General features: G+C 41.6%; 33 protein-coding genes. 18 read left to right on the forward strand and 15 right to left on the reverse strand.

The features are described from left to right. Nucleotides 1–170: 170 nt before the first annotated feature. The 3 genes from recG to asnC are packed head-to-tail and all read right to left on the reverse strand — an operon-like array spanning nt 171 to nt 3,490. Nucleotides 171–2,258, reverse strand: a complete 2,088-nt coding sequence (gene recG / locus CWB72_RS06175) for an ATP-dependent DNA helicase RecG (RefSeq protein WP_138629985.1) — start codon at nt 2,256–2,258, stop codon at nt 171–173. 26 nt (nt 2,259–2,284) lie between these two features. Continuing rightward, nucleotides 2,285–2,980, reverse strand: coding sequence for a tRNA (guanosine(18)-2'-O)-methyltransferase TrmH (gene trmH, locus CWB72_RS06180; protein ID WP_138629987.1), 696 nt, complete (start codon nt 2,978–2,980; stop codon nt 2,285–2,287). 51 nt (nt 2,981–3,031) lie between these two features. Further along, nucleotides 3,032–3,490, reverse strand: a complete 459-nt coding sequence (asnC, locus tag CWB72_RS06185) for a transcriptional regulator AsnC (protein WP_058031017.1) — start codon at nt 3,488–3,490, stop codon at nt 3,032–3,034. Nucleotides 3,491–3,847: 357 nt separating this feature from the next. On the opposite strand from asnC, the gene asnA reads away from it, so the two are divergent. Continuing rightward, entirely contained in the window at nt 3,848–4,843 is a 996-nt protein-coding gene (gene asnA, locus CWB72_RS06190) for an aspartate--ammonia ligase (protein WP_138567819.1), read from the forward strand. 70 nt (nt 4,844–4,913) lie between these two features. On the opposite strand, the gene CWB72_RS06195 is transcribed toward asnA, so the two are convergent. Then, nucleotides 4,914–6,521: a DUF342 domain-containing protein gene (locus CWB72_RS06195; protein ID WP_138629989.1), complete on the reverse strand. Its 1,608-nt coding sequence runs from the start codon at nt 6,519–6,521 to the stop codon at nt 4,914–4,916. Nucleotides 6,522–6,793: 272 nt separating this feature from the next. Then, nucleotides 6,794–7,984 (reverse strand): conjugal transfer protein TraF, encoded by a 1,191-nt coding sequence (gene traF / locus CWB72_RS06200; RefSeq protein ID WP_138567821.1) that lies wholly within the window; start codon nt 7,982–7,984, stop codon nt 6,794–6,796. A 244-nt stretch (nt 7,985–8,228) separates the two neighbouring features. Here traF and CWB72_RS06205 point away from each other — a divergent pair, with 244 nt between their 5' ends. The 3 genes from CWB72_RS06205 to CWB72_RS06215 all read left to right on the forward strand — a co-directional run bounded on the left by CWB72_RS06205 (nt 8,229) and on the right by CWB72_RS06215 (nt 17,016). Then, nucleotides 8,229–12,122 carry a PKD domain-containing protein gene (locus CWB72_RS06205; RefSeq protein ID WP_138629991.1) on the forward strand — a complete coding sequence of 1,298 codons (3,894 nt, stop codon included), beginning with the start codon at nt 8,229–8,231 and terminating at the stop codon, nt 12,120–12,122. An 85-nt stretch (nt 12,123–12,207) separates the two neighbouring features. Continuing rightward, complete coding sequence (locus CWB72_RS06210; protein ID WP_138629993.1) at nt 12,208–15,828, forward strand: hypothetical protein; 3,621 nt, start codon at nt 12,208–12,210, stop codon at nt 15,826–15,828. A gap of 111 nt (nt 15,829–15,939) precedes the next feature. Next, entirely contained in the window at nt 15,940–17,016 is a 1,077-nt protein-coding gene (locus CWB72_RS06215; protein ID WP_138629995.1) for a hypothetical protein, read from the forward strand. 904 nt (nt 17,017–17,920) lie between these two features. Here the strand turns inward: CWB72_RS06215 and gorA are convergent. Further along, nucleotides 17,921–19,279 (reverse strand): glutathione-disulfide reductase, encoded by a 1,359-nt coding sequence (gene gorA / locus CWB72_RS06220; RefSeq protein WP_138629997.1) that lies wholly within the window; start codon nt 19,277–19,279, stop codon nt 17,921–17,923. Between the two features lie 177 nt (nt 19,280–19,456). On the opposite strand from gorA, the gene prlC reads away from it, so the two are divergent. From prlC to CWB72_RS06240, 4 genes are all read left to right on the forward strand, one after another. Further along, nucleotides 19,457–21,493, forward strand: a complete 2,037-nt coding sequence (prlC, locus tag CWB72_RS06225; protein ID WP_138629999.1) for an oligopeptidase A — start codon at nt 19,457–19,459, stop codon at nt 21,491–21,493. 128 nt (nt 21,494–21,621) lie between these two features. Beyond that, on the forward strand, nt 21,622–22,782 hold the full coding sequence (locus CWB72_RS06230; protein ID WP_138567827.1) for a response regulator: 1,161 nt from the start codon (nt 21,622–21,624) through the stop codon (nt 22,780–22,782). 92 nt (nt 22,783–22,874) lie between these two features. After that, nucleotides 22,875–23,654: a class I SAM-dependent methyltransferase gene (locus tag CWB72_RS06235; RefSeq protein WP_138567828.1), complete on the forward strand. Its 780-nt coding sequence runs from the start codon at nt 22,875–22,877 to the stop codon at nt 23,652–23,654. A 131-nt stretch (nt 23,655–23,785) separates the two neighbouring features. Continuing rightward, complete coding sequence (locus tag CWB72_RS06240) at nt 23,786–25,711, forward strand: methyl-accepting chemotaxis protein (protein ID WP_138630001.1); 1,926 nt, start codon at nt 23,786–23,788, stop codon at nt 25,709–25,711. 385 nt (nt 25,712–26,096) lie between these two features. Here the strand turns inward: CWB72_RS06240 and CWB72_RS06245 are convergent, their stop codons facing one another. The 6 genes from CWB72_RS06245 to CWB72_RS06270 form a co-directional block, all read right to left on the reverse strand. Then, on the reverse strand, nt 26,097–27,113 hold the full coding sequence (locus tag CWB72_RS06245) for a hypothetical protein (RefSeq protein ID WP_138630003.1): 1,017 nt from the start codon (nt 27,111–27,113) through the stop codon (nt 26,097–26,099). A gap of 5 nt (nt 27,114–27,118) precedes the next feature. Continuing rightward, a complete protein-coding gene (locus CWB72_RS06250; protein WP_138630005.1) occupies nt 27,119–28,045 on the reverse strand; it encodes a hypothetical protein in 927 nt (308 codons plus the stop codon). Nucleotides 28,046–28,099: 54 nt separating this feature from the next. Further along, a complete protein-coding gene (locus CWB72_RS06255; protein ID WP_138630007.1) occupies nt 28,100–29,794 on the reverse strand; it encodes a thiamine pyrophosphate-binding protein in 1,695 nt (564 codons plus the stop codon). A gap of 57 nt (nt 29,795–29,851) precedes the next feature. Further along, nucleotides 29,852–31,345 (reverse strand): flavin monoamine oxidase family protein, encoded by a 1,494-nt coding sequence (locus tag CWB72_RS06260; protein WP_138630009.1) that lies wholly within the window; start codon nt 31,343–31,345, stop codon nt 29,852–29,854. Nucleotides 31,346–31,385: 40 nt separating this feature from the next. After that, nucleotides 31,386–32,222, reverse strand: coding sequence for an alpha/beta hydrolase (locus tag CWB72_RS06265; RefSeq protein WP_130255456.1), 837 nt, complete (start codon nt 32,220–32,222; stop codon nt 31,386–31,388). A gap of 489 nt (nt 32,223–32,711) precedes the next feature. Then, entirely contained in the window at nt 32,712–33,365 is a 654-nt protein-coding gene (locus tag CWB72_RS06270) for a hypothetical protein (RefSeq protein ID WP_130255457.1), read from the reverse strand. A 127-nt stretch (nt 33,366–33,492) separates the two neighbouring features. Between CWB72_RS06270 and CWB72_RS06275 the strand changes: the two genes are divergently transcribed. Beyond that, on the forward strand, nt 33,493–33,891 hold the full coding sequence (locus CWB72_RS06275; RefSeq protein WP_138567835.1) for a hypothetical protein: 399 nt from the start codon (nt 33,493–33,495) through the stop codon (nt 33,889–33,891). Between the two features lie 43 nt (nt 33,892–33,934). Here CWB72_RS06275 and CWB72_RS21105 read toward each other — a convergent pair whose 3' ends face one another. Continuing rightward, on the reverse strand, nt 33,935–34,108 hold the full coding sequence (locus tag CWB72_RS21105) for a helix-turn-helix domain-containing protein (protein WP_138630011.1): 174 nt from the start codon (nt 34,106–34,108) through the stop codon (nt 33,935–33,937). After that, nucleotides 34,105–35,172: a hypothetical protein gene (locus CWB72_RS06285; RefSeq protein WP_138630013.1), complete on the reverse strand. Its 1,068-nt coding sequence runs from the start codon at nt 35,170–35,172 to the stop codon at nt 34,105–34,107. The genes CWB72_RS21105 and CWB72_RS06285 overlap by 4 nt, the downstream gene beginning before the upstream one ends. Nucleotides 35,173–35,349: 177 nt before the next feature. Between CWB72_RS06285 and CWB72_RS06290 the strand changes: the two genes are divergently transcribed. Together CWB72_RS06290 and CWB72_RS06295 are read left to right on the forward strand one after the other, a co-directional pair. Beyond that, nucleotides 35,350–36,129 carry a DUF2306 domain-containing protein gene (locus CWB72_RS06290; protein ID WP_138630015.1) on the forward strand — a complete coding sequence of 260 codons (780 nt, stop codon included), beginning with the start codon at nt 35,350–35,352 and terminating at the stop codon, nt 36,127–36,129. Between the two features lie 106 nt (nt 36,130–36,235). Next, nucleotides 36,236–36,553: a hypothetical protein gene (locus CWB72_RS06295; protein WP_058031004.1), complete on the forward strand. Its 318-nt coding sequence runs from the start codon at nt 36,236–36,238 to the stop codon at nt 36,551–36,553. A 127-nt stretch (nt 36,554–36,680) separates the two neighbouring features. Here the strand turns inward: CWB72_RS06295 and CWB72_RS06300 are convergent, their stop codons facing one another. Next, on the reverse strand, nt 36,681–37,556 hold the full coding sequence (locus tag CWB72_RS06300; RefSeq protein ID WP_138630017.1) for a YicC/YloC family endoribonuclease: 876 nt from the start codon (nt 37,554–37,556) through the stop codon (nt 36,681–36,683). A 202-nt stretch (nt 37,557–37,758) separates the two neighbouring features. Between CWB72_RS06300 and rph the strand changes: the two genes are divergently transcribed. The 7 genes from rph to trmB all read left to right on the forward strand — a co-directional run bounded on the left by rph (nt 37,759) and on the right by trmB (nt 43,878). Further along, on the forward strand, nt 37,759–38,472 hold the full coding sequence (gene rph / locus CWB72_RS06305; RefSeq protein ID WP_058031002.1) for a ribonuclease PH: 714 nt from the start codon (nt 37,759–37,761) through the stop codon (nt 38,470–38,472). A gap of 21 nt (nt 38,473–38,493) precedes the next feature. Beyond that, nucleotides 38,494–39,135, forward strand: coding sequence for an orotate phosphoribosyltransferase (pyrE, locus tag CWB72_RS06310; RefSeq protein ID WP_138477972.1), 642 nt, complete (start codon nt 38,494–38,496; stop codon nt 39,133–39,135). A 361-nt stretch (nt 39,136–39,496) separates the two neighbouring features. Continuing rightward, nucleotides 39,497–40,864, forward strand: coding sequence for a UDP-N-acetylmuramate:L-alanyl-gamma-D-glutamyl-meso-diaminopimelate ligase (gene mpl, locus CWB72_RS06315; protein ID WP_138630019.1), 1,368 nt, complete (start codon nt 39,497–39,499; stop codon nt 40,862–40,864). A 30-nt stretch (nt 40,865–40,894) separates the two neighbouring features. Then, nucleotides 40,895–41,518, forward strand: coding sequence for a flavin prenyltransferase UbiX (locus CWB72_RS06320; protein ID WP_138630020.1), 624 nt, complete (start codon nt 40,895–40,897; stop codon nt 41,516–41,518). A 1-nt stretch (nt 41,519) separates the two neighbouring features. Beyond that, the gene (locus CWB72_RS06325; RefSeq protein WP_138630022.1) at nt 41,520–42,440 is read left to right on the forward strand and encodes an ABC transporter ATP-binding protein; all 921 of its coding nucleotides are present in this window, start codon (nt 41,520–41,522) and stop codon (nt 42,438–42,440) included. Beyond that, a complete protein-coding gene (locus tag CWB72_RS06330; protein ID WP_138477977.1) occupies nt 42,437–43,210 on the forward strand; it encodes an ABC transporter permease in 774 nt (257 codons plus the stop codon). The genes CWB72_RS06325 and CWB72_RS06330 overlap by 4 nt, the downstream gene beginning before the upstream one ends. Continuing rightward, nucleotides 43,210–43,878, forward strand: a complete 669-nt coding sequence (gene trmB, locus CWB72_RS06335; protein WP_130255470.1) for a tRNA (guanine(46)-N(7))-methyltransferase TrmB — start codon at nt 43,210–43,212, stop codon at nt 43,876–43,878. The genes CWB72_RS06330 and trmB overlap by 1 nt, the downstream gene beginning before the upstream one ends. The last annotated feature ends 92 nt before the right edge of the window (nt 43,879–43,970 follow it).

A 43,970-nucleotide genomic window follows, 5' to 3' on the forward strand; every position in this document is an offset into this window, starting at 1 on the left:
AGTCGGAATGACGTAGTTGAGATTTGTGTTTTGACAGTTACTCTGAACTTGTTTCAGGGTAAAAAAACTAAGAAATAGATTCCGAAACAAGTTCGGAATGACGAGGTGGAGTCGGAATGACGTAGTTGAGATTGGTGTTTTATCAGTCACCCTGAACTTGTTTCAGGGTCTTAAGCCATAGCTAACTCTGATTTACCACCTAGCCAGCGGGCTACAAGCGGCTTCACCGTCTCAGGCTGTTGCTGCATCAAGGTAAAAGCCAGTGCGCGAACTTGTGGTAATAAGTGCTTATCACGAGTTAGGTCTGCCACCTTAAACTCGGCTAAGCCGGTTTGTTTAGTGCCAAGCACTTCACCTGGGCCGCGAATTTCTAAATCCCGCTCTGCAATTACAAAACCGTCATTGCTGTCTCTCAGTACGCCTAAGCGCTTTTGCGCAGTGACAGACAGTGGCGCATGATAAAGTAGTAGGCAATGCGATGCTATGGCACCACGGCCAACACGGCCTCTTAGCTGGTGGAGTTGGGCTAATCCTAAGCGTTCAGGGTTTTCGATAATGATTAAACTGGCATTGGGGACATCCACCCCAACTTCAATCACCGTTGTCGCAACTAACACATGGTATTCACCAGCTTTAAAAGCCGCCATGATCTCTTGCTTTTCTTGCGGCTTCATTCGGCCATGCACTAAGGCTATTTTTAATTCTGGCAGTAATTCTTTTAGTTGCGTAGCAGTGTCTTCTGCGGCTTGGCATTGTAAAACTTCAGATTCATCGATAAGCGTACACACCCAATAAACTTGGCGCTGATCTTCTATACAGGCACTTTTTACCCTTTGTATCACTTGCTCACGACGGGTATCTGGCACCGCAACTGTGGTGATTGGCGTGCGCCCTGGAGGGAGTTCATCAATGACCGACGTTTCTAAGTCTGCATAGGCGGTCATGGCTAATGTACGCGGAATAGGTGTGGCAGTCATTACTAACTGATGCGGATAGCAGTTATTAAATTTCCCCTTTTCTCTGAGCGCTAAACGTTGATGCACACCAAAACGATGCTGTTCATCTATGATGATCAATGCCAGGTTATGAAATTCGACTTGTTCTTGGAAAAGTGCGTGGGTGCCGATCACCATTTGGGCTTTGCCCGAAGCGATATTTTCGAGTACTTGAGTACGCTCTTTCCCTTTGGTTTTGCCACCTAACCAAGCAGTTTCTACACCTAAGCTATTAAACCAGTTCTTAAAACTAATACCATGCTGTTCAGATAAAATCTCAGTTGGGGCCATTAATGCAACCTGATAACCCTTGGCAATTGCAGTCAACGCACTGAGCGCAGCAACCAAGGTTTTACCAGAGCCTACATCACCTTGGACTAAACGCATCATGGGGTAGGGCTGTTGCAAGTCTTGTTTAATTTCTGCCACGACGCGACTTTGCGCATTGGTTGGACTAAACGGTAGCTGAGCTAAAAATTCGGGTTCGAGTTTATTTGTCGGTGGTAAAGACACCGCTTGCACCGCCTGACCTTTCTGGCGAAGTTGCAATAAACTGAGGTTTTGCGCTAACAGTTCTTCAAATGCTAAACGCTGCTGCGCGGGATGCTCCCCCAATTCGAGTAAACTCAAGTCGGTATCTTGAGGTGGTCGATGAAGTTGCAATACAGCATCTTTTAAACTCAGTTGATTAGGGCGATATTGCTGCGGCAAATGTTCTTCTAAATCATATTTATCGAGTAAATCGAGTGCTTTGTTGGCAATACTACGAATGCTCAGCTGCTTTAAGCCTTCGGTTGTTGGGTAAACCGCGGTTAAGGTTGCGAGGTTCGGATCTTGCGGCTCAGTTGGACAACTGCGAATGTTGTATTCTGGGTGTGCCATTTCAAGCCCTGCACGACCTCGTCTTATCTCCCCGAAACAACGGATAATTTTACCGGGTGACATGGCATTCTTTTGTGCAGCATTAAAATTAAAGAAGCGCAGCGTAAGCCTACCCGTTCCATCATTTACGTGGCAAACCAACATGCGACGTTTACCGAAGGTAATATCACTGTGCTCAATTTCAGCTTCAATACTGACATGAGTATGCGGTATTAATTCATTAATCGTATAAGTGCGTGCGCGGTCTTCGTAGCGAAGCGGTAAATGAAATAGCATGTCTTGCACAGAGGCAATGCCTAATTTAGCTAAACGTTCGGCAACTTTAGGCCCAACACCTTTGAGCTCAGTGATCGGGTAGTTGGCTAAATTAGGACTCGACATACTATTCCTTAATGACTTTTATTAGACTACTTTTGTTTAAACTTAAGCGTGTTCCAAAACGCTTTATCTGCGACAATTTCACCTGCATCATCGAGTGCAGGGTAAGGTAAGCCTTTCTCCACACAGCGATTCGCAATAATAGGATGGCAGCCTTCAAACAAGAGTTTGTGTTTAACCTCAGCATCTAACATATCGTTGCGATCGTAAAGGCCTGCTTCTTCACGCTGTCTTTGTGCTTCATATAAAATCAGTGCAGCAGCCACCGATACATTGAGTGATTGCACCATACCAGCCATTGGAATAACAATATGCTTATCGGCATGGGCAAGTGCTTTGTCTGAAATACCTAGACGTTCTTGACCCACGATCACAGCCGTCGGCTTGGTATAATCAATTTCGCGAAAATCAACGGCTTCATCACTGAGGTTGGTTGCTAACAGTTGAATGCCAGGGTTTTGTTCGCGGATCGCAGCAACTGCCTGATCGATATCATCATGCATGTGGGTCTCAACCCAGTTTTTACTGCCGCCAGAGGTGTTGTTCGTTAAGCGACGCTGATCTTGTGGCCACACAGCATGTACATGGTGGCAGCCTACAGCGTCAGCTGTGCGCACAATGGCAGATAAATTATGATGTTTATGCACTTCATCTAAACATACCGTTAGGTCGGTTTGGCGTCTGTCTAAAACCTGCTTTACGCGATGAAAACGTTTATTGTCCACGGTTACTACTCTAATTCTCAAAATTGTGCCGATTATACGCGTTTATCGTGCTTAGGGCATTACTTCACGGCAAATTGGGTTTTGCAGTGAAATCAGTGTTTCTGTTGATTGAATGGCTTCTATGGTTTGTATTTTGTTGATCAGTACATCTTGTAGATGATCGATTGAACGTGCCATAACTTTAATAAAAATACTGTAGTTGCCTGTGGTGTAATAGGCTTCTACAACTTCATTAAAGCCTCTTAGCTGTTCAATGGTGCTCGGGTAGTCACCCGCATGTTTTAGGTTAACCCCAATAAAACAGCACACGTCATAACCCAGTTGCTTTGGATCTATGGTGACTTGCGTACCAAGTATGATCCCAGCTTGCTTCATCTTCTCAACTCGAACGTGAATAGTTCCCGAACTCACGGCAAATCGTTTTGCTAATTCGGCATAAGGTGTACGCGCATTATCCATTAATGCGTGCAAAATCGATTTATCAAGATTATCGATCTGATAATTTTCCATGCTTTTAAAGGCTCATAATTTATGAATCATTAAAATTTACCTGAAATTTTTAATGAAAAATATAGCGTAAAGGTATTTTTGTTGTTGGATCTTGTTTTTATGTTCGAATTTGTTGACGATGGATTTAACAGCACAGAGCGAGCTGGGTTGAGTATACCGGTTCGCTTAACTAAAAAACTCTTTTTTGAGGCGAGAAAAACTAGGTGATAACAAGGCATAAACTTCGTTGTTTAGTGATTCTAAAGTAGAAGTTTATAACGCAGTTTGCGCCAGTTTAGCTCCTTCAAAAAGATTGAGTGTTATTGCGAAGCGGTATACCCGTCTGTGTCATCGAATATTGGGAATGAGGAACCAAATATGAAAACAAGTTATCTAGAAACACAAAAACAGATCAGTGCCGTGAAACGCTTTTTCTCGGAGCAACTAGAAAGCCAGCTTGGCTTGTTAGAAGTTCAAGCGCCTATTTTGGCTAAAGTAGGCGACGGCATTCAAGATAACTTGAGCGGCACAGAAAAAGCGGTTTCGGTGAAAGTTAAAACATTACCTGAAGCGAGCTTTGAAGTGGTGCATTCACTGGCTAAATGGAAACGCAAAACCCTCGGCGATCATGGCTTTGCTGTTGGTGAGGGGCTATATACACACATGAAAGCGCTGCGTCCTGATGAGGATAAACTATCGCCGATTCACTCTGTCTTTGTCGACCAGTGGGACTGGGAGAAAATCATCTGCGCTGACAGTGAGCGCTCTCTAACAAAGCTTAAATCTACCGTTGAAACATTATTTTCAGCGATTAAAGCAACTGAGCAAATGGTGGCGAGCGAGTTTGGTTTAACGCCATTTTTACCAGAAAAAATTACTTTTGTGCACAGTGAAGAATTACGCCAAATGTATCCTGACTTTACTGCTAAGCAACGTGAAAAAGCCATTGCTCAAGAATATGGTGCGGTATTCTTAATTGGCATTGGCGGTGCATTAGGTGACGGAGAAATTCATGATGTGCGTGCACCTGACTATGATGACTGGTCTACAGCCACTTGTGATAAGTATCAGGGTTTAAACGGCGATATCTTGGTTTGGAACCCAGTACTTGAAGATGCATTTGAAATTTCGTCTATGGGTATTCGTGTTTGCCCTGAGTCGTTAAAGCGCCAATTAGCCATCACTTCAGATGATGCGCGTTTAGAGCAAGATTGGCACCAACAGTTGATGGCGGGTGACATGCCGCAAACCATAGGCGGTGGCATTGGGCAATCACGTTTGGTGATGTTGATGTTGCAAAAACAGCATATTGCACAAGTTCAAGTGGGTGTCTGGGACGATGCGTTAAAGCAGCAAATTAGCAATGTGCTTTAAGGTTTAAAGTATTTTAATGGGAGTATAAAGCCAGTGTGATACTGGCTTTATTTTTTATTTGAATTTAGCGCTAGTTGAAGTCAATTTTTAATTGATTATCTTCGAGCTTTGCAACGCATCGAGGATAAGTTCTCTGCGTTTTATACACCCTGTCAAAAATACGAATCTCAACACCACTATTAAGCGTTTTATTTGCTATCAACTGAGCACTATCCACTATATCATGCAAGTGATGATCAAGATCGCTCAATTGCTTTTCTATATCTTTTGCTTGTTGCCTGTAATGCTTTTGTGTCGCTGATATTTTTTGCATTAGCACTTTTTTCTTTTCTTGATCTCTTAATTGCTGGGCTTTTTCTACAGCTTGTTGCAGTGTGGTAATTTGTTCATCGACTTGAGCAAGATTTTTGACACATTCATCAGTCTGTTTTGTTATAGCTATGCCATTTTGAGCTAAGAAGATATTCATCTTTGCACCTGAAGGAGTACCAATTTCACCAGCAATAACTTGTTGAGCGTCTAAGATTTCTCCACCAATTAATTTTCCGTTCGGTTTATCTCCAATACCAATCGTAATTTTGTCAAAAGCTTTCAGATCACAGTGATTGCTTTGTTTATTAAAAGTGATGTTATGACCTTCCAAATAAGCGTACTGACCATAAGCGACTTCTATATCGCCTTTGGCGATAAGCTTACAAGTTAAGCTGTGTTCAGTGGTTTTATGATCTAAATGACCTATTGCAGCTTGCTTTATCTCAATATAGCCATCGGCATGTATCTCTGCTGATTCAACACTTCCTAATACAGTTACATCACCCTTAGAAATAATTTTCATTCCAGGCTCTACATTCTTACTGACTACAACACTGCCATCAAATTCAATATGGCCGCTTTTAACACTGACTTCCTCAATAACAAAAACATCATCAACTCGCATACCGTTATTAATTTCACTAGGGCAGCCAGATGTTGTAGCAACAAGCTGCATGGGATCGTTCTGAGAAATTTCAGTACCATCACCAGCTGTTAACTCAAATGTATCACCATGCTTTGCTGGTAGGGTATCTCCCAATACATTAAAACCCTCCTGACCAGCAGTAGCAGGCATTTTAGTGGCAAGCACTGTGCCTGCTGCAACACTGGAGAGTTTGCCAAAGTCTCGCATGTCCACACTGCCATCCTCGAGTAACTTGGGCTGTTTTAGCCTTTGCTTTAAGGTGCAAACATGTAGCTTTAAAGTGGCAGGATCGCCATTGATTGGGAGCATTCCAATTGCCAAAGGCTCTGATATTTTCTCACCGGGTTGAGCTAAATGTTGCTTTTTGAGCAGTGTTTCAAGGTAAACCTTTTTATAGCCACGTGTAACCCCCGCATCAATGAGCATTTTTTTTGCAGACTCAAACGAGATTGCAGTACCACCCTGTGCCACAGTTATGCTACCAACGGCTTGCATCTTATCTTCGCAAACACTGACTTCGAAGGTCGCATCACGCTTAATGGCTACAGCCAGAATTTTTTCGGTTTTATCGCCTTTGAAAAAAGCTTTGATACTGTCATGATCAATTTCGCATTGCGAAAATGCAGATTGTTTTAATGCATTAAGAATAAAGCCTTCACTCTCTGGCGAAGCCTCTGTAATATCCATTAAAATTTTGCCATTATGTGCAAGTTTAAACAAGTGACCTACCTTACAAGAGCAATTTACTAGTACTTTAGCGTGTCGAAAAGCAATTTACTAGTGCTTTAGAGTGTTGAAAAGCATTGCAGACTAACCCCAGATTGCTTAAAAGTGAGCGCTTAGTCAAGTGTGTAAGATCATAGGTTTGCAGAAGTTATCGTATTTGCGCATTGCTATGAGTGTGATGGCTGAAGCCTAATGAAAGATATAACTGGGTGTTTAAAAAATAAAAAGCCACTTGCAGTAGAGCAAGCGGCTTAGTTTTAAAACGCTTAAAGTGTAAAGCTTAACTGCAAGCCTGCACCTACATCGTTATCACCTGATGTTTGTGCCATTAGGTCTAAGCGTACAACACCAAATGGGCTAAAGCCCAAACCTAGGCTGTAGCTGTCTTCTTGAGGGCCACTAAAGTCATGACGATAACCCGCTCGAATTTGTACCCAATCAAATGCATTAAGCTCTAAACCTAAGCGCGCATATTGACTTTCTTTGACTAAGTTTGAGTGTTGTGGTGCTGTTAAATCAATATCAGCCGCTAGGGTAACAATCTCACCATTGTAAGAAATACCCGCAATAAATTCAGGGCCAACTTTATAAGACGGCTTAATACCTTGGCTAACAACTGAGTCATAATCGTTTTCGATTAAGTTTTTAGCGATTAAGCCCACAGTGACTTTGTCATTCACTTCTGTTGCTAAACCAAAATCAATATTAAAGTTGCTTTCAGTCTTAGTGTAATCATTCGCATCAAAATCATCTTCATCAAAGTCATCGATAGACGTGACATAGTTGATTGAATCAACTTGCTGATACTTAGGCGTTACACTCCAAAATACTTGCTTGTTAGATAACGTAAATTGATTCGCATAGGCAAAGCCAATCTCACTAATAGCCGCACCCACAGCCTGTATGCGAGAATTTAGCGCTTCTAGTTCATCTACAGTTTCTGCATTCGCGATCACGTTTACATCGTCTTCTGAGATAAAAATATTAGCGTTTAAATCAATGTCAGTATTGGCATAAAGCGCAAAGCCACCAATGCGACTTGGTGAAGCCAGTGCTGCAGCAAAGTTAGCCTCAACATTAATGCCGCCATCTAGCATTGCTAAGTCACTTGAAAGTTGCTTACGAGCACGATCAAGCTCATCAGGTGACACATTACCGCCAGACTCTAGCTGCTCTAATAAATCTGATAATTCATCAAAGCTGTCTTGGAAAGTATCGATATGATCTAAAAGTTCTTGCTCATCGCGAACAAACACATTGGCAGAAGGAAAAATAATACCAAAGTCATCGCTATCGTCAGAGTGACGATTAATCAGTGCAGGGTTAATCAACACAGAAGACAGGTAATCGGCAGAAGCAACGCCGACATTTCCCATACTTTGTGAGCGAGTATCAGCTGCAGAAACAGCCATTGAAGAGGCACTGGCAAATAGTGCTAAAGCAATACGTTTTTTCATCTATGAAAACCTTTTTGTATTGAGGGCAGAAAATTGCGTTTAGTTTATCACTTAGGCGCAGTTGTTATAGAAAATTTAGATGAAAAAAACGTGAACATTAAGCTAAATCAAAATTTATCAAAGATAAACAAGGGTGTTACAAACTTAAGTATTTGCAACATTGAATAAACATTCGAAATTGCTTAACATTGCAGCGATTTTTAATAAAAACAACACACTTTGACAAAATGGTATGGAGAAAACCATGACACCCACATCAGTATTTAGGAAGGCAATACTAGCCAGCGTGATCAGCTCAACCCTAGCCCTCACAGGGTGCGGCGGATCGGATGATGATTCAAGTTCAGAAAATGCACCTCAAACCCCCACTTCAAATAAAGCCCCAACGGTCAGCATTGGTGGTGAAGATCAAGCAAAAGAACAAACTGAATTTAAGCTATCAGCAGAAGCTGCTGACAGTGATGGTTCAATTGCAAGCTATGAGTGGACGTATCAATCAGATATTGATCTAACAGTTTCAGGTGCAGATTCTGCAGAGCTAACTGTTACTTCAGCTAATATTTCTGAAGATAAAGCGGTGACATTCACATTGACTGTGACAGATGACGACGGCGCAACCGCGAGTGTTGATAAAGCCATTGTGATCAAGCGTAAAGTATCAAGTGTGACCATCACAGGTATCGTAACAGATAAGCCTATTGTAAATGCTAACTTAACCATTTTTGCGGGCAGTGCCTCGGTTAATGCATTTGCAGATGAAACTGGTCGTTATACAGCTACTTTCTCAGTGGATGAGTCAGAAGCTGATTCACTGGTTCAAATCCGTGCTACGGGTTTAGGCGACCAAGACAATGTTGAATTTGTTTCGCAGCTTAACTCAATGAATAAGCTAGTTGAGCAAGCGGGTGAAGATGGTGAACTAATCAGTGACGAAAACTTTGGTGTAAATATCACGAACGTTTCAACCGCTGAATATGCACTGTTAACACGTGAAGGCGAAGCGTTCTCAACGGATGAAGAGCTACAACAGGCACTTTTAAATGTCGATGCAGAAGAAAAAATCAAACTGGCAGCACTGATAAAAATCGTAGTTGATAACGACGACTACGAATTGCCTGAAGGCGTAGAGTCAACATTAGACCTAGTTGATGATGCTGCCACTGCTGCTCAGTTTGAAACTGAGGTAAATGCACGTGACCCTGAAATCATCAAAAAGACAGAAGAAGAAATTAAAAACGATGATGATTTAGTTTCAGGAAATACAGGCTCGTTAGTGGGCGATTACATTATCCATAACCCGCAGTATGTCTCTACGGCAGCTTATCACTTAAAGCTATCGGAAGACGGTAAAGGAACCGTTGCAGCTGTTAACCAAGTTGATATCTCAAGTTGGACTAACACTGATGGTAATGTGGAATTAGTGTTAGCTGCACCATTGATCATTAGCCAAAGTGAAGTCGCTGTTAGAGATGAGTTCGGTAATATAGTGACGGATGATCAAAACAATATTGTTTTTGACACAGTGGTATATAAAACCTCAAAGTTAAATCTCAAGGTTATTTCTGCAAATGAGGTTTTCCGCAGTATTGATTTTGTGACTAACGCACAGCGTTATGTAAATGGCACATTAGATGAAACAAGCGAAGCAAATACTTCAATCTATTCAAGTAACCTATTAGATAAGTCTAAGACATTAGCGGTAGAAAAATCAGATCTGGTTGCAACTTGGTATTTGGACATTCGTGAAAGCAATTACATTGGTGATGACGCATTAAGAGTTCAAAAACTGGTTTTCAATGAAGATGGCACAATCACGGGTGCAGGTGAAAATGAAACCGTCACTTGGTCTGTTGAAAACAATGTTCTAACCATTAATTACACTGACGCTGACTACAAAGGCTCTTCACATTTCTGGATCACTAAGTCACTGGCTGCTGGTTACCAGTTTGTTGTGTTAGATAATGGTCGTATTAAAGAAGATGGCAGTGTCGATATTAATGATGTACACGCTAAATCTGAGTGGGGCTGGTTATTCAAACAAGACGCTAGCCTAGCGATGGAAGAAAAAGACGTCATTGGTCGCTGGACAGGTTTCATAGGTTTTGATCAAGACCTGTATGACATGAATGTCGATGAAGACCTCAATGTTAGCATTGGTTTAAACCCATCATCTTGGGCTGGCCGTTTTGAAGATGGTGTATTCTATCGAGAGCGGTATGAGCAAGACGGTAACTATGTGTCATTCTGTGATATCAGCTTAGATAATTGCGAGCGAGGTCTCATGACGCATGAATTTGTTGCTGTCGCAGATGATAAATATTTCATTCGTCGCACCTATGAGTGGAATGGGGCTGTTCAGGGAGACATTTTAGCCATTTATGAATACTCACCTGAAACAGAATATACCGAGTTCACCGCAGGTCTATTACAAAGTGGTACCACCTTCTTTACTTATGATACAGAAGGCAATCTTGTTGAAGGGTCATTTACTTATTCAACCGACTATGCGGGTGACGAAGAACGATTTGTCAGTGAACTAAGTATTGGTGAGCAAACATTTACCTTTAGCTTGGTCGATGGCAAATTGGTGTATAACACCGCAAATGGTAACTATGTTGTTGAGTTAATCGAATTAACAGACACTGGTATTGCAGTGTGTACTTACCCAGAAGGTGAAAGCTGCACCGACGCAAACAAATCAACTTGGTCATTCGAACTACCGCACTTAGGCGAGTTCTTTATTAATAATCCAGATTTCTTTTCAAGCACGGTTTATCAAATCAACCTAGAGCCTGAAATTGGCACAATTAAAACAAGAGATAGCTCAGATGAAATCCAGTTCGATTGGTCATTTCAAGACGGAAAAATATTCTTAAATATCAATCATGCTCTTTGGGTTGCTTATACAGGTGATTCCCCTCAAGCTCGAGTAGAGAGATATCTAGAGTCAATTACTTTAGATATATCGAAAGATGGGCATGTTGCCGTTTTTGAGTCACAGCGACAGGAAACTGAAAATGCGCCAACAGAGTACTTTAACTTTGAGTATGAATCTAAGAAGTTAGTTGATAGTGATTTTATTGAACTTTCAGCAGAAGACATCGTTGGTAGTTGGATCATTGGAGCTGGTGCATCATTTCGAGCGGCTGAAGGAAGGTATACATTCAACGAAAATGGTACTGGTAGCGCTGTGTTAAATCCTTTTGATGGCATGGAACGCACCACTAACTTCAATTGGCAAGTACTTGGTAGTGAACTTATTTTAAATCATGAGGATGGTACAACAGAAGATGTATTGAAAATCACCAAAGACTTACGTGTTGATGGTCACCAATTTATCTTACAAAGAGAGAGTGAGTCGATAGACCAAGATAATATGGTGTTTTTAAGTTCTCGTGTTGTATCTGGGATCATGCTTAAAAATGAAGCAGATATTCAATACACAGCTGAGGATATTAAAGGTCGTTGGTTGTATCGTTCAGGTGAAGATATCACTGATGCTTGGGCCTCAATGGAAGTGTATGACGATTTAACAGTACACTTTGGCCTAAATACGAGCCCTATGCAAGGCAGCTTCGAAAATAACAAATTTAAGAGGAAGCGTTATTATAATCCGCAAACTTCTGAGATGGTTGCACCTTGTGAAGTTGAAAATGACACGTGTGCATTGCTCACTGAATTTGAGTACAACTTAATCGCACAAGATGATAATCGCAGTTACTTCCAAAGAGTGGCCAATAGTTATCTTGACTCTACTTTGTCTAGTTCATCATTTAATTTATTAGTAAAAGATAAACAAGACAGTATCGCTATTGATCATTTAGAAGAGTTTAACCTTAGCTACTTAGTGCTTGAAGATAGGAGTGATGAATCTAATCCTATTTTATGGCGCGTAGAGGAGCTTAATACAGATTCTGGTGAGTGGGTATCGGCACTTAAGGTGGGTGATGCAGAACCGCTTCCTTACACGTTTGCAGATGGCAAGATGACAATGAGAAAGCTGGATGGTCAAGTTTACAATATCGAACTTGTACCAGGCAGTAACGACAAAGACAGTGTCACAGTGTGTGAGTATTTGAATACGCAAACTTGTGAGACGGGCACGCAAATCAAGCTGCACTACCCAACACTATATTAATAACAAGGTGGGAGCCTTTGGGCTTCCTCGTTTTTGGCATGAAAAAGTAATAATTTGCCAATTTAACTCATGAAGAGATAAAAACATGGAATTTAAAAAATCAGTATTAGCCCTAGGTGTTTTAACCGTACTTAGTGGCTGTGGCTCATCAGACGATGATAAAAAAACGACTCCACCGGCCGATGAGGTTGTCGCTGTAACCAGTGACATTAAAGGGGTTGCATCTAAAGGTACTTTTATTAATGCACCTGTGCACTTCTACAAATACGTAGATGGCGCGCCGGTTAAACTAACATCAGAAGAGCTAGGTGCAGCAAGCACCATGACCGATGAGAATGGTCAATACAGTGGACAAGTTAAAGTAGACGGCTTAGTTAAAGTTGAAATTGGTGTAAGTCAAGACATCAGCAGCCCAACGTTTATGATTTGTGATGCGCCTTCAGGCTGTGGTCAAAATGCCAAAGGCGTTGCGATCTCATTTGGTGAACGCGTTAACATGACGGTTAAAGATCCGACATTCAAGCTTAGCTCTTTGATCAGTGCAGCTAAAAACGAAGGAGAAGTTGAAAACACTGCCAATATTACGCCGCTTACACACTTTGCGACTGCGCTGGCTGAGCAACGTGGCGACGTAAGTGCTGAATCTATCAGCAAAGCACAATCTGAAATTGCAGACACTTTCGGTTTAATTGGTACATTGAACGAGCTGATCCCGGCAAAAGTAGAAGATCACGCATCTTTAGTCGATGAAGATGAATCAGATAACTTACGTTACGCGCTGATCAACGCAGGTATTGCACAAGCACTATTTGTGGGTAGCGAAGGTAACGTGGGCGACATGAGCGCACGCTTAGACTCTGCCATTGCTGATTTAGTTGCTGCAGACGGTGCTTTCTTAGTGAGTAGTGAGCACGATGACGATGCCGCATTTGAATTGACGCTTGAAGATATCTTAAAAGGTGCAGAGCAAGCGACTCAACAGATCATCGTATTGATCAAGCAAGATCCAGTGCTTGCTAAAAATTTATCTCGCATTGCTGACTTTGAGCTATTAGTAACCAAACTAAACAACGAAGTTGCCAAGAAAAAAGCTGATGCGGGTGATGATGGCCGTTCTAAAGGTACCGAAACAGACACGACTGAAGGCGATGCGGTTGCAAAAGCAGCAGCTATGGTAAATGACGTACGTGTTTTTGCTAACTTATTTGATGTTGCAAATACATCGGGTAAAGAAGTGCAGACGCAAGGTGAAGAGTTTGTTCAGCTGGTTGAAGATGCCAGTGTGATGGTTGAAGAACAAGCTGATAGCTTTAAGTTATTAAGCGACGTGAGTGAAGCACTAGCGGTGATTGATTCATTACGCCGTGCTGAGCAAATCACTGAGAAGACAGTGCAACTTGATAACTACTTGGCAACGTCTGGTGCAACCGGTGTGGTAACGTTAGAAGAAGATGGTTTAACGTTTAATGTGCAAGCATCAGCAGGCGCTGAGTCACTATCAGCCAATGCTGCGATTACGACAAATGATGCAAACACTGAATACACGTTAAAGATTGACGGCATAATCGAGAACGATGCGGCTAAGTTTACTTTAAATGAAGGCACACAAGTTTCGGTTTCATTGAACAAAGCGGTAACAGTAGATGAATTGAAGTCAGACACTTTCGATATAGAAGCGCATGGCATTGAAGCGGTTAAAGGTGCTTTAAACCTAGAGCTGACACTGGCACAGAAGAAAACTGAAACTGTGACTAACCCAGTCAGCTTCAATGGTCAATTAAGTGCTGAGTTAGTACCTGTGATTGTTGAAGAATTGAATTTTGACAATACGCACTATGCTTACCAAGCACATGTTACTCCGACTGTTGAAAAAGACACGATAGCTGTACCAACTATGATTAATTTAAGTGGTGCATTTAACTCATTAGAAGGTGACTCGGTAACTGCTAATTTCACTGTTAATGTGGCCAATGCGAGTGGGTATCAAGCTGCAGGCTTTAGTTACTATGGTCGTTTAGTTGATGATGTAGCCAGCTTAAAATTTGAGTCTGACAATGTTGCTCAATTATCTAATCAATCTGAGGAAGTACTATCTACGCATACTCTACTTCGCTCTGGAGAGAAAGGTATTTTTGCTTATGAGGTTGCAGCTGGTAATACGACTGAAACTATTTGGTCGGGTGAGTTTAATGGTAGACAGTACCTTCTTAAAAAAGAGCATGTAATAAATGGCAATATTCATGAGGTTAACTATCGATTTTATCGTATAGAAAGTCTTGATTATGGATACGAATTACAATACACCAACATTTATGGCGATGTGACTGATTTCAACGATGGTCAAGTTGTGGTTGATGGTACATCTGTAAATGTTGAGGACTTGTATTGGAGCTATGATCAATACTCTGATGAAATAGACTTTTTCATTGAGTTAAAAGGGTTCGTTTCTGAGCCGCAAAAAATTCTAAATCTGCATTCGTTACTAAGCCAACCTGCATATCAGCAGAGTCGTATGATTAATGCGGAAAATATTGGTTTAGCTTTTGCTATCTTCCCAGACTCACAGCCTGAAGTTGGTCAAAGTGTTAACCTTGCGGGCCGTTTAATTTTAGAGCAGTCTGATATGACTTATGATATCAGTGTTAATGAGAGTGGCTCTGAAATACAGGGCGAACTAGGTCCTAAAACGCTTTCTTTTGCAATGGATAAAAATGAAGATGGCTCATTTACATTTGTGCATCTAGATGCTGTTGCAGAAAAATATTCAAATACTGTAACTGTGACTTTAGCTACGCTTCAAAGCACTGAATCTACAAAGCCATACTTCTTCTCAGATAAAACTGAGTATATTGATTACTCTGAAAAGAGCTCTGACATTCCACCACCAGAGCCTTTACCTGAAGAGATAACTGCGGGCTATTATTTTAATCCAGTGCAAAATGGTGACTCTTACTCATTTGAAGCCTATAGAATTAGCGGTGTTGCCGAAGTAAATGATGACAATCAGCTAGTGGATTCAACTGGCGAGCTAATCAAATATGAAGAGTATGAGTTTTATGGCTCTTTTTATAGCTTAGAGAGTGCCATTAATTACTTTAATAATTATAATTTTTCGTTAAATTCTGAGTATCCTGCAATTGATTCTATGCGTATGAGAAATCTTTCGACTTACATCGAAGATAAAGGTTATTTCCAAGTAAGCTTATACTCTTACGGTGAAGGTCAATCGACTTCTTATGCAGAGCAATTACAACCAGGTGCAACAGTTGCTGTACCAACGTACCTTGACCCTGCAGACACTTTTGAACTTGAAGATGAAGACAACTTCTTAGACATCAGCGCTGCACTTAACGTAGACGTGGTGCTTGGTGACTATGCGGTTGATTTAACTTTAAGTGGTGTGCGCACCGAGCTTGAACACGGTGAATTTGATCTTGATATTAAATACGTGATCCCGGGTTCTGAAGCGCAGCGTAGCTTTATAGTAGAGTACGATACAAAAACTGAATCACTATCTGCGAAAAATGCGGAGGGTGTAAGCTTAGAAATCATCGAACCTGAAACTGTTGAAGGTGAAGAAGTAGATGAAGAAGCTGAAGTTGAAATCGGTAAGATCATGGTCGGTGAAGAAGTCGCTGCAACTATCTTGAAGCGCGGCAGCATCGTATTGATTAAATATACTGATGGTGCAATTGAGTCACTATAAAGTGAATTAGATGCACTAATGAGTGCTAAGAAGGCCAGTTTTTACTGGCCTTTTTTATACCTGTGTTCACGGTATACTAACAATTAAAATAAAAAGTTATGGACAATAATAATGATAAAAAAACTGTGTTTAAGCACAGCGCTTATAGTGTCGGCCAGTAGCTTGGCGCAACAGAATGAGATTGAGTTTTACTTAACTTCGAATAGCTTCACCGATATTGCCCCAGTATTACAAATTGCGGATGATGACTGGCAACAAGGCCCACAAAGTGATGCCAGTATGGGCTTTTCGCAATCGCGCTTTGGGATGGCATATAAACATCAGTCGCTAGCGAATTTTCGCTGGCACATTATGCAGCGTGTTGACTATCAGTTAGCCACCAATCCGCAAACGGCTTTGGGTTATTATCAAGAACAAAACGAGATACCACTGACCACGTATGACGAATATGACGTTGATATAGACTTAGTCGGCGCTCGAAATCGTGGCTTAGGTATTGAGTATCAAGAACAAATCGGACAGCTCGCGGTCTCGATACAAGTAAATTATTGGCAACTAAACTATTTACGTCGCTCAACAGTCAGTGGTGCGGTATCCGGTAAAGAAGATTTACAGTTGTTAGGTAATCTCGAATTTGAAGAGTTTTATACAGATAACAATTTCTTAAAGCGTCCAAATAATGAGGGAGAGTGGCAAACTTCAGGTGATGGATATTCACTTGATGTCGCTTTTACCTATAAATTATCTAACAGCTTGTTGCTTCATGGCGAGTTTGTAGATTTAGTCAATCACTTCGAAATTACTGGTACGGGATACACACAAGCAGATATCAATACCAAGGGAAGCTTTGTTGATAATGTTGGTTTTAGTAGCTTTAGGCCTTTGCTTAAAGGTATAGAAAAAGAGCAGAGCTTTGAGTTTGATTTAAATAAACAAATGCAGCTAGGGCTAGATTATGCAAAAGGTCCTTTTGTGTATCATCTAAACACCTTTAAACAGGGCGATAAGCAGTTCACTCAGCTAGGAGTGAGTGAAGGCGCATGGGGGTTATTAATCGATCCTGTTAATAAAGTGGTCGATGTTAAATATCAAGGTGAATCTATAGATTGGCAGCTGGGCTTAGATAAATTTAACCCTAATGATGCATTGGCAATACGTATGGGGTTCAGCGGCACAATAGCTTGGTGATTTTGGATTAATTAAAAGATTCCGAAATTAGTTCTAAATGACTTGGTTTAGATGTTTGTATGCGTTGTCACCCTGAACTTGTTTCAGGGTCTGTAGACTAACTGAGAGATTCCGAAACTAGTTCGGAATAACTTGTTTTAGATGCTTGTATGGGTTGTCACTCTGTACTTTTTCAGGGTCTATCGACTAATTGAGAGATTCCGAAACAAGTTCGGAATGACTTGTTTTAGATGCTTGTATGCGTTGTCACCCTGAACTTGTTTCAGGGTCTGTAGACTAACTGAGAGATTCCGAAACTAGTTCGGAATGACTTGTTTTAGATGCTTGTATGCGTTGTCACCCTGAACTTGTTTCAGGGTCTGTAGACTAACTGAGAGATTCCGAAACTAGTTCGGAATAACTTGTTTTAGATGTTTGTATGAGTTGTCACCCAGAACTTGTTTTAGATGCTTGTATGGGTTGTCACCCTGAACTTGTGTCAGGGTCTACAGACTAATTAAAATATTCCTAAACTAGTTCGGAATGATTTGGTTTAGATGTTTGTATGGGTTGTCACTCTGTACTTTTTCAGGGTCTATCGACTAATTGAGAGATTCCGAAACAAGTTCGGAATGACTTGGTTTAGATGTTTGTATGGGTTGTCACCCTGAACTTGTTTCAGGGTCTGTATACTAACTGAGAGATTCCGAAACAAGTTCGGAATGATTTGGTTTAGATGTTTGTATGGGTTGTCACCCTGAACTTGTTTCAGGGTCTATTTACTATCTCATAGTCACGAATTCTTCAGAACCCGTTGGGTGAGAGCCGCCCGAAAATAGCGAAAGCGTGCAGCTATTTTAGGCTCGAACGCGAGACAAAGGACGTCGAGCCGGGCGGTGCTTCATGGATGAATGATTGGTAGTGCCTATCTCATGGTAACAAATTCTTCAGAACCCGTTGGATGTATCGCCACTACAGAATCAAAGTCTGTTTTAGTTGCGCCCATCTTCATTGCCACAGCAAAACCTTGGATCATTTCATCAACCGCAAAACCAATACCGTGTAAACCAACGATTTTCTCGTCTTCGCCCACACAAACTAGTTTCATTTTGCAAGGTTGGCGGTGTTGCGTCACAGCGGTATACATAGCCGCAAACGTAGAAGTGTACACTTTCACTTTTTCTTCACCGTACTGTGCGATCGCTTGCGGTTCGGTTAAGCCAATTGTACCGATTGGCGGGTGGCTAAATACCACTGTTGGTACTAAGTCATAATCCATTTTGGCATTAGGCAATTCTGGGTTAAATAGACGCTCAGCCAGCATACGACCTGCTTTTACTGCCACTGGCGTCAGTTCAATACCGCCTTCCATAATGTCTCCCAGAGCATAGATCCCCGGTACTGAGGTGTTTTGGTATTCATCTGTTTTAATAAAACCACGCTCATTGGTTTCAACATCAGTCGCTTGTAGATTGATTAAATCAGTCACTGGCTCGCGTCCAATCGCCCAAATGACTTGATCAACTGTATGCGTGTCACCATTTTCTAAATGTAAGGTCACGGAGCCGTCGGCTTCTTTTGTCAGCGCTTTAGGTGTGGCATTGGTGTGAAGTGTTGGACCTTCTTTTTCCATCACTTCTGCCAGTGTTTCAACTACTAAAGGATCGAAGCTACGAAGTGGTGCATGTTTACGAACAAATAAATGTGTCTCAGTACCAAGACTATTTAGAACACCAGCAAGTTCAACTGCAATGTAACCTGCACCAATTACTGCAACACGACGTGGTTGCTCATCTAATTCGAAAAAGCCGTTTGAGTCGATACCATATTCTGCGCCTGGAATGTTCGGAACAGAAGGGCGACCACCTACCGCGATAGAAATATGATCAGCCGTATAGTGCTCGCCATTCACTTCGATGGTTTTATTATCAACGAATTTAGCAAAGCCATTGATCACGGTGACGCCATTTTTTGCTAAATAACCTTCGTAACCTTTATGAATACGGCCAATATAGGCTTCGCGGCTTTCTACTAACTTAGCCCAATCGAAGTTTTTAAGTTCAACATCAAAGCCATAGTCAGGTGCGTAAAGCTTAATTGCTTCAGCGACTTGTGCGCCGTGCCACATCACTTTCTTTGGTACACAACCGACGTTTACACAAGTGCCGCCCATGTGTTTAGCTTCAATTAAAGCGACTTTTGCGCCACGCATTGCCGCACGGTTAGCCGATGCAATACCACCGCTACCACCACCAATGGCAATATAATCAAAATGTTGAGCCATAAAAACTCCTTAAAAATTGGTTTTATGTTCTAAGCTTTCTGTAATAGAAAGGCGAAGTATCAAGAATATTTCAGTCTAACTTGTAATTGCGGCATTTGCCCCAATTTCAATGCTAATACGGTAAATATATGACGAAAGCGCATATTTTATAAGAACAGATTAAAGGAAAGAATATATATGAGTAACCCACTGATCGGCCTTGAAGGTTTACCGCCATTTTCGACAATTCAGCCAGCGCATGTAGTGCCAGCTCTTAAAGCAGCAATTGAACATTGTCGTAAAACCATCGACGAAGTATTGGCAAAGCAAGCATTTACTTGGCAAGGGCTGGTGGTGCCACTAGAAGAGGCGGATGATAAGCTTTCTCGTATGTGGTCGCCAGTATCACACATGCACTCAGTGGTTAACTCTGAAGATTTACGTAAAGCCTATGATGAGTGCTTACCGCTTATTTCAGAATACTCAACCTATGTGGGTCAACACCAAGGTTTATATGAAGCCTATAAAGCATTAAAAGACGCAGAAGAATTTGCATCATTGAGCATTGCGCAACAAACCTCAATCGACAATGCATTACGCGATTTCACCTTGTCGGGCATTGCATTAGATAGCGACAAGCAAAAGCGTTATGGCGAAATTTCAGCACGCCTATCAGAGCTTGCTGCAAAGTTTGGTAATAATGTGATGGATGCCACGCAAGCATGGCAAAAACATATTACAGAAGAAAGCGAGCTCGCGGGCTTGCCTGAGTCGGCAATTGCGTTAGCGGCGCATACAGCGCAAAGCAAAGAACTTGAAGGCTGGGTGTTTACTTTAGATATTCCGTCTTACCTGCCAGTAATGACTTATGCTGATAACCGTGAGTTACGTGAAGAAATGTATCGTGCATTTTGTACACGCGCTTCTGAGCAAGGCCCAAATGCCGGAGAGTTTGATAACTCGGAGGTTATGGCTGAGGAACTAAAATTACGTCATGAATTAGCACAGTTGCTAGGTTTTGACAGCTTTGCAGATAAATCATTAGCAACAAAAATGGCTGAAAGCCCAGCGCAGGTTTTTGAGTTCTTAAATGATTTAGCCGCTAAGTCTAAACCACAAGCCGAGCAAGAGCTAAAAGAGCTGCAAGCATTTGCTGAGTCTGAATATCAAATGACTGACTTACAAGCATGGGATTACGGTTACTTTGGTGAGAAGTTAAAGCAAGCTAAATATGCAATTTCAGACGAGCAGTTACGTCCTTACTTCCCGGCAGATACTGTATTAAAAGGCTTATTCACCACAGTAAATAAGCTATTTGGTATTAAAGTAACAGAGCTTTCAGATTTCGACACTTATCATGAAGATGTTCGTTTTTTTGCTGTGCACGATAAAAACGATGAACTTCGTGGTCACTTCTATCTAGATTTGTATGCGCGTGAGCACAAACGCGGTGGCGCGTGGATGGATGACTGTATGGGTCGTAAAATTCGCGCCAATGGCGAGCTTCAAACACCTGTGGCGTATTTAGTGTGTAACTTCAATAAAGCGGTAGGCGACAAACCAGCTCTCTTTACACACAATGAAGTTACCACATTGTTCCATGAGTTCGGCCATGGCATTCACCATATGTTGACGCAAATAGACGCTTCAGCGGTGGCAGGTATCAATGGTGTGGCGTGGGATGCAGTTGAGCTACCGAGTCAGTTTTTGGAAAACTGGTGCTACGAAGAAGAAGCGCTGAGCTTTATCTCGGGTCACTTTGAAACCGGTGAGCCACTGCCTAAAGAATTACTTGATAAACTATTGGCTGCGAAAAACTTCCAGTCGGCCATGCAGATGCTGCGTCAATTAGAGTTCAGTTTATTCGACTTCCATATTCATGCTGATTATAAGGCCGAAGAAGGTTGTCAAATTCAGTCTACTTTAAATGAAGTTCGTAAACGTACAGCCGTCGTAAAAGCCCCTGAGTTTAACCGTTTCCAACATGGCTTTAGTCATATTTTTGCAGGTGGCTATAGCGCGGGTTATTACTCTTACAAATGGGCAGAAGTTTTATCGGCTGATGCATTTTCTCGTTTTGAAGAAGAGGGGGTATTTAACCCGCAGACTGGACAAGACTTTATGCAAAATATACTGGAAAAAGGCGGCTCAGAAGCCCCGATGACATTGTTTAAACGTTTCAGAGGTCGCGAGCCGCAAGTAGATGCATTGCTTCGGCATAGTGGTATTGCCTAATAAATGCACAGAGTGTGTTTTAGTTTAAAAAATAAAAGCGTTCAGGGGCGCTTTTATGCTTTTTAGGGTTCGCAAAATCGTCATCACCAGCTATGCTATTTAAGATATGATTTATGAAGAGAAATGGTATGAGCAGATTAGTGCTGGCTATTGATGACGACAAATTAGTGCATAAAATCATCGAAGATGCGTTAGCTCAAAGCTGTAAACTTATACATGCAAAAAATGGTGATGAAGGTTTACGTTTAGCCCTTAAGTATCATCCCGATATTATTTTACTTGATGTAGAAATGCCTGGTTTAAACGGCTTTGAAGTGTGCGAAAAACTAAAAAAATCCCCTGATACACTCGAGATACCTGTGATGTTTTTGTCGTCTCGTAAAGATATTTCTGAGCGAATGCGTGGCTATAATTCTGGCGCATCGGATTACATTATTAAGCCTTTCAATAGAGAAGAATTACTCGCTAGAATTAATGTACTTGATGATTACCGTCAAACATCGCAGCGCTTAAAAAAAGACATAGAACAAGCGCAGATAACGGCTGAGATAGCTATGACAGACTCGGGCGATATGGGCCGTATTATGCGTTATGTGGGTCAATCTTATCATGCTCACGATTTCGATACATTGTCTGAATTCTTTTTCGAGTTTTTTATCCCACTGCAACTTGAGGTAGCTGTAGCATTTTGGCACCAACAAGGCGAAGTTTATAAATCAGCCGAAGGGATCATTCAGCCTATCGAGCAAGAGCTTTTAGAACAAAATCGAACAGGTAATCGTTTTGTAGACTTTGGTTGTCGTACCATTATTAATTACCCAAAGGTTTCTCTGTTAATTAAAAATATGCCTACAGATGATCCCGGGTTATATGGTCGCTATAAAGATTTACTGCCTCATATTTTAGAAGCTACTAATTCTAAAATTCAAGACATGGAAGATAGTGAGCAAGCTCTTAATCAAGTTGGGCTTATCGGTCAAGTGTGTGATGACATTGCACAACAATTAGTATATCTAGATATGCATCATAATTCGCAATCAGAAAATCTAAAATCGCTAATAGAGCAAGCGACTGAGAGGCCTGAAAGTTTAGCTAATATTACCAATACTGAGCAACTATCAGAGTTTTACCAACACTTTGGCTTTTTAAATGAAGAGCTAGGACAAGTGAAGCAAAAGCTGTCGATTATCACTGATACTCGTGAAGCATTGCATATGAGTCTTAATAAGCTTAGTCAGCCTTGGAGTGAAGACCAAGTACCCTCTCAAGATGATATTGAGCTGTTTTAACTTCTATTCTCTTAATTAAGTATTATTGAGGATTGGTATAAATAAGCGTTTCGACGTTATAATGGGCAAGCTGTTTTATAAGGAGTTTGCCCTTGCTAATCCACACCCCCTATCCTGAAAATCGCCCTTACCTTGATGAAATAGAAAAACGCTTTGAATTGGCCAAATGGGCAGAGCAGTGTAATGGCGACGATGTGCCAAATAAAGCCTTATTTAAGTTACAGTTTGATGAGCATGGACTACAACTATTTAAAAGTGATGAACCAAAGCTAGGTGCAATCAGAGTCGACTTTGTTACTGGAGCGAGTGCACATCGCCGTAAATTCGGCGGTGGCAAGGGTCAGGCAATCGCAAAAGCAGTGGGTTTAAATAAAGGTGCGACACCGCATGTACTTGATGCCACTGCAGGTTTAGGTCGAGATGCCTTTGTATTAGCAGCTCTCGGTTGCAAAGTAACCATGCATGAGCGTCATCCTGTGGTTGCTGCATTACTCTATGATGGCCTTCAGCGTGCTTATCAAGATACTGAAATAGGTGAGTGGATGAAGGCGCAAGTGGGTATGGCGTTTGGTTCTAGTCACGACCTTTTGAATAGTACTGAGGTTGAACCAGATGTGGTGTATCTTGACCCTATGTTTCCACATCGTGAAAAGTCGGCACTGGTGAAAAAAGAAATGCGCGTGTTCCAATCTTTAGTGGGAGACGATCATGATGCAGATGCTTTATTATCCTTTGCAATGCAATTGGCGAGTAAACGCGTTGCAGTAAAACGTCCTGACTACGCGCCCTTCCTTGACGAGCAAAAGCCGAGTATGCAAATCACCACCAAGAAAAACCGTTTCGATGTCTATGTTAAAGCTGCGATGAAATAAAGTAGATGTTGACCTTAAAATAGGTAGAAAGTATGTTTTTAACTCAAATTGCATTTTGAGTGAGCAAGTTACATCAAACTGTCATAAAAGTTTAATACGCTAGCGCCGAATTTAGGGACCAAGGGGGTTGTATGCGTGTTTCTGTTTTTACTAGATGGTTAGCAGTTTTGCTTACTTCAGCAAGTTTATTTTTAGCTGGTGTATTGTTTTGGGCGTCAAATTTATTAAATAACTTAGACCAGCAGAATGCCGGATATAACCAACTTAAAAACACCGTACTGGTGGAACTCTCGGGTAGTGTCGAAGGTTATCTTAGTAGTGGTGACAGTCAGTATTTAACTGAATCTTCAGACATTATCAAAAAACTTAAACAAGCATACATCGGTCAATTACCTGATGAACTTGCTGCGACGATGAGCAATAAGCTGGATGCATTGGATGCTGATATTAACGGAAAGTATCGTGCGATAGGTAAATTATCTGGTAACGAAATGGCGCTATTAGATAATGCGTTAAGACAAATGAGTGGTTCAGCTTCTTCTTTAATAAGTTATGCGTCGAAAGCCAATGACAGCCCTGTCAAAAAACAATATTACGCGTTAGCGTCTGACTATTTTCAAGCAGTAAACCAACTGAGTATTTTTACTTATCACTTATCAATCAATCCTGATGCAAATACACAAACGAGTTTACAAAATACTATTACAACCTTGCAGACGGTTGCCAATAAAATTGACCGCTTAGATAACTTAGGGGTTATGAGCGAAGTCGATGAAGATGCATTGTTTTTTGGCGAAGAAGCAGAAGACTTAGCTGATGAAATCAAATCAGAGCTTTCAAGTTGGGCGAATCGTTTTGGTAAAGACGTGCAAAATACTTTTGCGCAATCACATTCTCGCCAAGTTGGTATAAAAGCACTTCGTGCCGATATTCAAACCATCATTGATATTGTGCTATCGGCTGAAAATGATCTAAGAGCCAGCCAAGATGAATTGAAAATGCAAGTTTTGTTGTTATTCAGTGTGGCCATTGGTTTATTAATCTTGTTGGCAGCAGGCGTTTATTTCGTTCAGTTAAGCCAAGTGCTTAATCCTCTAAGACAACTCAGAGATGGTTTTGCTGATTTAATTAACTCGAATGAAATGAAGCAAATTCATAGTAAAAACCCTGATACGGAAGTGGGTGAGATAGCCGGTTACTTTAATCAGCTCATTCAGCGCCAACAACTAGAAGCGCAAGAGCGCCAAGAAATGCTGACATTAGTAAATGAGTTTATGGCCCAGATGAGCGAAAGCCTGTCACAGATCAGTCAGCAATCTGAGAACACTTATAATCAAGTCGAGCAAACTCAGGGATTACTACACAATATTAGAGATTTGGGCGAGCAAGCCAACGATATTAACACCCAGGTATCTGATAATGCCAATAGTACCTTTGAAGCCATGTCACACAGTGTGCAATTTGCCGATGCCATGCTTGAAGCGAGCTCTTCAACAGAGCAGCGTGTAGAGCAAGGGCAAGATAGCTTAAATGAATTATTAAAGGGTGTTTCAGACGTAGGCACAGTGGTTGAAATGATCCGTACCATTGCGGAGCAAACTAATTTATTAGCACTAAATGCAGCCATAGAGTCGGCGCGAGCGGGTGAGCATGGCCGTGGGTTTGCCGTTGTTGCCGATGAAGTGAGAAAGCTTGCGCAACAAACGCAAGATTCATTGTCTGACATTCATCAGCAGTTAAACACCTTGGGTGAAAACTCTAAGAAAGTATCTGAACAAATGGGCGCGTTATCACAAGATGCGCAAGCGCAGACTGAACATGCGCAAGAGTTAAAACGTAATTCTGAAGGGGTTGCAGAAAGTGCTCAGACAGCGAATCAAGTTGCAAGTCATGCCATGGAACTTGCTCAACAGCAAAGTGGTTTGGTGGATGATTTCAGTCAAGCTATGTTAAGTATGAAAGATCAAGTAAATAGTTCTAGCCAGCAAGTGAGTGAGATCCAGTCGAAGTTACAGCAGCAAATGCTACAAGTGAGGCAAAGTCTCGGTTTGTCATAAAAAAGCGCGATATAAAATCGCGCCTACAATCTGGCTGTGTGGTAGGTCAGGGCTTTAGTCCGACAAAAGCAGCTCAGAGCAAAACCCTTGTCGCCATAAATGACGACCTACATGTACATATTAATTTGACCTGTAGGTCGTGGCTTTAGTCCGACAAAAGCTGCTCAGAGCAAAAAATTCTGTCGCCATAAATGACGACCTACATGGTACATATTAATTTGATCTGTAGGTCGTGGCTTTAGCCCGACAAAATCAGTTCAGAGCAAAACCCTTGTCGCCATAAATGACGACCTACATGGTACATATTAATTTGATCTAGAGGTCGTGGCTTTAGCTCGATAAAAGTGGCTCAGAGCAAAAAAATTCTGTCGCCATAAATGACGACCTAGACTAACTGCACTTTATTCAGCATCACTCCAGATTTTTGCATGGTCTTTTCTATTTGCTCAATGGTCATAGGGTCACGACTCACGCCAGATTGAAACCAATTAAGCGTTTGCGCGCTATGTCTGAGTTTAGGCGTGTTATTCAATACACTATGCAAGTAGTTTTCAGCGAATAATTGATGGCTTGTAATATCATTTGAGATAGCCAGCATACCCGGATGAACATGATGCATGTGTACACCTGATTCCGGAGAATGCGCAATAAATCGAGAGGCATTGTAAGCGAGTAAACGTACCTTATTTGAGATGGTTTCTTGTATGTCGCGCATCGCAAATAAGTCATCAAGCCGATTACGATATTTCTCTAAAGACTGTGCTTCAAATAAAACGTTAGCTAATCCATTTTGCGGGGAATGTATCAATCCTTCTTTATCAGTAAGCTGATCTAAAAATAGAATATGATCGGCTTGCCTTGCCTGCGCCAGTACTTTCACATCTGGTAACGCTTTGGGCATAGTCAGAGTCGACCAGTTACTATTATTAGCAACATTCACAAGTTGCGCCTTATGAAACTGCTTATCTGTTTGAGGGTCTGCAATCGCTTTAAGCAATGGTGAATTACTCGCTAGCCCCTCTGGCGCAAAATAGGCAATAGTAATATGATTTCTGTTGATGCCTTTTGATTGTAAGCGTGTCAAACAAGCGCTTACTAATTTATGATCAACACTATAGGGGAATGCTTTTTCGCTCACTTGCCCTAAGATAATGAGTACTTTATCTGTTTCAGATTGTTTGAAATTAAGTGCATCCGTTAACTGGTTGAAGAGCATATTGGTTTGTGCTTGCTCCAATAGCCCTGCATTTTTTAATTGTGCGGTGGCAACCCCGCCATTGTGATTGTTAAACACGTTGTCGAGTGCAAAGCTGGGCATACTGCTGGCTAACAATCCCATTCCTGCACCGGTGCCTTTTAAGAAAGCACGTCTTGATAGTCCTTTGTTATTTGATGGTTCCATAATATTTAAACCTTTTCGTAAATACTGAGATATTCCGGCAGCATAGTGCTTTCTTCGAGCGGAATAACCTTATGCACTTTGTAGCCATAGACCGCCATTTCTCTATGCCATGCATCTAAAGATTGCAGTCTATTTCTATGCGTTTGCGCGCTCTGCCATGAGCGACCATGTAGCAAGTTTTGCCAGTCATTAAATACCGAGACCAGATGTTTTTGTGCGGTGTGTTGCACGTCGAATATCGGCATTATGAGTTTGCCACCGGAGGGCATGTGCTGCTTTATATTGAGCATCATGTGAGTAAACTCATTGCTTGAATAGCTGTGAGGGCCATTATAAATGGCTGCTAATTCAGCCTTAGGTGTATTTATATGATTTGCTTGAGTGAATAGCTCTGTTGGATGAATCACTCCAGTGAAATCTGCTCGTGGCAATGGTGTATATTGCTCGCTTAAGGCGTGCGTCATGGTATAAGTTGTACCATTAAAAAATGGCTGGTAGTTGATGGGATCAAACTCACTATTGGGCAGGCCAAAGCTGATATACCCAGAGAAACGTTGATGCTGGATTAATTCCGTTAAATATTGGCTGAAGCGCACTTGCTGATCTTGCAAACGATGCATATTAAGCAACTGTATATTGAGGTTACTGCTGGCTAGAATAGCCGACAAACGCTGGTATATCAGCGCTTCATCTTGCATGTTTGCCGCACACTTTAATGCTTGAGTGTGTATTTCAGCATCTTGATATAAGTGCAGTTGCTTTGCTAATAACGCAGTAAAATCATTAAATAAATACTTATTTAAATACAACGCATGGTAGCTATTTGATTCATTGAGCAAGGCTCTTATCCAAGGCGAAGCAAACGCATCAAGACTGGTTAATCCGGCAGCAGCAAAACCGCTTTTTAAAAAAGCGCGTCGCGACAATGTCATCCTTTTACCCTTGTGTTAACGTGGCCGGTATGATGTTTTACCGGCCGGTTTTGATTAAATACCTAAAAAGGCACGGTTTTCAGCTGGGAGATCTTTCATTGGGATCTGCGCTGCAATCACACAAGGTTGATCATCGCGGGCATGCGCATGTTGCAGTGCACCAAGTAGATCTTCATAGGTATTTACTCGAAGGCCAATGCCACCGTTGTATACATGGGGCATATTTTCGTACTTCCAACCATTGAGCATCACGTAATCTAACGGTGCTTTACCAGGCTCAATAAAGAACGAACCGTCAATTAAGAACTGCTCTATCGCATATGAGCCATTATCAACAATGACAATAATGGCTGGGATATTGTTTTGTACAAAGGATGAGAATGCCTGTGACACCATTTGGAATCCACCGTCACCAGTCACAATAAGCGGTCGTTTACCCGTTGCAAAATAACTACCAATGGCGGCGGGAGTGCCCTGACCAATTGAAAGCCAAATCGGGTTAGCTAAGAAGCACTGTGTATCGGTCACAGGTATATCCGCGCCCGGGAAGCTTGCCAAACAAGTATCTAAACTAATGTAATAAGGCGAATGGGTGGTATTTAAGAAATCCCCGATGGCAGCAAAAATTCCATCATGCCCCAAAGTGCCTGAATATGGATCGCTGGCAAATTTGCTTTGCCATTGTTCGCGGCGTTGCTGATAACTTAATCCGGCGACACTGGGTACGGTGTTACCTTGTGAGTTAAGGGGTGGCAACATATTGATGGCTTCTATTGCTGCGCCCAAAGAGAGTTTTGGCAATACATGACTGCCTACCATGGCTTTATTAAATGCCACACGGATCAGCTTCTCTTTCAGTGAGATAACCATATAACGGTGATCAATGCCAAACAAGCAACCAAGTGCAATCACACAGTCAGATGATTCAACACCCTGTGTTATGGTTGAAGGAGCTAAATCACTGTCATACACACCGCAAAACAGAGGGTGTGATTCACTTACTAAAGACTTAGACAGCAAGGTGGTATAGAAAGGCAGTCCCTGAGATTCAACAAATTGCATTGCCTCATCAATTAGACCAAATCTAACTAGTTCAGCACCCAATAACACCACAGGCTTTTGGGCATTCGCTAGTCTGTCTTCGAGGGCTCGGACAAACTGTTGTTTACCTGCAGTGTGGCGTTTTGCTGAATAGCTTAAGTTCGCAGAGAAGTGACCAATCGGCTTTTTCCACAAATCTTGAGGGATCTCGATATAGACTGGACCAGATTGCTCTAACGCAGTGATCAGCAAAGCATCTATTCTATCTGCAGCACCGTCTAATTCACGGATCTCTTCTGCGGCGAGCGTCAGCTCTTTGAACACGTGTAAATCGGTTTTACCAAACCCCGTTGAGTGCGAGAATAACACATCGTATTCGGCCTCAAGGCTTAGGTCTTTATCGGTTGGACCGCCGTTGATAACCGCCAGAGGCACGCGCTCTGTTAATGCACTGGCAATGCCGTTGGCCATACTTAACGTACCAACCCCATACGCAACTGAAACAGCACCTAAGGCGCCTTGTCGGCCATATCCGTCGGCGGCATAACCTGCTTCTAGTTCATTAACGGTATTGATGAAGTGCATGTCAGGATCGGCAACTAAGCTGTCGATAAAATCTGAACATGATGTACCCGGCACACCAAAAACATGGTGACACCCTAATTGTTTAAGTCTGAGTGTAATAAACTCAGCGATTGTATAAGACATGATATTTCCTTATTACCAAAACTTATCTTTGGCTTACTACTTTAATTGGTAAAAAATTTAAGCGTGTTTGTGAATGTATTGCACGGCCTCAAGCGCTGAGACTAACGCGCCTTGGATCCAAGAGTGATAGACAGAGCAATGCTCACCCGCGAAGCATAAGCGCTGTTCAGGTTCACGCATGAGTGCATAATAATCTTGATGATCTCTGGGGTTGAAAAAGGCATAGGCACCCGCTGAGTGAGTATGGTTACTCCAGCTCCATCGCAAGACACTTAAAATGTCATCTCGTGTGATATAGGGGTGTACTTTTTTCAGCTCGGTGTAAATCAGCTCTTTAAGCTCGAAGTTATTGAGCGTATCAACACGGCGAGCGTGTTGCCCCCAGGTATAAGAGGCGAGTAGGTAACTTGCCGAGTTTGATACCGAAGTATCTTTGGCGATGGCGTTATCGGCTGGATACCAAGTGTGTCCTAGGCCGACATCATAGATGGTGCTACCACCATAGATCCCTTCTTTAAGCTCCCAAAAACGATTTTTTGTTCTGATCAATACTTTAGTGGCTGAATCATAGTGCACTTGTGCAAATGCACGCGCTTTCTTTGGGTTTATGCTGTTATGAAAGTCGATTTTGCCTAATACGCCAAAAGGCAGTGTACAAATAGCATAATCAGACTCTATGGTGTGTTTGTTTCTATCTCTCGACTGGTAACACACAGATACCTTATCGGTTTGATTGTTAATATCGACGACTTTGGCACCCGCCAGAAAATTAACCTTACCCGAGATCTTTTGATAAAGACGTTGTGGGAGTATATCTGTACCGCCGACGATTTCGTCAAAGCCTTCAAACCAAACTCGCTCAAGTTGCTCGCGTAAGTGCTCTGAAAAAGCAGTATGTAGTAAGGTCGAAACCCCATAAATTGACGAAACATACTCCAGGGCCTCTGAGCTTAATCCCGCTTGTTTAAAGGCATCTTTTAGCGACATAGCATCGAGTGTTTTCAGTCTGTCAGTACTTAACTCTTTGTCATATAGAGACTGCTTTTCTTTATCCGATAAAGAATTGAGTACTTCAGTGACGGCAAGATCCCACATATCATCTACGCTCATGTTGCGCTCTTTAGGGGTCAGATCGAAGGCCTGTTTTAAGCGTTCAAAACCTTCAGCGCTCCGAGCGACTTTTTGGCCACGGATCATCGCGTGGGCTCTGGCATTATCCTGTACAAATGGTCTTAGCTTTAAGCCCATTTCAGCGATGTAATGACGTGATAGCTGATGATGTGTTGGAATACGCATTGCGCCTAATTCGGCATAAAGCGTATCAGATTCTCGTAAGGTTCTAACGCGACCACCGATATGGCCAGGATCAGCCTCAATGATGGTCACTTTTGCACCGAGTCTTACTAACTCGTAGGCGCTGGTTAATCCCGCAATACCACCTCCAACAATAGTAACAGACGGCGTTTTCGGTAAACTTTGGGCAGCAAGTGCCCTGACACTTTTCAATAGCGCCATAGGCTTGCCACTATGGGCAAGAGTATTATTCATCATTAAAAAGTCCTTTTAACGATTGATTGAGTTTATTTAAAAATTAAAGTGTTAACGCTGATTTAATTGCATCTGCCAAAGCCACAGGTTGCGTGATCATAGGCAAATGACCAGACGTAATACTGTAGGTTTTTGTCGCACCTATAGATTGAGCAATCTTTTGTTGTGTCGCATAAGAGATGATTTTATCTTCTTTCGCAAATACATAGGCTTTTGGAATTGCGTCTAACTTAGTTTTGTTTAAGTACACTTTGCCTTCGCCCGTGACAGCAGGTTCATCGACAGACTGTGACCAAACTTTTGCCTTAAGAGAGTGAGATTGGGTGTTTGTAAATGACGCAACATATTCAGCTTGGTTGGTGATTTTCATCCAACCGTCTTTATAGGTGACCCCTTTGAAATAGTTGTCTTCATCGTCTTTGTTTAGCAGTGCAAAAGGTTTCGCTCCCTCGATAGGCGCGACGGCACTGACATAGATTAAGTTACTGATCTCAGCCTTATTGCATGATGCGAGCGCTTCGTGAGCAACCGCGCCACCTTGACTGTGCATAACCCAAACCTGAGGCTGGGGTAGTGCATTAGTTCGCTCACACAGTGCCTTTGCCGCGTGATTTAAGGTAATGCTTGATGGCGTAACAGTATTATCACGTCCGGGTAAATCTAGAATATGTGATGCAATTTGTGCACTTTCCAGTTCAGTTGCAACAGGCTGCCAAGCAGAGCCTCGCAAATGCGCGCCATGAATAAATACCACTGTGGTAGCTGCTTGCTCAGCGCTTAGAGCGGCTGCAGAAAGCGGTGTTGAGTTTGACGAAATACTATTACAGGCCACTAAACTGGCTGTGGCACAAAAAGCGATAAAGGTATTTTTTAACTTCATCCTAAGTCCTTCCTAATTCTGTAAGTAAAAAACGCAGGCATCTTAGCAATAAAAAATACGAAAAATAACAGTATAGAAAATAGGGATTTTTGCTTTTTAACTGCGTTAATCGAAAAAATTCAAAAATGATTTAGGTCTGCCGAAAGAGTTGAGAATTTTTATGCTAAACAGCAGGTTAACTATTCTATGACCGTATGAAGTGAAGGTATTATACTTTTGTCGAATAAAAATAATTATTGTTTCTTGTAGTTAAATGGACTGTCTTATTTTTACTCAAAAAGGCCTGCAATAATGTAAATATTGCGAGAGTAAGTGCACAGTTATGATTATTTATTATCTGTCAAATTAATCTTTATCTTTCTCCCACTATTGAAATATGCAGTCTTAACGAGTTTTCTTATTGGGCACTGTTGATGGGAGTTAAATAGTTTTTTTTATAATTTTTTTAATTATTCTATTCATTATCTTTTTAAACCTTAAACATTTTTACTAAGTTATCTTCTTTTGTAAGTTGATATCAATTAAACGTTCTATTTCTTCTGATTCATGCTCTGTAAAAGGACTATCGAAATTATCTTGGTTGATAAGCACTTTCTTTCTCAGGTCTTCAGAAATGCGCTTGTTGGCTATTTTTATCTGTTGGGTAAATTGCTCAACTGTGATTCTGTTATAAATAAATTGTCCAGCTTTCGGTTGTATTAAAGAGGAGGTGAGTAAGTCATCATGTTCTAGCAATGTAGCATGGCGAAAGATTGCCTGTGATTTTGAAAAGCAGGCTGTTTGGCTTCTCAATAATGCAGCATCAGGTATAGCCTTTATTCTGGTCGCATTTGCATTTTTTTGCCAAGTGACCCCGCATAGGCTGATATTGAATGCTGATTTTTGATTCGCAGTGTTCTTGATGGCAAGAGGAGAGTTTTCTGGCAAGAGTGAAATGTTATTTATTAGATCAGGCAGTGCTTGCATTGATAACTTTTCAAGTGTGATAGAACCACTATTAGATTCATATGTCAGCTTGAGGGTATTTTCTATGTAAAAAACTTTACCTGTGTCTTCCCATAAAGAAATAGTTTGTGGCTTTTCAGGTATTGTTTCATTGGGTTTATCTATCTTTAAAGCTTGTTTTATTTTCTTTAAAAACATATCGGTTTATCGCTGAAATATTTTTATTACGCATCTCAATGTTAGTTAGATTAGTCTGAGTAAATAATTTTAGAAGTGATCTAATACCCAGCTCTATTTATATTGAGTTTAAAAAAGAGGTGCTGTTATGAATTACTTAAATACGCTCTCAATTGAAAGCTTACTACTTCTTAGAATTGCATTTGATAACAAAGGTGATGTCGTAAACCTTCATCAAGATATGATGGACTTATACCTTTTCCCAGAGCGCTTAGAGAGCAGTTATAAAGATGAGTGGCAAGCTTATATTAAAAGAGCGTTGGCAAAGGCTGAGATTAATGAAGCATCTTTGATGGAGATAATGAAAAACAGATGCACTCAAGAGACAGACCAAGTTAATGTGCTAAAAGCACGTTTATTGAGTGCCAAATCTGAGTACTTAGAGCTAAGCCAAGCATTAAGAGACGCTCAACAACAACAAAACAGCGACAATGTTAAAACAATAAAAACGCCTCTACATAATTGGTTAGAATGGGTTATTACTTAGTCTGCTTTAACTTTGCTTGCTCTAATTGCAATGTAATCTTCTACTATTGATTTAAATTTTGCTTTTTATAACTGCTGGGAGTTAACTGAGTATGTTTTTTGAATGCACTATAAAACGCTGATTTAGAGTTAAAGCCCACCTGCATGGCAATATCTAAAACTGTTAGCTCTGACTCTATCAGTAGCTTCTTTGCTGCCAAAATACGTTTATGATTCACATAATCAAAAAGTTAGTCGCTAAGGTTTCATTTAGCGTTTGCGAAATATAATTAGGCGACGTATGAATGTGTTTGGCAAGTTTTGGTAAAGAGAGGTTAGCATCTAAATAAAGGTGCTCTGAGGTCATTACTACTTCAATTTTCTTCGCAATACTTTTTGCCATTTCCGCAGTGAGAGCTGAGCGTTTGTATTTTTGGGAGGAAGTATTTTCAGACTTTTCAACTTGGCTGCTGTTATTATCCATAGCTAAAGACGCTTGATATTCAACATCGACCGACTCGGTAGAAAATAGCTCTTCAAAGCCTGGTTTTTGTCTTAATCCCCAAGTGGCGACAAAGCAAACTGTAATGAGCAAAACAAACTGAAAAATATCTTGTGTATATTCACTGGCGATAAACAAATTATCGAGTAATAAATTGATTGCAGCGATAGCCCAAGCAACGCCTACAAACAGCAGTAAACCACTTAACCATCTGATCTCTTTGGCTTCAGTTGAAGCAAATACCTGCTTTAATTGAGTTCTGTAGCGTTGTAATCGCTTGACGATTTTAATCAAGTAGAACGCTGATTGTGCAATCCAGCCCAACACCAGCACAAAAGTAATAATTAGTAATCCATAGATAAAGTTTCTAAACAGTGCCGATGTCTGTTCGAGTATCGCTGTGTCGCCTTTGCCAAGCAGGTTGTAATGAATATCTGCGGGTAACAAAAAGGTGATAAAGCTAATCAATAACCCAAGCCCTGGTAGAGCCAAATGCCGCGCATCGGCTTTTTTAAATCGCCAAGGCGCACTGTGTGTTAAGCCTTTTACATATAGCCAAAAGCAGGGCGCGATAATTAATAAAGCGGGTAATGCCAGCGTTAAGGTTGAAAGCTGTAAAGCGGGTGCGAGTACTTTGAGGCTTGGCTGTGAAATGACAATCGCGATACCAATAAAACTCAAAGCCAGCGGAAAATAAGTATGGTTTTTGTCGGCTCGAACAACCAGTAAGTTAGCGCTAAAGAATAATACGCTCAAAGTCGCAATATTAATTGCCAGTAAATTTAATTCAGCGGCTGGCATATAAGTAATCCTTTTTTATCCTTACTTTACAGTTGGTTAGTTTTTTTCATGGTGTTCTATTTCTCATGCCTATTTAGATTAAGGTCTGCGACAAAGTCTTAATCAATAGGCTAGAACGACACATTAGCATTGATATTACAAGATTGCCTCAAGCACAACGAGAAACAAGGCAATGTTATGAACTTAATCACTGCAAATAAAAATCAAAGAGACTCACAGCTAGTAGACCCAAACTGTGTGGCCGCGTCATCATCAAGTAATCACAAAAAAAGTCCAAGCAATTGGAAAGTAGTCAGCCTGTTATTCTTCTTAATTGGCCTGCCCGCTATACCTGCAATTTTTATTGTCGCACTGGTCTTACTCGGCCCAGATGCAATCGTTGAGGCATCAAGTTTGATTAATGCCCGTTATTTTGAACTCCCAGCTGCAATTTTGGTGCATGGTGTAAGCGGTATTGTTTTCTTCTTTTCATTACCCACTCAGTTCTCAACTCGATTACGCATAACTCGACCTAAGATGCACAGACTAATGGGGCGCTTTGCCGTTGTGTCTGCGTGCTTAATGGCAATATCTGGCGTGTGGATGCACCTAGTATTTTCACCAACAGACTTAGGTGCGCGCTTTATCTCCTTGGTGATTGTCGCTATCGCTATTTGTGTCAGTTTCAGCATCGCCATTGCTTTTGCGATGAAGAAAAACATCGTCGCCCACAAGTTATGGGTGACGCGCGCCGTCGCAGTGACTTTAGCTGTGGTTACACCGCTATTTTTAGAAGTGATTCTAAGTTTGTTTATTAATATTACGAGCCCGATGGGAGAGCTAGCAATGAGTGTTTTACACGACTACGACCGTTTAATTGGGTTAGTTTTAAATGTGCTGGTGGTAGAGGTGTGTATGGCTAAAAAGCGCTTTAATTTATCTATAAGAAATATGAAACATGTCACTCAGCTTAAGTAAAACTGCGAATATTATTTAATAAATTTTTAGTTATTTTGTCACTAAAGTTATTGAGTATATTCAGCGCTAATTTTCAGCATGTTTTTTTAATTTAAGGATAAAAGCAATGAAAAAACTAGCATTAACTTTGGCGCTATGCTTGGTTTCTATAACTTCTGTACAAGCAAAAGTAGTCACTTGCGAAGATAAAATTGACTCAATTACAGTTCAACCAAACAATGATGTGTGGATTTGGTTTGAATATGAAGATACCGCAAAATTAAAGGCAAACCACTCTCGCCGTTATGAGTTACTAGGCCGAGCATATATTGCAATGGCAAATAAAGAGACGGTGCGTTTTAAGATCGATAATGGTGAGTTGAGGTCAACTAAGTGTCACGATTTAGACACTGGTTTTAGTACTTTAATTGACATCGTAAATTAAATTCTAGAATCCAGATTTTAGAATTTAAAACGAGTTTTATTCGATTAGTACTAATTTATAACTGAAGTAGACTAAAAAAGCCCAGATAATCTGGGCTTTTATGTAATATGCTGAAAGTATTACAGCCTTATTCAATATTCTGGATCTGCTCGCGCATCTGTTCAATCAATACCTTTAACTCAACCGCTGCATTGGTGATCTCTGTGTTGATTGACTTTGACGCTAGGGTGTTTGATTCACGGTTAAACTCTTGCATCATAAAGTCTAAGCGACGGCCACATGCGCCACCTTTCTTTAAGATTTTATTTGTTTCTTTAACGTGAGACTTCAAACGGTCTAGCTCTTCAGCGACGTCTTGTTTTTGCGCAAGGTAAATAAGTTCTTGCTCAAGGCGGCCTTCGTCGATGTCTGTTTTAAGTTCATCTAAACGGCTAGTTAGCTTGTCGCGCTGCCATTTAGCCACTTCTGGCATATGACCTTCAACAATCGCTACTTGCTCGATGATGGCATCGAGACGTGTCGTGATCATGGCTTCAAGGTTTTCACCTTCACTTGCACGCGCCGCTTTGAAATCTTCAACCAGTAAATCAAAACCAGCAAGTAGCTCGCTGTTTACTGCGTCTAAATCGATTTCTTCGGCTTCCATCACGCCCGGCCAACGTAAAATATCAACTGGGTTGATGGTGCTTACCGCTTGGTCGCCATTGCTCTGTGACTGAACCCACTGGGCACTTTTAATTAACTGTTGTGCCAGAGTCTCGTTGATAGACAATTCGCCAACATGGGCTGGGTTGGCTGCAAACTTTAAGAATACTTCAACCTTGCCACGTTGTAGGTGCTTGCGAAGGCGTTCGCGTATTACCGGCTCCATACCGCGAAATTGTTCAGGTGCTCGGATAAAGGTTTCTAGGTAACGCTGATTAACTGAGCGGATTTCCCAAACCCCTGTGCCCCATTCACCTTTAACTTCTCGGCGTGCGTAGGCGGTCATACTGTGGATCATGTAAAGATTCCTAAAATCATAAAATTAAAACCGATGGCATTATAGCTACAGGGCAGGCCAGTTTGAAGTGCAATTTCTGCCCAGTCACAAAATCATCATTTTTGTTGAGAGTAAGTTATAGCCCGAATTAACACAAATGTCCGTGGCAAGATAACGCATGACCCTTTATAATATTGAAAATTTTGAATATAGGGGAACGTGGATGCGTCCAAGTGAAAGAACAGCAAATCAAATTAGGCCTGTGACCTTTACCCGTAACTATACTATGCACGCTGAAGGCTCTGTGCTGGTTGAGTTCGGAAACACAAAAGTACTTTGTACAGCAACGGTTGAAGCCGGTGTACCTCGCTTTATGAAAGGCCAAGGTAAAGGTTGGATCACAGCTGAATACGGTATGTTGCCACGTTCTACTCATACGCGTAATAACCGCGAAGCTGCAAAAGGCAAGCAAGGCGGCCGTACAATGGAAATTCAACGCTTAATCGCGCGCGCGCTTCGTGCAGCGGTTGATTTAAAAGCGCTTGGCGAAAACACCATTACAATTGATTGTGATGTACTTCAGGCTGACGGTGGTACGCGTACGGCGTCTATCAGCGGTGCGTGTGTGGCATTGGTTGATGCACTAACTAACATGCGTGCGAAAGGCATGATCAACAATAACCCTCTGAAGTTTATGATTGCAGCAATTTCTGTGGGTGTTTACAAAGGCCAAGCGATTTCTGATCTTGAATACCTAGAAGATTCAGAAGCTGAAACTGACATGAATGTGATCATGACAGAAACAGGCAAGCTGATTGAAGTACAAGGCACTGCTGAGGGCGAACCGTTCTCATTTGAAGAATTAGATGAGCTGTTAGGTTTGGCGAAGCATTCAATTCGCGAAATCATCGATATTCAAAAACAAGCATTGGCATAATTTAAGTAGGGTTAAGTTGACATGAAAGCATATCAAAAAGAGTTTATTGAATTTGCTCTAGAGAAGCAGGTATTAAAGTTTGGTGAGTTCACTTTAAAATCTGGCCGTACTAGCCCTTATTTCTTTAACGCGGGTTTGTTCAACACAGGTCGTGACTTGGCACGTTTAGGTCGTTTTTATGCAGCAGCACTAGAAGATGCAGGCATTGAGTACGATTTACTATTTGGCCCTGCGTACAAAGGTATTCCAATTGCAACAACGACTGCAGTTGCACTGGCTGATCACTACAACAAAGACGTACCGTATTGTTTTAACCGTAAAGAAGCAAAAACCCACGGTGAAGGCGGTAGCTTAGTAGGTTCTCCACTTGAAGGTCGTATCATGTTAGTTGATGACGTGATCACAGCGGGTACTGCAATTCGTGAATCAATGGAAATCATTGCTGCGGCAGGTGCTGATCTTTCAGGTGTTTTAATTGCCCTAGACCGTCAGGAAAAAGGTAAAGCTGAATTATCTGCAATTCAAGAAGTTGAGCGCGACTTTGGTACACAAGTGGTATCAATCGTGAAACTTGCTGATCTAATTACCTACCTAGAAGAGCAAGGCTCAATGGGCGAACATTTAGAAGCGGTTAAGGCCTACCGCGACCAGTACGGCGTTTAAAACCCCGTCATCTTTCGCTGCGTACATGCGTTGGCTGCTCTCACTGCGGCCAATCACATAGTAAAACTATGCTCATGGCACTCATTCGATTGCCGCCTTCGTACACAGCGAGATCTATAGGGGTTACTCGTTACTTTTACGAAGTGCGAGTGTTGGCTTCATACATGCACAATCCCTAGCTGCAAAAGCAGGTACAAATATAAGATAGAAGATGCCAGTCTAAGACTGGCATTTTTTTTATATATTCAGCCCATATTTAATCAGTATTGATATAACACCTGTTTCTGTAATTAATTCGCACAATAATGGTGATTTCCGTTAATATGGCAAACCATATATTCTTCACCCAAGGTCTTGGTTTATGAGCAACAACAATAATAAACACATTCATATTTTAGGTATTTGCGGCACATTTATGGGCGGCATTGCGGCCATTGCTCAGTCTTTGGGTTATAAAGTGACAGGCTCAGACCAAAACGTTTATCCACCTATGAGTACTCAGCTTGAAGAGTTAGGTATTGAGCTCACTCAAGGTTACGACCCTAAGCAGCTAGACCCTGCGCCTGATATGGTGGTGATTGGTAATGCCATGAGCCGTGGTAATGCATGCGTTGAGTATGTGTTAGAGCAAGGCTTAAATTACACTTCAGGCCCTGAGTGGCTAAAGAATCATTTATTGCGTGATAGTTGGGTGCTAGCAGTGGCGGGCACGCATGGTAAAACCACGACGGCGAGTATGTTGGCCTGGGTGTTAGAATACGCAGGTTTGCGCCCTGGCTTTTTAATCGGCGGCATAGTACAAAATTTTGGGGTGTCGGCACGCGTTAGCGATATGCCTTTTTTTGTGATTGAAGCAGACGAATACGACACGGCCTTTTTCGATAAACGTAGTAAGTTTGTGCATTACCTGCCGCGTACGCTGATCATGAACAATCTAGAGTTTGATCATGCGGATATCTTTGCGGATCTAAACGCCATTCAAACGCAGTTCCATCATCTTATTCGCACTTTACCGGGTAAAGGCAAAGCCATTTATCCGGCGGATGATACACCTTTACAAGAGGTGGTTGAGCGCGGCTTTTGGAGTGAACAAGAAACTTTAAAAGGTGATTGGGATTATCACTTACTCTCAGCTGACGGCTCGCAATTTGAAGTGCTTTTACACGGTGAAGTACAAGGGGTTGTGAAGTGGGATGCAATTGGTGAGCACAATGTGAAAAATGCCATGATGACCATTGCCGCAGCACGTCATGTGGGTATTCCAGTAGATGTATCAATTGATGCCCTAGCTGAGTTTATATCACCAAAACGCCGTATGGAGTTGATCGGTGAAGTAGCAGGCATTCGTATTTACGACGACTTTGCACATCACCCAACGGCAATTAAAACCACTTTGGCAGGCTTAAAAGCCAAAGTAGGCAGTGATGAGGTCGTTGCTATTTTAGAGCCTCGTTCTAACACCATGAAAATGGGCGTACACAAACAAACCTTGTTGGCGTCACTTGAACAAGCTGATAAAGCGTATTTATTCGAACCTGAAGGGTTAGATTGGTCATTAAAGGCCCTGGCTCAAGAAGCAGGGCGAGAGTGCGATAGCACGATTGAGTCTATTATTGAGAAGGTGTGTGCAAACGGACAGGCAGGTCAGCATATTCTTATCATGAGTAATGGTGGTTTTGCGGGTATCCATCAAAAATTATTGGCAGCGTTGCAGGCTAAACTTAGCTAGGTTGCCAACGTCGAGCTTAAAGGTTTAAAAATGAAACAGTATAAAGAGGCCATTACACTGGCTTTTAGTGGCGCATCGGGCGCACCTTATGGTCTTCGTCTACTCGAAGTGCTGGTGGCAATGAATTATCAAGTCTATGTACTTATTTCGAGCGCAGCGCGCGTGGTGCTTGATACCGAATCAAATATAAAGTTGTCGGGCAATGAGCAAAAATGCACTGAGCAGTTAAGTGAGCTAGTAAAAGCTGGACCTGAGCAAGTAAAAGTATTTGGTAAAGACAACTGGTTTAGCCCAGTGGCTTCTGGTTCGGCGGCACCGAAAAAAATGGTGGTTTGCCCGTGTAGCGCAGGTTCTGTATCGGCGATTGCGGTGGGCGCATCGGATAACCTATTAGAACGAGCAGCTGATGTAGTGATTAAAGAGCGTGGACAACTGATTTTAGTGCCTCGCGAAACGCCATTTAGCTCAATTCACTTAGAGAACATGCACAAACTGAGTCAGATGGGCGTGACCATCATGCCTGCGGCTCCGGGTTTTTATAATAAGCCTGAATCGATCGACGACCTTGTCGACTTTATGGTGGCGCGAATTTTAGACCACCTTAATATCGAACATACACTCACTAAACGTTGGGGTTATGGAGACCACAAATAACATGACCATCGCATTAAATATTCAAGGCTTACGCAAAGTCTATAAAAATGGCGTCAAGGCGGTAAAAGGCATCGACTTGCAAGTAGAGCAGGGCGATTTTTTTGCGCTGCTTGGCCCTAATGGTGCAGGTAAATCAACCACCATTGGCGTCATCTCATCATTGGTAAATAAAACCGCAGGCACAGTTGAAGTCTTTAGTCACTCAATTGATACAAAGTTAGAAGATGCGAAACAAGAACTTGGTCTTGTGCCGCAAGAGTTTAACTTTTCTCAATTCGAAACTCTGAACCAAATTTTAGTGAACCAAGCGGGTTACTATGGTGTGCCACGTAAACTTGCCCATGAGCGTGCCGAGAAATATTTAAAAAAGCTGGGTCTGTTCGATAAAAAAGACAAGCAAGCGCGCACGCTTTCGGGAGGTATGAAACGCCGCCTAATGATCGCACGTGCGTTAATGCATGAACCTAAGTTGCTTATTTTAGATGAACCAACCGCAGGTGTAGACATTGAACTACGTCGCTCAATGTGGGATTTCTTACGTGAAATCAACGAGCAAGGAGTGACGATTATTTTGACAACTCACTACCTTGAAGAGGCGGAGTTACTGTGTAAAAACATCGCCATCATCGACCAAGGTACGATTGTTGAAAACACCACAATCAAAGCTTTACTTGCTAAGTTAGACAAAGAAACCTTTGTGCTCGACTTACAGTCACCTGTGAACCCAGTTACCTTAGAGGGTTATGAGTTCGTTATGACTGATGACCACACATTAGAGGTTGAAGTGGCAAAATCTCAAGGGTTAAACGAGGTGTTTTCACAGTTATCAGCGCAAGGTAATACTGTGCTGAGTATGCGAAATAAAGCTAACCGATTAGAAGAATTATTTGTAAGTTTACTAGAGCAGGGGCGTGAAGCATGAGTTTAAGTCGTTATTCAGTCGCGTTAAAAAGTATTTGGATCAAAGAGTGCATCCGCTTTTTACGTATTTGGGTGCAAACCTTAGTGCCACCTGCAATCACTATGACGCTGTATTTTGTGATCTTCGGTAGTTTAATCGGCTCTCGTATTGGCGAGATGGGCGGCTTTAGCTATATGGAGTTTATTGTACCGGGTCTGATCATGATGTCGGTGATCACCAACTCCTATTCAAATGTTGCATCAAGCTTCTATTCAACTAAATTCCAAAAGAGCATTGAAGAACTGCTAGTGGCACCAGTGCCAAATTATATTATTGTACTTGGTTACATGGGCGGCGGTATGGCCCGCGGCATGCTAGTAGGTTTAATCGTCACAATTGTGTCTTTGTTTTTTGTTGATATTCAAATTCATAATGTGTTTGTGATCATCGCCACTGTGGTACTGACATCGGCGGTTTTTGCGTTAGGTGGCCTTATCAACGCTGTGTATGCAAACAGCTTTGATGACATCAGTATTATACCAACATTTGTTCTGACGCCACTGACATACTTAGGTGGGGTATTCTACTCTATCACGCTGTTGCCTGAGTTTTGGCAAGGTGTGTCGCAAGCAAATCCGATCATTTATATGGTGAACGCATTTAGATTTGGCTTTTTAGGTGTGTCAGATGTCAGCATTTACACCTCGTTTGCGGTATTATTAGTGCTAATTACTGGTTTATTTATTACGGCACTGACATTAATTCGCCGTGGAATAGGGTTACGTCACTGATGAGTGAAGCAAATTCGAGAAGCATAGTTTCAAACCAACCTGGTTTACATGAAAAGCTTGATGAAATAGTTCAAAAGCATTTAGCCGCAGAGTTTAAAAAGCCCATTGCTGAACATACGCAAAAAGCGTTTGATGAAGTCAATGAAAGGGTAAAGGCTTTTAACGGCCCTTTGATTTTAGATTCATGCTGTGGGGTAGGTGAAAGCACTGCTAATTTAGCTAAATTACACCCTGATGCTTTGGTTATTGGTATCGATAAATCATCGCATCGTTTAGACAAACATGATGTGGAATATAAGCAAACAGAAGCTGGACAGTATATTTTAGTTCAAGCTGACCTAAATGACTTCTGGCGTCTTGCGCTAGAGGCGGACTGGCAGCCAACTCATCACTTTTTGTTATATCCAAATCCTTGGCCAAAAGCCAAGCACATTGGCAGACGTTGGCATGGTGCCCCCGTCTTCCCATTTATTGTGAAATTAGGTGGTATATTAGAAGTACGCTCTAATTGGGATATTTACGTTAAAGAGTTTGCACGAGCACTTGAGCTATCAGGCCACCCAGTTGCGGTTGAAGCTTACGAGAGTGACACAGCTATCACGCCGTTTGAGCGTAAATATTGGGCAAGTGGGCAATCGAGTACGCGTTTGAAAATTAGCTTAAGTTAAGCCACTTTTCAGCGAATACTAAACAACAAAAAAGGGCTTAGCAGCCCTTTTTTGTTGTTTAGTATTAAAGTGTTCTTAAGCACTCGCTTGGT

The organism is Pseudoalteromonas phenolica (assembly GCF_005886345.1).
In the GTDB taxonomy this organism is placed as follows: domain Bacteria; phylum Pseudomonadota; class Gammaproteobacteria; order Enterobacterales; family Alteromonadaceae; genus Pseudoalteromonas; species Pseudoalteromonas phenolica_A.

Coding starts and splice junctions, on each gene's coding strand:
- CWB72_RS06275 (WP_138567835.1), top strand. CDS start 33,493: ATGAATTACTTAAATACGCTCTCAATTGAAAGCTTACTACTTCTTAGA.
- CWB72_RS06285 (WP_138630013.1), bottom strand. CDS start 35,172: ATGCCAGCCGCTGAATTAAATTTACTGGCAATTAATATTGCGACTTTG.
- CWB72_RS06215 (WP_138629995.1), top strand. CDS start 15,940: ATGATAAAAAAACTGTGTTTAAGCACAGCGCTTATAGTGTCGGCCAGT.
- CWB72_RS06295 (WP_058031004.1), top strand. CDS start 36,236: ATGAAAAAACTAGCATTAACTTTGGCGCTATGCTTGGTTTCTATAACT.
- pyrE (WP_138477972.1), top strand. CDS start 38,494: ATGAAAGCATATCAAAAAGAGTTTATTGAATTTGCTCTAGAGAAGCAG.
- rph (WP_058031002.1), top strand. CDS start 37,759: ATGCGTCCAAGTGAAAGAACAGCAAATCAAATTAGGCCTGTGACCTTT.
- gorA (WP_138629997.1), bottom strand. CDS start 19,279: ATGGCTCAACATTTTGATTATATTGCCATTGGTGGTGGTAGCGGTGGT.
- CWB72_RS06245 (WP_138630003.1), bottom strand. CDS start 27,113: ATGGAACCATCAAATAACAAAGGACTATCAAGACGTGCTTTCTTAAAA.
- traF (WP_138567821.1), bottom strand. CDS start 7,984: ATGAAAAAACGTATTGCTTTAGCACTATTTGCCAGTGCCTCTTCAATG.
- recG (WP_138629985.1), bottom strand. CDS start 2,258: ATGTCGAGTCCTAATTTAGCCAACTACCCGATCACTGAGCTCAAAGGT.
- CWB72_RS06260 (WP_138630009.1), bottom strand. CDS start 31,345: ATGATGAATAATACTCTTGCCCATAGTGGCAAGCCTATGGCGCTATTG.
- CWB72_RS06325 (WP_138630022.1), top strand. CDS start 41,520: ATGACCATCGCATTAAATATTCAAGGCTTACGCAAAGTCTATAAAAAT.
- CWB72_RS06255 (WP_138630007.1), bottom strand. CDS start 29,794: ATGTCTTATACAATCGCTGAGTTTATTACACTCAGACTTAAACAATTA.
- prlC (WP_138629999.1), top strand. CDS start 19,457: ATGAGTAACCCACTGATCGGCCTTGAAGGTTTACCGCCATTTTCGACA.
- CWB72_RS06290 (WP_138630015.1), top strand. CDS start 35,350: ATGAACTTAATCACTGCAAATAAAAATCAAAGAGACTCACAGCTAGTA.
- CWB72_RS06265 (WP_130255456.1), bottom strand. CDS start 32,222: ATGAAGTTAAAAAATACCTTTATCGCTTTTTGTGCCACAGCCAGTTTA.
- CWB72_RS06320 (WP_138630020.1), top strand. CDS start 40,895: ATGAAACAGTATAAAGAGGCCATTACACTGGCTTTTAGTGGCGCATCG.
- CWB72_RS06300 (WP_138630017.1), bottom strand. CDS start 37,556: ATGATCCACAGTATGACCGCCTACGCACGCCGAGAAGTTAAAGGTGAA.
- CWB72_RS06240 (WP_138630001.1), top strand. CDS start 23,786: ATGCGTGTTTCTGTTTTTACTAGATGGTTAGCAGTTTTGCTTACTTCA.
- CWB72_RS06210 (WP_138629993.1), top strand. CDS start 12,208: ATGGAATTTAAAAAATCAGTATTAGCCCTAGGTGTTTTAACCGTACTT.
- CWB72_RS06205 (WP_138629991.1), top strand. CDS start 8,229: ATGACACCCACATCAGTATTTAGGAAGGCAATACTAGCCAGCGTGATC.
- CWB72_RS06270 (WP_130255457.1), bottom strand. CDS start 33,365: ATGTTTTTAAAGAAAATAAAACAAGCTTTAAAGATAGATAAACCCAAT.
- mpl (WP_138630019.1), top strand. CDS start 39,497: ATGAGCAACAACAATAATAAACACATTCATATTTTAGGTATTTGCGGC.
- asnA (WP_138567819.1), top strand. CDS start 3,848: ATGAAAACAAGTTATCTAGAAACACAAAAACAGATCAGTGCCGTGAAA.
- CWB72_RS06230 (WP_138567827.1), top strand. CDS start 21,622: ATGAGCAGATTAGTGCTGGCTATTGATGACGACAAATTAGTGCATAAA.
- trmB (WP_130255470.1), top strand. CDS start 43,210: ATGAGTGAAGCAAATTCGAGAAGCATAGTTTCAAACCAACCTGGTTTA.
- asnC (WP_058031017.1), bottom strand. CDS start 3,490: ATGGAAAATTATCAGATCGATAATCTTGATAAATCGATTTTGCACGCA.
- CWB72_RS06250 (WP_138630005.1), bottom strand. CDS start 28,045: ATGACATTGTCGCGACGCGCTTTTTTAAAAAGCGGTTTTGCTGCTGCC.
- CWB72_RS06330 (WP_138477977.1), top strand. CDS start 42,437: ATGAGTTTAAGTCGTTATTCAGTCGCGTTAAAAAGTATTTGGATCAAA.